Here is a 57,671-nt window from a genome sequence, read left to right on the forward strand (position 1 = left end):
TTTGATGCCATGAAAAAAGTGCTGCTTAATCAGCAACACCAAATATTATAGAACCATATTATAGAACCAATGGACTTTGTCCAGCTCCAAATCAATTATCTCGATTGAGAAGATGAACAGATTCAATCACGTAAATGTTTTGAGGTCGCACTTAAACATCAAAAAGAGATTATTGTGATGGAGCCGATTAAAGGTGGGACATTGGCCCAAGTTCCAAAACCGGTTGAAGCGTTGTTTAAAGGAGTTAATCCACAGAATTCAGTGGCATCATGGGCTATTAGATATGCGGCAAGTCTTCCTAACGTGATGATGGTACTAAGTGGGATGTCAAATCTGGAACAATTGTTAGATAACACAGCCTACATGCAAAACTTCGTGCCCTTTAATGAGGAAGAATTTAAAATTGTTGAGACTGCCACTCAAATCATTCAAAACCAAGACTTCATCCCCTGTACGAATTGTCAGTATTGTGTGGAAGGATGCCCGAAAAAGATTGCCATTCCATCGTATTTCATACTTTATAACAGTGATACCACGCAAAAAGAAGCTTATCTTAATTACACCCAAACACATGGCAAAGCATCAGACTGTATTGGTTGTAAAAAGTGTGAGCGCATGTGCCCACAACATCTCCCAATCATTCAATACCTAAAAGAAATCACTAAAACATTTGAAGATTAAATCGAGAAAATCAGGTCGTAATGAGACGGCTTGATTTTTTATTTATTTTAAAAACACCTCTTGTCTTAGAGTTAACTTTAAGTGTTATAGTAATCATAAAGTCATCCAAATACTGAGATGTGGATTAACTAATCACCCTGTTAAGTCTCTGATCATTTAAGTTGTTGATAGCGATGACTGGATAGAAAAGTAGGAGGAATCACTAATGGCCTGTCATTATATTGCAAAATTAAGTGAACAAGTTGAAAGAGAGCACGTTAGATACAATAATCGTTATGGTCTAGCGATTGCTGCAGATGTTTATAAAGCGAAAAATCTTGATTTAAGCAAGAAACATCCAGCTCTGATTGTTGGAGCTCCTTATGGTGGTGTTAAAGAACAAGGTCCTTGTGTGTATGCCAATGAACTAGCAAAGAGAGGATTTGTTGTGCTAACTTTTGATCAATCCTTTATGGGCGAATCAGCAGGAGAACCTAGAAATGTCTCATCACCTGAAATTTTCACCGAAAATTTCAGCGCAGCAGTCGATTTTCTTGGAACTAAACTTTCGTATGTGGACCGTGAAAAGATCGGTGCCATTGGAATCTGTGGATCAGGTGGATTTGCGTTATCTGCTGCACAGGTCGATACTAGAATTAAAGCAATCGCAACCTGCAGTATGTATGTCATGACATCAGCAGTACGTGACATGTTAGATAAGCAGCAATTAGAAGAGACGAAGCAAAAATTATCGTTGAAGAGATGGGAAGATTTTGAGAAAGGATCTCCAGAATACATTCCATTTTTCCCAGAAGAAGCCTTAGAGGTCGTACCAGCAAATCTGCAAGAGCCGACGGCAGAATGGTTTAGATTCTATGCCACCAAAAGAGGGCATCATCCAAACGCAAGAGGTAGCTTTACGACAACCAGTGATTTAGCTTTCTTAAATACCGATTTAACAGCCTTTGTTCATGAAATCTCTCCAAGACCAATTCTGTTAGTGATCGGAGATTGTGCACATTCTAAATTCTTCTCAGAAATGATCTATGAGAAAGCCTTAGAACCAAAAGAACTCTATGTCGTAAAAGATGCTGAACATATTGATTTATATGATCGAGTGGATCGAATTCCATTTGATAAGTTAGAAAACTTTTTTAAGACAAATTTGAAATAAATTCACCAAAACAACGAAGATAATAATTAGAATAGATTTCAATTGATGAGTCGCTCATCAAATTTAAAAAGAAAGAAGGAGAAATAATATTAGGAAACTTTACATATTGTAACCCAACCAAACTGTATTTTGGAGATCAATCACTTCATAATCTAAGTACTGAGCTTGAGAACTATGGTTCAAATATTTTACTTGTCTACGGTGGTGGATCAATTAAGAAAAATGGTATTTATGATGAGGTCATTAATATTTTAAAGGATAGTGGAAAAAATATTGCAGAAATACCAGGGGTTATGCCAAATCCAACGATTGAAAAACTTCGCGAGGGTGTAGCCATCACAAGAGATCATAAAGTAGATTTAATTTTAGCTGTCGGTGGGGGTTCAGTATGTGACTATGCCAAAGCGGTCTCGGTTTCGATTCACTGTGATGAAGATCCATGGGATAAATACTTTATCCGTTTTGAAGATGTGAGCTGTGAAATCGTACCGGTTGGATGCGTTTTAACAATGGTTGGAACAGGTTCTGAAATGAATGGTGGAACTGTTATTACAAATCATGAACAAAAACTAAAGATTGGTCATGTCTTTGGTGAAAATGTTAATCCGAAATTCTCAATCTTAAATCCAAACTATACCTTAACACTTCCAAAAACACAAATGGTGGCAGGTTTCTATGATATTATGAATCATATTTGTGAACAGTATTTCTCAGGAGCTGATGACAATACAAGTGATTATATCAGTGAAGGTTTAATGAAATCGTTAATTCATTCAAGTCGTATCGCCATTCAAGATCCAAATAATTACGAAGCAAGAAGTAACATTATGTGGACGTCAACATGGGCACTCAATACGTTAGTGGCTAAAGGAAAATCAACCGACTGGATGGTTCATATGCTTGGGCAAGCGGTTGGGGCTTATACCGATGCCACTCATGGAATGACGTTATCAGCTGTATCTTTAGCCTATTATCGATATATCATGCCATATGGACTCGATAAGTTTGTCAGATTTGCGACTAACGTGTGGGATGTTAAAGTAGAAGGAAAAACAAAGGAACAAGTCGCAGCAGAAGGACTTAATGCAATGGAAAACTGGATGAAAGAACTTGGTCTAGTGATGAATATCACGGATCTTGGTGTGACAGACGAGATGCTAGAAGGACTTGTTCATTCAACAATTATTCTTCCAGGTGGATACAAAACGCTAACACCTGAAGAAATTTCAACTATTTTTAAAGAAAGTATGTAATGATTCGCACTTGTAGGACATAATGTTAATGTCTGATAAGTGCTTTAATGGATAGATGAAAAGGAGAGAGTCATGGAATATATTGAGCTAAATAATGGAGTACGAATGCCACTATTAGGACTTGGAACCGTTAATCTACAGGGAGATAGCGGGATTGAAGTTATCAAGAAGGCGATTGAAGTCGGCTATCGCTTAATTGATACAGCAAGAATGTATCATAATGAAGAGACAGTCGGACAAGCGATTATCAAAAGTGGTATTGACAGAAACGAGCTATTTATCACCACAAAGCTATGTCGTAGTAGCAATAGTTATGAAAAAGCGAAAAGAGATATTGACGATTCATTAAAAAAATTACAACTTGATTATGTTGATCTATTGTTATTTCATGAACCTTATGTTGAATCGTATGAGATGTATCAAGCGATCAAAGAAGCCTATCAAAGTGGAAAAGCAAGAGCCATTGGAATTTCAAATTTTAATCAGAAGTGCTACCGTGAATTTATTGAAACGTGTGGCGTGATTCCAGCTGTCAATCAAATGGAGTCCCATGTTTATTTCACACAACATGAGTTACAAGTAGAACTTGAAAAGCATGGAACTAAGATGCAAGCATGGAGTCCTTTGGCTAATGGGAAAAAGAATTTACTCAACGAACCGATTCTTGTAGAACTCGCAGAGCAATATCATAAAACACCGGCACAGATTGCACTCCGTTTTCTAATCCAGAATGGGGTATCAGCCATTCCAAAAACAACCAGTGAACACAGATTGAAAGAGAATCTTTCTATTTTTGACTTTAACCTATCAAAGGATGAACTAGAAAAAATTAGGACACTGGATGAAAAAGTGTCTATAACAGATTGGTATCGCTCAGATTGGTTTTAATCGTCATATCAAACATGTCATTAAATGATAGGCTAAAATAAAAAAAAACAGCTCCATTTGGAGCTGTTTTTTAGGCCATTTATTTCTGTTGTAATGAATCACAAATCATTTCAAGATGATCTGTAATCTGGAAGAATACGTGATAGAAATGTTCACGTTCAGTCTCGCTAAGGTTACTAGAAGCTTGGCTAACAGCCTCTGCTATCACCTGATTCAATTGTTTATTTATCTCATTACCTTCTGCTGTTAGCACCATTTTGGTACGATATTTGCGTCCTGAATTGATCTCAACCGGCTTGACTAATCCTTTTTCAGTTAAGTCCACCATCGTTCTTGAGACAGCCGCCTTATCTTCTATACAAAGTTTACATAGCTGAGTCGCTGTTAGTCCTTCTGGATTTTTACCGAGATAGTAGAGATACATCACATGGCTAGCTTTTAATCCCATACGTTCTGTTTCAGTAAGCTTGATTTTTTGGATACACTTATACGCCTTGGTGACAGATGTTGTAAATGCCTCGAATCGTTCAATCAGATCAATCATAATCATATCCTACCTTTAACTTTTGATAAGACGTTTGTAAAGACATCGTCCCTTTTTTGTGATTTAAGAACTTCATAGAAGTAGAAGGATAAACAAATAGAGAAAATGCAAGTAAAAACTGTGCCGGATAATAGGTCCCAAGACATAAATAACCGGCTACTGGAAGATCTGCAAATGACTTTAACATGAGCATGAAATCTGAAATGAAGAATAAAAGACTTCCGATTACAATGATAAGATTTGTCATGTTCGTTTGTCGAAGTGAATTTGAAATGGCTTTACCTAACATAAATGAAATGATGACCGCGTAGACACCACAAACACCTTGCATTAAAGCCCCTCCAAAATTCAAAAATGGAGTAAAGAAAATCACCATTAAGGAAATGAGTGAAATCATCATCCCCCATAGGAAATCTTTACGGTTCATTTTATCTAACATACAATAAGAGGCAAAATAAAAAACATGACCTAGTCCAAAGACGATGGTTCCCAAATAGAAATTAAGGTTAATGAGAATATCTCCTAACATCGCAATCGTTAACGCAATGATCATCCAGATTGGAAATTTTAAATTCTCCTTATTTTTAATGCAATACATCAGATTAATTAGTCCTGTGACAACAAACAGAAGACTGGCAATCGCCTTAACTAATAATCCGTTACTAGCCATGTAAAACATATCAAAAATCAATATAAACGTTAGCATGATAACATTTGTGACTACAAATAATTTTTTCATCGTTATTTCCTTTCAATTCAACTAAACAAATTTGTTGATTTATCAACAAACAAAAATTTAACACGAACTTGTTGAGTTGTCAACAAATTCAAAATCTCCCTTCATTAAATAACAATGATCTCTATTTAAAAATCAAACCAGAATCATTCATTTCATGCGGTAACTTGTCACAGAAAACATTTCATCATGAGGAGTTCATGAACTGAATAAAGTCAATTTAGAAAAAACGATGAGAAAAGCTCAACTAAAGTTCACTTGATAGCTTGACTTGAAGTGAACTCCAAGACGTATAATCCACTTAGAAACACAAAAAGACAAATGGGAGGAAAACGATAATGGAATATACAAAATTAGGAACTACCGATATTACGATTTCACGTCTTTGTGCAGGATGCATGAGTTTTGGGGATTCCAATACTAATTTTCATTCGTGGACGTTAAATAAAGAAGAAAGTGAAAACTTGGTGAAGCGTGCACTCGATTTAGGAATTAATTTCTTTGATACAGCAAATGTTTATTCTGCCGGAACAAGCGAGGAATATCTCGGATGTGCCATCAAACATAATGTCCCACGTGATCAAGTTGTCTTAGCCTCAAAAGTTTATTTTAATGAGGGGCACTTGAAGAAAGAGGCCATTCACCGTGAAATTGACGGCACATTAAAACGTTTAGGCACTGATTATTTAGATTTATATCTCATTCATCGTTTTGATTATGAAACACCAATGGAAGAAACAATGGAAGCTTTAAATGAACTTGTAACATCAGGTAAAGTGCGTGCTATTGGCGCTTCTGCCATGTATGGCTATCAATTTCATAACTTACAACTTGTAGCAGAAAAAAATAACTGGGCAAAATTTCAATCGATGCAAAATCATTACAATTTACTCTACCGAGAAGATGAACATGAACTAATTCCAATTTGTAAGCAGATGAATGTTTCACTCACACCGTATAGTCCACTGGCAGCGGGAAGATTAAGTCGTTTAGAGTGGAAAAGCGACAGCTTGCGTAGTCAAACTGATAAAATAGCTGTTTCAAAATATGATTCGACTGCAGAAAAAGATCATGAAATTGTCCTACGTGTCCATGAACTTGCACAACAACATGAAGCAAGTATGACTCAAATTGCGCTTGCTTGGCAACTAGCAAAAGGTGTCGCATCACCCATTATCGGTGCCACAAAAGAAAAATACTTTGATGATGCAGTCGGAGCCTTTAACGTAAAGTTAACTCATCACGATATCGCTTATTTAGAAGAATTATATCAGCCTCATAAAATTGTGGGAGCCATTTAAGAAGAGAAAGAGGAAAAGCCTAAATGAATGAGATCATGATCTTGTATCAAGACCTTACTTCTTAATCTTTCTTCATGATCATCCATTCAAAAGCCAATCGACGCGACTGGTGTTTCTCCAAGTCAAACGTCTATTAAAAACATTTTAAACGTCAATGGTTTGCTAGAGGAGTAACAGCCTCTTATTTCCATAGACGATAAAAAACTTAAGCCAGCCATGACTAGCATAAAGATAGGATATGTTTAATTATTGTTTATTTTAGGTCTTGCATTGAAGTTTACTCCAAGTGTTACAGTAATCATATCCTATTCATCAGATAAGGTTATAGATTGATAGGATACTAGAGGAGGAATGAATGATGGGGAAAACATTAATTGCGTATTTTTCACGTAAAGGTGAAAACTATGTCGCGGGACAAATTCGCCATTTAGAAAAAGGAAATACTAAAATCGTAGCAAAAAAAATTCAAAACCTCATCGGAGGCGATTTATATGAAATCAAACCAGTCATACCGTATGCTGATGATTACGATACGTGTATTCAACAGGCGAAACAAGATTTAAATGAAAATAAGCGCCCCCTAATTGCAACACCGCTTCCAAATCTTGAAGGATATGAGACGATTTATATTGGCTACCCAAATTATTGGGGGACGATGCCGATGCATGTGTTTACCTTTTTAGAGGAACAAAACTTAAAAGATAAACATATCAAACCTTTTTGTACACACGAAGGTAGTGGAATGGGGCATAGTGAATCCGATTTAATTCAAATTTGTCAGGATGCTTATCTTGAAAAAGGTTTAGCAATTATCGGTTCAAACGTTTCAACTTGTGATGACTTACTACGCAGATGGGTATAGGAGGAAATAAGATGGCTATTTCAGACTTTGCCAAAGAATATCATGAAAAAATGTTTCCAAATTTCGAATCTAATCTAGCTAAAACAGATGCAGACTTGGTAGAGATTTTTAATAACTTTGCCTTCGATGAGGTGATCAATCAAACGAAATTAGATGATCAGACACGGATGATGGCTATATTGGCTTCATTAATTGGATGCCATGCGATTGATGAATTTAAAATTATGCTATTGGCAGCCTTAAATTTAGGTGTGACGCCTGAAGTCGTCAAAGAAATCGTGTATCAAGCCGTACCCTATGTTGGAATGGGGCGTGTTTATCCATTTTTACATGCCACAAATGAAATATTCGAGCTTTCAAATATTTCATTACCTTTAGCAAGTGCAAAGACAACAACACCTAAAACCCGCCTATAAAAAGGAATTGAAGCACAAGTTGAGATTTTCGGCAATCATATGTCTGAATTTTACAAATCAGGACCCGCGGAAACGAAACATATCAATTACTGGTTAGCAACTAACTGCTTTGGAGATTATTACACACGACGTGTCTTAGATTTAAAACAACGTGAAATGCTGACCTTCTGTTTTTTAGCAGCCCTTGGAGGTTGTGAACCTCAATTAACGAGCCATGCTGTTGCAAATATGAGGATTGGAAATGATAAACTATTTCTAATTGATATTGTCTCAGTCTGTTTACCGTTCATTGGATATCCACGAAGTTTAAATGCGATTCGCTGTATCCAACAAGCGTCAAAATAAAAGGAGGCATTTAAATGAATCAAGATAACATGATTTTTGAAATGGGAAATCCACTTCCCGAAATGTTTAGTCAATATTTTATTGGCAAAGCCTATTTAAACATGCTAACAACAGAAGGGGTTCCTATTGGAAATGTGACCTTTGAACCAGGATGTCGTAATAATTGGCACATTCATCATAAAGGAGGGCAAATTCTATTAGTCACATCGGGACGTGGCTATTATCAAGCATTTGGTGAAGCCCCAAGAGAATTGCATCCTGGCGACGTGATCCAAATCCCAGCCGGAGTTAAACATTGGCACGGCGCAGCACCCGATAGTTGGTTCTCTCACCTTGCAGTCGAAATTCCCGCAGAAGGTAGCTCAAATGAATGGTGTGAACCTGTGAGCGATGAAGAGTATAATCACCTGAAATAACTAATCTAAAATCATGTGAGAGAAAAGTTAATATTTTTAAGATAATTCCGAGGAAATCGGGCACTTTTTCACTGTTTCGCTAAAATAATCTAATCTCTTCCTGTCATTTGTCTTCTCATATTTAAAAGAATCTTTCTTTTCTCATTTTTGTCCTTCAAACCAATTGTTTCACTATATTTCATTCAAAGTGAGCACGAATGTGTATTTCGTGTTAAAATATGGATATCATTTGATGAATTAGGGTGAGACAGATGAATAAAATTCAAATTATTTCCTTTATTAAAGAAGAGGAGTTAACCATTAAGGCAACTGAAATGTTCGTCACAAAAGAAATAAAACAAGAGAAAAAGCGATATTATCGGATTGCTGATCACTTCATTGAACTGATTTATCTCGATTTAAACTGCTTAAGTGAAATTTCAAATCTGCCGTTATCAAAAGCGACTCAACGGATCCTATTATTAAAAGAAATCACATTTGAGCTCGAACAGCGAATCTATTCCATACTTCAAACTAAAGATATTTTAATCTTTACCGGTCATTTATCAGAGCATTTATCCATTTTTCCAACTATTATTAAGTTTGAAGAGCTAACGTCTTCAAAGAAATTGAATTTAAATCTTTTGATTTACTTATTAAATCAAAGCAACCTGTTATCAACGTTAAAAAGTCACCATTCCAGTCTATTTTTGCTTACGGGTGAGACGACAGAAACTGAATTAGTCTCGACTATTGTCACCCAAACATTAAATCAACTCTCACAAATTGAAACAGCACAAAGGCTTAAATTATACCTTTTTACTCCCTTTGAGTTAAGTTTAATCGATTTAGCAGATATTGAAGATCCAATTAATGAGTATCTCATGAATCCTTTGTTTGAAATTGAACAATTTAAAAACGTTAATCAAGATTATCAAATCTGTTATGCAGTGGTTGCATTGAATTAAAAATCCCTTCTGATGGTAAGTCAGAAGGGATTTTTTTATGAATGTAGACTATAAAAAAAACAAATTATACATCAGATTGTTAAAAAATTCACTTAAATAACTTCAATAATTATTAAAAAACTTCAACAAATTGTAGAACCTTGTCGAAACTTATACAATGTTTGTGAGCAAATAAACAAAGGCTTAAAAAGTAAAACGATATATAAAGGAGTAGACGTATGTTAGAAATCATCAAAAGCACATTAAGCGATAACGCCATTTTAGGTGCTATTTTCTCATCAGTTTCAATTATCCTTTTAGGATTTTATTTACGAAAACGAAACATGATTAATTCAACCGCTTCTAAAATGTTAACAAAGGTTGTCTTAACTGTCTCTTTACCCGCGTTAGCCTTCACTTCTTTTATGAAAGATATCAACGGTGAACAATTGAAACAAGGGATGAGCATGTTAGTATGGGGATTTGCCATTTATCTAATCTTAATTCCATTAACAAAAATCATGTTTGCAAAAGTTAAAGGGGATAAGCAAGATGTTTATCGCGTTTTAACAATCTTTGGTTCGACGACTTTCTTCGGAACACCGATTGTAACCGCAGTTTACGGAGCCGTTGGAACAATGTATTCTAACATCTTTAATATTGCTTACCGAGTATTCTTATACTCTTACGCTTTTATTAAAATGTCAGGAACAAAAATGGATAAAGAAAACTTCAAGAAAAATATGAAAGAAATCTTCTTAAATCCAATTATCTTAGCAACCTTCTTCGGATTATTTATCTGGTTATGCCAAGACATGCTGCCTCAAGTTAACGTCACAGTGAACGGAGAGGTTAAACAATATGCCTTCTTACGTCTTGATCAAACGTTACCTTGGTTCTATAAAGCACTAGATTATTTAAAAGCATTAGCGTCACCACTTGCTTGGATTTCAATTGGGGCCACTTTAGCAGAAGTTCCATTCAAAGATGCTATCTCTCAAAAAGATGCATGGGGATATAGTTTCATTAAAGTTTTATTCATTCCAGTCATTAACTTAGTTTTATTAGTTCTTGTCAATCAATTTGGAATTCTTCCAGTTTCATTTGAAGGGATGGCAACAACAGTCATCATGATGGCAGCACCAACAGCAACAGTCGCAGCAGCCTATGCCATTAACTATGACCGTGAAGCATTATTTACCTCAAACTGTTCATTACTATCAACAGTCGTTGCCGTTATCGCCATGCCAATTTGGATCGTGGTGTTAGAGCTAATTAAAACACTAGGATTATTCTAAGAGAGATTTGATTATTTAACCTTAATACCCAAAAAGGAGAAGATGAAAATGACTAAATTAGTATGTTATGGAGTACGAGAAACTGAAGTTCCTTTCTTCCATGAAATCAATAAAAAATTTGGATATGATCTTAAATTAGTAACACTTGGACTAAATCATGAAAATGTGAAAGAAGCCATTGGAGCTGAAGCAATCATGGTTCGCGGGAACTGTAAAGCAGATCGTCAAAACTTAGAATTATTAAAAGCAAATGGATTAGAATACCTCTTAACTCGTACGGTAGGATTTGATCATGTTGATTTAGATGCGGTTAAAGACTTAGAGTTAAAATGTGCTCGCGTGCCAGGTTACTCACCAAATGCTATTAGTGAGTTAGCTGTTTCTTTATCAATGATGTTATTACGTCATACAGCATATACGGTTAATCGTACAAGTCAAACAAACTTTACGATTGATCCATTCATGTTCAGTAAAGAGGTTCGTAACTGTACCGTAGGAATTATTGGAGCAGGAAAAATCGGTTTAACGACAGCTCAATTATTCAAAGGGTTAGGAGCTAATGTGATTGCTTATGATGTGTTCCAAAGTGACGTGGCAAAAGAAATCGTTGAATTTAAAGATTTAGATGCCGTCTTAGCAGAGTCTGATGTGATCTCAGTTCATATGCCATATATTAAAGGGGTAAACTATCATATGATTAATGAAGAGTTTATCGCTAAAATGAAAGATGGAGCCATTTTAATTAATACGGCTCGTGGTGAGATTCAAGATATCGATGCGATTATCAAAGCAGTTGAATCTAATAAATTAGGTGGATTTGGTACGGATGTTTTAGAAGGGGAATCTGCTGTCTTCTTTAAAGATTTCAAAGGCGCTGCTTTAGAAAATCCTTCATTCCAAAAATTAATTGACCTTTATCCTCGTATTTTAGTGACACCACATATCGGATCATATACCGATGAGGCGTTAACAAACATGATCGAATATTCTTATGAGAATTTAAGAGATTATTTAAATGAAGGAACATGCAAAAATAGCATTGCCTAATCATTCAAAGTATATTGTCACACGTGATGTGACAATATGCTTTTTTTTGTGAATATTAAAGTCTGAATCCTCAAAGGATAATAAAAGATAAAATTTCATAGCGAGTGTGATGATGTCATGAAAAAGCAATGAACGTTTAAAACTAAAATCATTTTATGGACACTTAGTATAACGTCCATTCCCTTAATTATTTCATATCTTATTTTTCTTAATTCTAAGTTACACGACTTTGATGAAAAGATCAAAATGTCTCTTCAAGAAACTGGATTTAGTATGGCACATAGTGTCCTCATTAAAGAGAAATTAATCACTCATGACAATGATGGTAGCATTCAAAAGTATACGTTAGATTTTATTGAAAACTTGAATAATGTGGATTTAATCGTCGTAGCAGATATGAATGGAATCAAATACTCCCACTTAGATGAAAGTCAAATTGGCCAAGTCTATGTCGGCTCTGATAAACAAAAAGTATTAGCCACTGGTGAAAGATACTTTTCTATTATGGAGGGATCTCAAGGGAAGACGCTCAGATGGTTTGAGCCTATTTTTGATGAACAACAGCAAATCGGTTTTGTCATGGTTGGAAAATATTATCGTGATATCACGGTGGCTAATACCGACATCATGCGTAATTATGTTTTACTTTGTCTAAGCGTGATTGGATTGGCAGGAATTGGGGCTAAATTCTTTTCATCAAGCATTCAAAAACGCATGCTTAATATGGAGCCTGAAGAAATTGCAAGGCTATACCGTCAAAAAAAGATTATCATTGAAAGTGTAGCAGATGGTATTATCGCCTTAGATGCTTCGCAACACGTGATTGAACTCAATAACCGTTGTAATATGATGATTCCAGATTTTAATGTCACTAGCTTAATTCAACGTCTAGACCCTTACATCGATTCTTATACCGACTTTACGATGAAAGAATTCATTATCCAAGATAAAAGACTCTTTATAAATCTTCATCATCTCTTTCAAAATGAAGTATACTTAGGAAGCGTCATTACGTTAATGGATCGAAACAATATCCACGATATCGCAAAAGAAATCACTGGGATTGATGAAGTCATTAAAAATTTAAGAGTGACCATTCATGAATTCAAGAATAATTTACATGTCATCTTGGGTTTAATTCAACTCGATAAAGTGGAGGAGGCAAAATCATATATTTTAACCCTTCAACAAACTCGGGCGGAAACTGAAGTGAAGTTTCATTCGATTGAGGATCCTCTGATTAGAGCTTTACTTATGAGTCGGTCATTAGTTGCGAAAGAACGTCAAATCGAGTTTACCTTAACCGAAGAGTCCTTTTTATATCCCACTCATCAACGCATTACGGCTTATGATCTGGTGACCATTATTGGAAATTTACTCGAAAATGCCTTTGAGGCGTGTTCCTCTTTAGAAACCTCTTCGAAAAAAGTCGAAATTTCGTTGTACGAGGATGAGACTTCCCTTGAAATTCAAGTGAGAGATAACGGTGAAAAAATTAATCCAGCGTTTAAAGATAAACTATTTGAATCCGGTATTTCTACGAAGGGTGAACATCGTGGTATCGGTCTTTTTCTTGTCAAAAATCGAGTTGAATTATATCATGGTACAATTGAAATTGAAGATTTTGATGAAGAAAAAATATTCGTAATTATGATTAATAAGGGAGAGTATGATGGATAAAGTATTAATTGTAGAAGATGACCCAATGGTTGCCTTAATTAATAAACGTTATTTACAACAATTTAGACAGATAGAAATCTTTGGTCCTGTTATGTATGAAGAAGAGGTCTTATCCTACTTAGAAGCACAAAAAATTGACCTCATTATTATGGATGTCTTTCTTCCGAAAAAAAGCGGTCTAGAGATTCTTAAAACAATACGTGAAAAAGAATATACGGTGGATGTCATTATGGTCACTGCTGCTAATAGTTCAATGGAACTTAAACAAGCATTTGCCTATGGAGCGATTGATTACTTAGTTAAACCTTTTGAATCTATTCGATTTGAAGAAGCTTATAAAAAATATCAAAGTAAAAAAGGGTTACTGTTAAATCAAAAATCAATGACACAAAAAGAAATCGATGCTTTTATGAAAGCTTCATTGTCTCAACAGGTTGAAGAGTTACCGAAAGGATTAAATAAACGAACCCTAGAAAAAATTACACTCTTTTTAAAAGAACATCCCGATCGCATTTGGACGTTACGCGAGATTGCTAATGAAACAAAAATCAGCAATGTCACCATCAAAAAATATATGGATTACTTAGAGAGTCAAGATAAATTACATGTTCAAGCAACGACTGGAAATGTCGGAAGACCGGAGTTAAAATATTCAATTAAGCTATAAAAAGAGATTATCCTCTCCCCGTTCACATATAATAAAAGTAAGAACGAGGAGAGGGGAATTGGAATGATTTATAGCAAACATAAATACCTTGGTTTTCTAGGGCTACTTGCATTAATTGGGTTAAAAGGGTTTGTAACAGAAGAATACCTTTGGTTTTTATTCTTCCTCAATTACGGTTGGTTTACCTTTTTCTATGAAAACAGCCCCATTTATAAACGTCATTTAGACAAACGATTAAACAGCTAAATAAAAAAGATAAAAGGGAAACCGTCAGAATGGATAGTTTCCCTTTTATCTTTAAATGAGATTTTTGATCTAATATAGTCTCTTGGATGTTCTATCAAAAGGAGATTAATGTCACCTTATCCTAAGACCCAAGGTGTCTCTTTAACTGATGAATTATTTTATCCAATTCTTCTAATCAATGGGGTATAGCCGATGATATGATCGATTCGATTTAATAGATCCTCTGATAGTGTGATGGCGCTAGCTTGGACATTTTTCTCAATTTGTTCTGGTTTTGAAGCCCCAGTAATCACTCCACTAATACATAGACGTCGTAGAATCCAAGCCAGAGATAAGACGGGTAAGGAAATACTGAGTTCATGAGCGATTTGAAGAAGAGCTTCAACTTTTTCTAAGTTATCGTCTGTTAACATAGCATTTACTTGATTATATTTAAGCGTTGCACGCGAATCCTGAGGAATAGGCTCACTTTTACGATATTTCCCCGTTAATAAACCTTGAGCTAGCGGACTGAAAGGCACAATTCCAATACCGTATCGTTCACAAAGATCCATGATTTCATCTTCGATGTAACGGTCGAGCATATGATACTGAGGTTGTATCACTGAAAGAGGTCGAAGTCCCTTAGCCTCAATAATACTGATTGCTTCTGCGATTTGGGCTGCACTCCATCAGAAATCGCAAAATTAAATGGCAGTCTCGAGATGATTCAATATAAAATTGAGAATTACAAAAAAATCGGGATTTTTCATCTCGACGTGCCTAAGAATGAAGACTAAAGACTCATCTCGATGAATATCATGTAAAGAATGACCTATTAAAAGTCCTAGTTTCCATCCAACTTGGGCTTTTTTTATCACCTCTTGCTTTTTGAAGGAGCCTTTATTTAGTTTGTTTCTTATTAGAATTTTTTCACAAAATAAGATTCAAATTTAAATTAAAAGCATACAATATAGTATAAGAAATCTTTTATCAATCACTAGTTATTTTTTTATTTTACAATAAAAGCGCTTTAATAAAAAGTTTTATATGGTATAATCTAGAAAAAGGGTTTCTTCATGTTTGAGGAGTGATGTGAGATGTGTGAGGTTGAGAATAATGTCAGAGTAAGCGTCAAAGGTCCAAAAGAAGAAATTGAAACGTATATTCAATGGTTAAAATGTACGCAAGAATATCAATTAAAGTCAGGTTTTGGAAAAAATATTCCCGCTTCTAAGTTATCTTTAACCGATTTTAACCTTGCAGAAGATTCATGGCAGTTTTCTAGTACCAATCTTAAGCATCAAATTAAAGCTTTTTATCGTTGGAATCTCAAAGAATTAAATTACCAAGTCAACTATATGGTTTATTACGGAACACATCCTTTAACAAATGGCACGCTATGCACGAATAAGGTAGAGGATTATCAAGACGGAATCTTTCCTGAGCTCATGAAAGCCTTTAATCCCATTCCAGCAATGCTTGCTTGCAAATGTCCAAATCTTCAAATCGAGGTAACTTGGGGAAGTTATTATCTCGAAGAAAAATATCTAAATGATTCACTTGATGATGATCAAGCCATTTAAAACAGACGTGATATCTCGATTCAATGAGGTATCACTTTTTATGTTAAATTATTCCATAACGTGTTATAATAGGAACAAATTGAGATTCAGGGGGGGATTAAAGTGGAGCAACGAACACTAACCGTAAAAGGGACGGGGCAAGCCTCGTTACCACCGGATACCATTCAACTTGATTTTGACTTAGAATCGAAAGCAGAAAATTATGATGAAACGATTAATTTAGCCGGAACACGACTTGAACAACTTCGTTCGTGTTTAGCTAACGTTGGATTTAGCAAATCTGATTTAGTGACGACAAACTTTTCCGTAAATACTGATTATGAAAGCGTCAAAAACGAAGAAGGTGAATACATTCGTGTCTTTAAAGGATACAGTGTCAGAAACAACTTAAAGCTCAGTTTCCCAATCGATACCCATCGTTTAGCTATGATTTTAGAACAACTCAGTGCATGTGAAGCCAATCCTGAACTATCCATCCACTTTTTATTAACAGACGATACCAAACTAAAAGAACTCTTGCTACAAGATGCGGTTGCAGATGCGACTCAAAAAGCCAATATTTTAGCTTTGGCAGCGGGAGTCAGACTTGATGATATATTAGCCATTACCTACGATTGGAGCAATATCGTCTATAGAAATCGTGAGATGATGTTAGAAGAAAGCGTTGCTTATTCAGCTGCAGCTATCGATATTCAACCAGATAATGTCAGTGCGAGTGACACGGTTACCATCGTTTGGGAAATTAAATAGGGGAGGGCCCATCTTTGAAAAGAACAATCAAACCCATCAGTGAAGCCTATTTAACGTGTTCATTAGATTTAGTTGAGACGGTCTTTACAGAGGCTAATGATGAAGAAGAAGGAAAAATGGTTCGATTATTAGTCGAAGAAATTAGGCATAAACGTTACCATATCCCTGAACTAGAATTAATCGCTCTTGATTCAAAGGATAATCTTATTGGATATGCCATGTTTTCAAGATTTCAGTTACAAGGACAATATGAACAGGAATTATTAATTTTGGCACCCGTTGCTGTGAAAACGTCATTTCAACGACAACATATTTCAAAAGAGTTAATTGAATACGGATTTGTTAAAGCCAAAGAAATGGGATTTAAAGCCGTGATTGTGGAGGGAAATCCACAAAATTATCGTTCAAGAGGATTTCAAACAGCAGTTAACTACGGGATTATGCCTGGAAAAAGCGTTCATTTACCTGCCATCGAGTGTCTAATGGTTAAAGAATTAGAAGAGGGGGCTTTAACCACCATGAAAGGGCTGGTAGAGTATGATGATTATGAAGCTTTAAAGTAGGCGTTTAGAATAGGAGATGTATGATGAATAAACACTTTTTATATGAAATGATTCAAACGGCTTCACCATCTGGCAAAGAATTCGAGTTACAGAAAAAAATTATGTCTTACATGCAAGACACCGTAGATGGTTTTGAAACGGATACCACAGGAAACGTTATGAGCATCTTAAATAAAGACCATGACTTTAAAGTCTTACTTGCCGGCCATGTCGATGAAATCGGGATGATGATTACGATGATTACATCAGACGGATTAGCTAAAGTAACAAACGTAGGCGGAATTCGTCCGGCTTTATATCTCGGACAAAAAGTTCGCATTCTGACCAAAAATGGCATTATCGGTGGAGTCGTCGGATATAATAATGACCTTCTTAAAAATAAGTCATTAGAAACAAAAGACTTATTTATTGATTTAGGCGCAACTTCAAAAGAAGAAGCACTTAAAGTGATTGCGCCTGGTGATTATGTTGTAGCAGATACAGATTATCTTGAGTTATTAAACAACAACTTAGCCGGACGAGCACTTGATAATCGGTTAGGGGCTTTTATTGTGATTGAAGCACTGCGTCGTGCAAAAGAGTTAGGAACACGCGTTGGAGTCTACAGTGCCACCACAGTTGGTGAAGAAACGACGATGCGTGGAGCGGTATGGGCAGCTAAAAGGGTAAAACCAGCCCTGGCTTTAATCGTCGATGTAACGTTTGCAACCGATTATCCAGGAACCAATCCGGAAGTAACGGGTGAAATTAAACTCGGTGGTGGACCGGTTTTATGTCATGGATCCATCATTAATAACCACCTAAATGATGCCCTGATTAATATCGCCAACCGTTTAAATATGCCGATTCAATTTGAGATGGCACCCGGACGTACGGGAACTGATGGAGATCGTATTCATTTTCAAAATGATGGCGTCCCATTAGCACTCATCTCAATCCCACTTCGTTACATGCATTCAGGAAGTGAAGTTTGTCATTTAAACGACGTTGAACAAATTATCGAGTTAATTGCACATTTCTTAGCCGAACTTCAACCTTGTTTTAATTTATCACCATATGCATAAAGAGAGCACTCGCTCTCTTTTTTTAAGGGAGGATTGACATGAATTTTAGAGGGACGATTTCAATCAAAAAAGAAAAAAGCATCCTTTTTAAACAATCTTATGGCTATGCTGATGTTGCCAATCAGCGAAAAAATCAACGTGAGACTAAATTTGCGACGGCCTCAGCGGGTAAAGTTTTTGTTGCGGTCGGTATTTTACAATTGATCGAACAGAAAAAACTTCACTTTGACGATACCATCGGACAGATTCTAACGATTGATTGGCAACAAATTGATACAACGATTACGATCCGCGAATTATTGACTCATACCTCGGGAATTCCCGATTACTTTGATGAGTCAGTTATGAGCGATTACGATGAGTTGTGGACAGATTATCCTAACTATAAAATTAGGTCATCTCAAGATTTAATCCCCTTGTTTATTCACAAACCTATGATGTATCCACGGGGAGCGAAATTTCAATACAATAATACCGGCTTTGTGGTGCTTGGCTTAATCATTGAAGCCATCACACATCAGTCTTTTGATGAGTATTTACAACAGCATGTCTTTAACGTCGCTCAGATGCCCTCTACTGGTTACTATGAGCTAGATTGCCTACCTGCAAACTGTGCCAATCATTATGTGTATGATGAAAAACGGCAACGCTATGTGACGAATATTTATAGCGTTGATGTAAAAGGAACAGGGGCGGGAGGTGCTTTTACAACGGTAGATGATATTGAAGCCTTCTGGGAAGCGTTGCTTGGGTATCGCCTCTTATCAAAAGAGATGACAGATGAGATGCTTCGTGTTCAAGCTGGAAATGATCAAGATCATTATGGCTATGGGATTTGGTTAACAGAGGAGAGCATTCCGTATTTTTGTGGAAGTGATCCTGGCGTTAGTTTTATGTCTTCCTATGATGTAAACACTAAAACAATCGTCACACTTTTTAGTAACTTTTCGGATAATGTTTGGTCTTTACATCGTGAGATTCGAGAATCATTATCATGAGAAAAAGACGGATATGAATTAAAGATCATCCAAATCTCACATCCCCCTATTCAAGAGGTCGGTTCCTTAGAGGGGCAAGTCCTCAAACAATTAAAAAAAATCAAACCGGATTTGATTATGATAACGGGAGATTTAGTGAATAATGCCAGGTTTAATGACGTTGACGTTTTATCCTTTTGAGAATCATGAGTATGCCATTTTGAATCGAAAATCCAGGAAGCAGGCGTTGTGTTGCTTTGAAATAACAAGATAGTACTTACAAAAGGGAAGACGCGTATTGAATGAATCGGTGTCAATGATTCCAATTTAATGAAAACCCAAGAAATGGAGGAAACCTTGAACGCGAAGGTGAATCCGGATGCATTTAGTATTTTAATGTCACACCGACCTGAATATTTAAAGCTGTATGAGGCCTATGACGTTGATTTGGTTTTTTCGAGTCATGCCCATGGAAGACAATTTCTGTTTCCTCTGATGGGAGGATTAATTGGGCCAAATCAAGGGTTATTTCCCCTCTATACAGCAGGTGTTCACCAAATAAAAAGCACAAGCTTAGAGATAAGTCGTGGCATTGAAAACAGCCTCATTCTCATTCGTTTTTACAATCAACCGGAACTAGTTTTAATCCTATTATCCTCGGATCCTAGCTTTTTTCAAAAAAACGTCAGACAATATTCGACTTTTCTTAAAAAAAGTTCTTGCAACTATTTTTAAATCGTGCTATTATTTAAGTCCGGAAATAATTAAGTTTATTTCCTACTCCAAATAGTTATAATTTACTTGTATAATTGTTAAGATATGGTTAACTAGTTTCTACCCGCGACCTTATATCTCGCGGACTACAAGTAAAAACTTTGTATGTCCTCATCATACAATCCTTTTTACTTGTTGAACACCGAAATGGCCTTCGGTGTTCTTTTTTTATGTCTAATTTTCAATTCTAGTTTTTTAAAAAGAAAATTCTGAATCATTAAAGGAGAAGGGTGAGGACTGAATCCTCTTCCTTTGAATTTTTATATCTAAAAATCAGCACCCACCCAAATATGAAATAAGGTAATGTTAAAATACGACATCAGGTCTTTTTATGCCGAAACTTGTAGAAACATTAAGCTGAGATTGTATGAAAAGACAGTATCTTTTTTGTGAGATTATTGGTAAAATGATAATACAAACGCTTTCTCGATAGAAAGCTTATTTAATGTGAAGACAGTTGAAGATATCAAACATATCTTGGGGATTCATATAGGGGGGATATATTAATGGAGGATTTTTCACACAATCCATTAGCAACAAATCATGAAATTTTAGAAGGGATTATTCGATTAGTTCAATTCGATATCTTATTAAATGATTACGTGGCATGGCTTGATTTTGAGGGGGATCGTGTCATTATTCCACGTCAAGAACTCGAATTGTATGAAATTAAAAGCACCTTAAATCATTATATCGGGATGAAAGTGCAATTTAAAATCATGAGTTATGACGAACAACGACGTGTTTACTTAGCTTCATGTAAAGAAATAAAAGAAGAACGTCGAAACGACATTATTGCTCGCTTAAAAGAAGGAGAGTCATTTGAGGCGACGATTACCAAAATTGTCTACTTTGGTGCCTACTTAATGATTGATGGCATTTCAGTTATTTTACGTAATCAAGACTTTTCAAATGACTACACAACCGTGGGGGATATTTATCATGAAGGGGATACGATTCTTGTTTCGTTATTAAAGGTGAATGATAATATGAAAATTAATGTTCAAGCTGTTGAAAAATATGAAACACAATCAAGCATTACCATTGAAGATTTTGAACCCCAAACCGTCGTTTATGGACTTGTTCGTAACGTTAAATCTTGGGCATGTTTTGTCAATATCGCCCCAAATTTAGATGCGATTTGTCCGGTTCCAACTTATTTTAATGTCAAAGAAGGAATGAAGGTAGCCTTCAGAATTAATCAAGTTCGATTAGATGAGGGCCGTGTCCGCGGAAAAATCATCAAAATCATTCATTAACCACAGGAATTACACCTCAATCGTGGAATTATATCACTATAAAATTCTAAAATATGATATAATCGTATCAATTAAGCGATAAAAGAATCGATTGGGGGAACTTATATGTTAGGTTGCATAATTGGAGATAACTTACGAAATCAAAAAAACTCCAGTGAAGGCATTACAATCATGATGGCGGTAGCCGATGTTTTATTATCCAAGCTTGTCTTTGAAGACTTAAGACAAGAATCCGAAAGTGACACCCTTTATCGCAATCGCTTTGATTACTTTATGACACACGCTAAAAAGACAAAAAAAGACATTCAATTAAGTCAATGGACACAGATTGCAGCCATTCCCATTGGATTTAGCTCAAACACCATCGATGAGGCAAAAGAAGAAGCAAAAAGATGTACCCGTATCATGACAGATAATAAAAAAAAGCAAGAAGAGGCAGCACTGCTAGCTAGTTTAATTTTCTTAGGAAAAGAGGGGGTACCAAAGGAAGCCATTCCTTTCTTTTTAGAAGCCGAATATAACCTGAAATTAACACCAAAGAAATCACCACTTGCACGTGCCATCTTAGATTTAATTTCACAAGAAAGTTTCGAATCTTATTTAGAGCATAATAAACTAGCTAAAAGAAGATCTTATACCTTATTATGCGGTGGACTTGGCCAAGCCTTTTTCCCGCTTCCCGCTTCTTTAAGTAATGCAACACTCGATCTCTTACATGAAGATTATAAGCGAATCGTCTTAAGCTTTCATAAAACATACGATTTAGCCTTTTAATAACGAAAAGAGCAAATTTTTGCTCTTTTTTGTTTGCTCGACAAAGGTCCCCTTGTCTGACATGAAAACATATGATATCTTAAATCGTAAAAGATGTCTTCGGGGGGAATAGTATGCAATCATTAAGCTTTTGGCTCATTTTTTCAATTCTATTAACCATCGTGGTAGAAACCATCAAATTTAAATCCATTAAAAAAGCACTCTACTTCATGAAACACTCACCAATAGAATTTATCTTAAACGTCCTCATTATCTCCTCAACCTTAGCCTTATCCTTCATGGTGACACGTAAAGTATTTGTCTTTACAATCGTCACTATTTTTTGGTTATTATTATCCATCACCAATACCATCGTCACGACATTAAGAGGCTATCCACTTATGTTTTCCGATATCTTTTTAATTAAAGAAGGTTTAAGTTTGTCTTCTCAATACTTCACACCACTCGTGATTAGTATGGTGTTAATTCTTTTAGGCTTCTTATTTTGGATTGGTTATGATTTATTTCAAATTCAATTCGAAACAACAACCTTACAATACGTCATGGGCACAGTCTACGTTTTTTTAGCTGGGTATATCTTTTATAAAACAGAGAAAAAAGAATTACCAAAACCCGCTGAAGAAGTTGAGTTATATGAGCAAATGGGGTTTGCCTATTCCATTACAGATTCCTTATATCCTTATTTAAATAGAAAACCAGACTCCTACAGTGAAGAAAAAATGAACAACCTGGCTCATGATTTGATGCCGTATTTTAAAAATCATCCCCAAAGTGTAGATCATAATGTGATCATGATACAAATGGAATCCTTCTTTGATCCGTTAACCTTACAAAACCTTTCAATTAATATCGATCCAATCCCTACTATCAGACATCTAATGAAAACTGAGCCGTTTGGGAAACTCATTGTTCCCACATTTGGTGGAGGGACCGGTAAAACTGAATTTGAAGTCTTAACATCCATGAATGTTGACTATTTTGGACCGGGTGAGATTCCACATAATAGCATTTTAAAATCAACTGACATTGAATCTCTCGCCACTCATTTCTCACAATCTGGCTTTGAAACCATTGCTATTCATAACTATGAAGGTAATTTTTATAACCGACACATTGCCTATCAACATTTAGGATTTGATCGCTTCGTCCCCCTGGAATACATGGCAGGCATTGAAGTCAATCACGATTTATCTCAAATGAACGACGAACATTTAATCCATAACATCATTAAAGCGATATCCCAATTTGAAAAGAGCTTTATATACGCCATTTCAGCCGGCACACATCAACCGTATAATGAAACGAGTTATGATGAACATCACGATATTCAAATTGAAGGAGATTTATCATTAGAAGAGAGAGCATCATTACAAGATTATTGCATCAAACTACATCGACTAGATCATCAAATTAAGCGTCTTCTAAAATACTTAGAAACACGTCAGACTCCAACCACGTTAATTTTATTTTCAGACCATTTACCAAATTTGCCTGTCATTAATGATGAAACATTTTATCCGTTTGATCATTATGAGGTTCCAGTGATGGTTAAACATCCAAGTGAATTTACCTTTCATGACCAAAAGCTACCTGCTTATCAACTTGCAACAGAAATTTTAAATGCTGTTGGTATACGTGGGGGAATCATGAATGCGATTCATGATTTAGAGAAGGGAACATTTCATTATCAGTCAGACTTAAAATTAGCTCAGTATGATTTAATCTATGGAAAACAATTATTAGCATCGGTCTTTCCACAGCATAAAACAGAAGAAATAAAATTTGGAATTGAACCACTAACCATTCACTCGATTATGAAAACAGACCATCACTTGGTGATAAAAGGATCTGGATTCAATGGCGATAGTCAGGTGTTTATTGATGGAAAAAGAGTGCCGACAACGTATATTAGTGAAGGGGAGTTACATGCCGAAATGAAAATGAATAAAGGCAATCTTGTGACCATTAAACAAATTAGTGGCTATCATCAAGCACTCGATGAAGGAAAAAGCTTTGAACTAGCGAAGATTAATTCGTAAACGTTGACATTTAACATGAGATTTGATACATTGATTATAACAATAGAGGATGGAAGAAATGACATATTTCTTCTGTTTTTTAGCCATTAATAACCTAGATCCTAAGTTATTAAAATACGTTGATACTAAGGCTAATGCTAGTCCCGATCAAAATTTCTTTTAACAGAAATTAATCGGGACTTCTCTATTTTTTATGTTTATAGGAGGAGTTTATGTTATGAAGTTTAAAGACCACTTTAAGTCTAATGCCTCGTTTTATAAAGACTTGTGGATCATTGCATTGCCAATTGCTTTGCAACAGCTTGTCACCTCAAGTTTAAACATGGTTGATACGCTAATGGTTGGTAAAGTCGGGGTTGATGCCGTAGCTGCTGTTGGGGTTTCAAATCAATATTATTTCTTACTAAATATGATTATGTTTGGAATTTATAGTGGAGGAATGGTTTACTTCGCTCAGTACTGGGGAAAAAAAGATGTTAAAAGTATTCATCGCTTACTTGGATTTACCTTAGTACTAGGAGGAATCTTATCCATCATTTTCGGCGGATTAGCCTTCTTTATTCCTGAAAAGATTATTAGTATTTTCACGCCGGATGTTGCGGTTCAATCGCTTGGGGCACAGTATTTAAAAATTGCTTGTTTAAGCTATCCATTTATGATTTTATCATTTGGATATAGCATGGGCCTAAGAGCCGTGGAAAAACCAAAATTTTCGATGATCGCCTCAATCATAGCATTGACGCTCAATACCATCTTAAACTACTTACTCATCTTCGGTGCATTTGGATTACCGCAACTTGGTGTAATTGGAGCCGCGATTGCAACACTTGTTTCTCGTATCGTTGAGTTTATCCTCATCATGTTCTTTGCTTACTTTAAAACTGAGACGATGAATCCAAAACTTTCAGTCTTACTTTCATTTAACAAAGAATTAATTTCAAAGCTAATCACTACTAGTTTACCTGTTGTCATCAATGAGTGTTTCTGGGGACTAGGGACAACGGCCTATTTAGTCATTTATGGTCAGATTAATGTTGAGTCGATTTCAATCATGAATATTGTGACCTCAATTTTCAATATTTTCTTCATTGCTGCTATTGGCGTTGGAAATGCTTCAACCGTGATGCTTGGAAAACAACTAGGTGCGGGTGAAAAGGATAAAACATATGATCATGCTATCCTTTTCTTAAAAACAGGTGTTGTTTTAGGGATTCTTTCGAGCCTTATTCTTATTGCTTGTATTCCACTGATTTTACCCATGTATCAAAATTTTGAATCGAGTACCTTAAAATTAATGGGGCAAGTCCTCGTTATCTTTGCATTTGGCTTAACCTTCCGTTTCATTAACATCATTAATATTGTGGGGATCTTCAGAGCGGGAGGAGATACAAAGTATGCCATGATTCTTGAACTCGGAATCTTATGGACCGTTGGGGTTTTAGGAGCCTTTATTGCAGTCAATCTCTTTAACGCGCCATTACTTATTGTGGCGATGATTGTTCAATTAGAAGAAATAGTCAAAGTGGTCATTGGAATATTTAGAGTTCGCTCAAAAAAATGGATTAATACCCTTGTTTAATAAAAAAATCAGCCTATTGAAAAGGCTGATTTTTTTATTAACGAAAATAATGAATAAGCAAAGTATTTAAATTTAAAAAAAGGGAAGGTCGTACTAAAGCAGATGAAGATTAAGTGAGGGTGAGTGAAACTTAATCTAAGAGAAAAAGCGGCCATCCCTCATCGGATGTGCCGCTTTTAAAACATTAAACGAGCATAAGATCACTGATATTAACCCATGAACCAGGAGTTGTTGCTAATTTTGAGATGTTTAGTGCGTGGGTTGCCCCCTCAACATATTTATAAACATAGTATGTTCCGACATTCACAGAAGTCGTGGCGATGGTTGTCGTTGAGGTCCCGTATCCATTAATTCGTTTAACCACTTCAACTTGATCTCCATGGTTAAAGGATTGCGTTGAAATAAAACTTACGTTTGTTTCATCAACCCAAGCTCCAGGAGCAATTCCTGATTTCGAAAGATTGATTGAATGGGGACTTCCGTCACTTACTTTAAAGACGATGTACTTCCCACTAGCCAAAAGGCTCGATGCCACAGAACTAGTAGCTGCCTTATAACCTGAGGCAGCCGTATTTAACTGAACTTGATTCCCAACACTTATACTTTTATTGTTTTTTTTTAGGTCAGTCGCATTAACCCAAGCTCCCGCTACCGTCCCTGTTTTTGAAATATTAACAGCATGTAGCCCATTAGAAGCTACTTTATAAACTTTGTAAGTTCCAGCACTAACAGAAGTTGAAGCTTTAGTTGCCAAAGATGTCGAGTACCCAGAAATAGTTTGTAAAACTTCAACGCTGTCTCCAACCGAAAAATTAACCGGTGTTAAGGGCGTACTTGGGGTAGTGGTTGATTCAGTTAATTTTTGATATTCTGTTTGAATCAAGACTCTAAACACCTCATTCCCATAGCGATCTAGAATATCATGTGGGCAATGTTTTCCACTCCGTGCTTGATGAGGTAAGACTTTTGCCATTGGAATATTGTAAGTTTTCATTAACGATGCAATGACTTTAGCACCATTTTCAATGGCTGCATTTCTTAAACTAATGTCGCTACTTGTAGAATAGGCCATTTCAATCCCAATTGACTTCATATTTCCTGCACCTGTTGAACCATCTCCAGCATGCCATGTTTGAACATTGAGTGGCAAGCATTCAATGGCCATTTGATCATCGACGACGATATGAAATCCAATGTACACATTATCAGTTCGATTATTCAAATAGTTTCGTTCATTTAATGCCGAAGCATTATTTGAGGTTTGATGGTAGGTAATCTCTGTTGGGGTAAAGCTTGTTCCATATTTATACTTTAGATTGTGTTGCGTTTGATCAAGATGCATGACTTTGTACGTGTATGCCATATATATTTACCTCCTTGTAACTTGCTCATTATAGTATATTTTAACTTCCTCAAAGAGGAAGGGATAAAGAACCGCTCATTGAATAAATACGCTGTTGCCCAAGTTTTGGAGTAATCATCTTTAAATTTTTTAAGATTATCTTCAGACTTCTCTTTTATACTTAATATCGTCAAAGCTTTATATTTGAAGGGAGACAGTCAAAATGAAATTAAATAACAAACATAAAGGAACCCTTTTCCTTGCCTTCTTAGCAACTATGGGGTTATCAGCATGCCAATCAAACAGTAATAACGATACAATAACGAACACTCAAGCAACTGATGAGACAAGCTCGTCACAAAGTTTAAGTACTCAATCAACAGTGTCAGCCAATGCGACGATTCAGTTAAAACAAGATCAAACAACGGTTGAAGGAAATGGCGTGAGCATTGATGGAAATACCATTACAATTACATCAGGTGGAACGTATAACATTAGTGGAACATTAACTGATGGACAAATCATTGTAGATAGTTCAGATGAGTTAGATGTCGAGCTAGTATTAAATGGCGTCGAGATTACTTCCTCAAGTAGTGCACCTATTTATGTCAAAAATGCTAAAAATGCAATCATTAACTTAGTGGAAGGAACAGAAAACATCGTCACTGATAGCGATTCATATGTTCTTGAAGATCCAACCAATAATGAACCTAATGCTGCAATATTCAGTAAAGATGATCTAAAAATTAAAGGAACAGGATCATTAGTGGTGAATGCAAACTACGATCATGGAATTGTCAGCAAAGATGATTTGAAAATTAAAAATGGAAATATCACCGTAACATCAGTCGGTGATGGATTAAAAGGAAAAGATTCAATTGAAATTGAAGATGGAACCCTTACCATTAATGCCGGTGGAGATGGATTACAATCAAGTAACGCCGAAGATCCAACACGTGGTTATATTACGATTGATGGTGGAACGTTAAACATTGTAGCGGGACTTGATGGAATTCAAGCGGAAACAAACGTTACGATTAATGGTGGAAGTTTTGATATTCAATCAGGGGGAGGAAGTACGAATAGTAGCTCATCAACAAATACTAACATGATTTGGGGGCAATGGGGAGCACCCGCTAGCCAAACGACTACGGAAACAAGCTCATCAAGCGCCAAAGGAATCAAAGCAGTTGTTGATATTACAATTAACGGCGGAACCTTTACCATTGACTCATCAGATGATTCGATTCACTCAAATGATTCAATCAATATTAATGGAGGAACCTTTGAAATTGCTTCTGGAGATGATGGGATTCATGCTGATACAACCCTTAATTTAAATGGGGGAGAGGTTAACATCACCCAATCATATGAGGGATTAGAAGCCACAACCATTAACGTTAACGATGGAAGTTATTATGTCGTATCAAAGGATGATGGAGTCAATGCTGCTGGAGGGAATGATGCCTCGGCTACTAGTGGACGTCCAGGTCAAAATAATTTCTCTGCTTCTAATGGAATGATTTATTTAAATGGTGGATTACTTTATGTTGATGCATCAGGCGATGGATTAGATGCGAATGGATCCATTGAAATGAATGGTGGAACCGTGATTGTCAATGGACCGACAAATAGTGGAAATGGTGCTCTTGATTATGATGGAACTTTCAATATTAAAGGTGGAACATTAGTCGCTGCTGGAAGTTCTGGGATGGCGCAAACTCCAAGTTCAACTTCTTCGCAACCTATTTTAAGTATTGGAACCTCATTCTCTGAAGGAACGCTGATTAATATTAAGTCAGAAAATGGGGAAGATATCTTTACGTTTGCACCTGCTAAATCAGGACAATCCATTATCATTTCAACTCCTGCTTTAACATCAGGTGCAACCTATACGGTTTCAAGTGGAGGAACGTCTTCTGGAGTCGTAACAGATGGAATTTATACTGAAGGTTCATACTCTGGTGGAACAGAAATTGGTAGTGTCACACTTTCAAACACCATCACAACGATTGGGCAAACTCAAGGTTCAATGGGAGGAGCCGCTGGTATGGGCGGAATGGGTGGTAAAGGACAACGCCCGATGAATTAATCGCAAAAAAGACACAGATAATCTGTGTCTTTTTTGTTCTATCTCCCTCGGCTCATTTCTATACTAAATTATAGATATTTATGCCATTCATTTAGGGGGAGACGATGAGTTATCAAAATGATCAAGTGATTAAATGGGCCCTTAATACCATTAAACGAGAATATGCTGAAGATGTAAGTTTGTTATTACTCTACGGATCATATGAAAACGGAACGTCAAATGACTTGTCAGATGTAGATTTATATTTTATTCCAAAAACAGAGCGTGCTTATGAATTAAGTCAAACATTTATTATAAAAGATATTGGTTATGATTTATTTCCAATGAGCTGGCATCGAGTCGAGGAGATTGCAGACTTTAATGACCGTTTAACGCCTTGTGTTGGAGATGTAAAAATTTTATATGCAAACTCGATTGAAGATGAGAGACGATTTAAGCATTTGCAATTAAAACTTCATAAACATTTAAGTGATCGAGCATTTATGTTAAGTAAAGCGAAGCAACAACTAACAAAAGCCAAGAAAACAATGGGGGAACTAATCCTGGCAAATTCAACGTGTGAATCAAGACTTCATGCCGCCTCTATTATCTGTCAATTATCAGATTGTGTTGCTTTTTTTAATCAAACGTACTTTCATCGTGGTCTTAAAACACAGGTGGAAGATTTAAAACAAATGCGTAAGCTTCCGCTTCATTTTTTAGAGTTATACGATTTTATTGTGACGACAACTTCTAATCGTGATCTTCAATTGGCTTGTATGGCGTTAATTAAAAGCACGGAATTTTTACTTAAACAACAGGATAATCAAAAACAAGACCTTGATTATGAAAAACTGATTGGGCGATACGAAGAGCTTTGTTCAAGCTTCAATAAAATTTATACACAGTGTCAGCTTCAAAATGCGGCACTCGTCTATTTAAGTGCAGCACAAGTTCAAGTAGAACTTAACGAAATAACTGAAGACTTTCATTTTCCGAGATTTGACCTATTGTGTTATTTTGATGCTTCAAATCTTGAGAATTTTTCAATTGAAACCTTTAAAATTGAAAATCAATTCATTACTACTTTAAAGGAACACTCGATCCCAATTCGCTCATTTGCCACCATTGAAACGTTCCTTGAAACACAGTGATTTGCTAGAAGTTCATAAGTTGGGTATAATAAAGGAATAAAGATATATTGATAGGTGAGAATCATGTTTTTTATAGGAATTTTTGGTATTGAAACAAAAGATCAAGAAATTGGACCGCTGACACCGATCAGTTGTAAAGGATGTCAACAAACGGTACCCATGACACTTTTTAAACACTTTTATGTCTTTCACTTTTTCTTTATTCCACTGATCAAATGGAAGACAACCTACTATGTCGTTTGTTCAAATTGTCAAACCATTGCCATCATAGATAAAGAAAAAGGACAGGCCATTGAAGCGGGAGAACAGTCTAGTTTGACATTCTGGGACTTAGAACCCCTTCAGTCACAGATGTCTTCTGCTTTAACTCATTGCAAACACTGTGGTAAACAAATTGATCCAACTTATGACTATTGTCCTCACTGTGGAACACCACAATAAAAGCCAAGAAATCTTGGCTTTTTTATTTTTGATTTAACACAAAGTGTTCAATAGCGTTGGCAACACCACCTTCTTTGTTAGACGTGGTAATAAACTGAGCGGCCTGTTTAACATCCTCAGTTGCATTGCCCATGGCTACCCCAACCCCAGCAAATTGAATCATTGATAAATCATTTTCGCTATCGCCAATACACATCACTTCATCCGGTGTTAGATTAAAATACTTGGTTAACTGTTTGACAGCTTCACCTTTAGAGCTACCTTTTTTCATGACTTCAAAGTTGTTTTTCCAAGATGAAACAACTTCTAAATGAGGGCACTTCGCTTTAATTTCTGCTTTTACTTCATTTAAAATGTCTTGGTTAGGTGCCAAACAAACCCCTTTTAAAATTTGACCTTCATAGTGTCCGTAGATTTCATCTAAACTCGATAAGACAACTAGTTGGATTTGTTCGTCTTCTTTTAACATTTTATTCAATTGTTTATAAAGATTCGTCTCTGGTAGTTCTTGCAAGGAGATAAGTCCAAAGTTAGCCGTTAAATAGGCGAGAAGCCCATGCTGTGTCGTAATCTCTAAAAAATCACGGACATCCTCAATCAATAGCGGATTTTCATAAATGGTTTCTCCATTTGTTCCCCCAATAAATGCTCCATTTGAGGCAATAATGGGCGTCGTTAACCCAATGGTTTTGGCATAGAGTCTGGCACAATTATAAACACGTCCTGTTGTAATTGCGACATGAACACCTTGCTTAACAGCCGCTTTAATGGCTGCTTGATCTACTTCACTCACTTGATGATCATCCATTAATAGGGTTCCATCCATATCAATACAAATTAATTTTATCGCCATGATTCTACCGTCCTTTACAAATAAATTTATTAGATTCTCCTTTAAATATTATTCAGTAAAACGGACACATTAAACCTCAAAAGGGTATTTTTTAATGAGAGGAGAAGATTCAATGGGACAATTTTTACTAATTAGTTTAACGTTTCTTGTTATTTCGATTTTAATTTTTCGACATCGAACACTTGATTTTGGCATTTTGAAGACGATTCGCCACCTTATTTTAGAGATTAATCGGATGTATCGACTCTTATTTCTTGAACGCTCTTTATTAACACGCTTCGTTCAAGGTGGATTTATTATTTTTGCACAGGTTTCAACGTTTGTGTCACTCGCAACAGGAATCTTTCGCCATCTTAGAGTTGATGCTTCTATCCTCCATTTTGAACCCCTGATTAAAGGAGGGATTGTCCTCTTTGCCTTTTTATTAGTTCACTATGCGATTGGTTATGTCCTATTACTAAGTAATAAAATTCATCTTTTCTTCTATCGTGTCGAAAATCAGAATCTTAAAATGGACTTTATCTTAAGTTATACGATGATTAGCACGTTTTTATTAGTCTTATTACTATTTCCAGACCAATTTGCTAAAAATATTTCCATTAGCTTGATTGGGATGGGGATTTGCTATTTCTTGAACTTAAAGACCTTGATGACGATGATGATTAATCCAACCTACGTCAAATCTGTTCAACAACAGCAAACTTCTTTTTCAAGAATTATGATCGCTGCGATTTTAATTCTAATAATGCTCATTTTAAATCTCTATCTCATGGTCTGTTTAGTCTCTCATCTTCCACATGAAGCACCTGTTTTTTCCAATGCCAACAACTATTTTGATTTATTTTATTACACCATTATTACCTTTACAACCATTGGATATGGGGATATCACCCCCACCACGATGGCGGCTAAAACGATCTCATTGCTTATCTCAGTAACTAGTGTTATTTGTCTCAGTATCTTTTTAAGTACCATCCTATCTTATCGTGATCAAATTAACGATAACGAAGGCAATTCCTAATCATAAAAAAAGGGGAAAAAAGCAAAAACAATGAGGATTTCAGGATATGATTAAATGAAACGGGAAATTTGAATGATTTTATCAATATCACCTTAAACAGAGATCTAATAGAGCTCTGTTTTTTTGACTGTAAAAGGCGAAATTTCATCTTTTTGGGTTATTCAATCCCGCTGATTGTCATATATTAGTAGTAAAAAAGGGGGGATCAGACGATGTTAGATCAAACCATGCTTCGAATCAAACGAAATATCAAAATCTGCCTGAGTGAAATTGAGGAAATGTTAGAAACGAGTGACAGTTTGCTTTTTAATAACAACATTGTCATTTTAGTTGATCGGCAGCTATATCATCAAGTAGAAGACTGCCACAAGCAACTAGCAGAAGTCGGTGCAGATTTATATAAAATTTATGCAAATATTGATGAAGAATATACGTGGAATGTCCTTGAATTGACGATTTTAGGGCACGATTTAATTGAAAAAATGAATGACATGATTCAGATTATTGAGGACAAATGGACAGAATCTGATATTGATGTGAATAAATACCTTTTTGCCGAGGCAGCTCTAGACCGACTCGATAATGAAGAAGTCATCTTAGATATTGATGATTTAGAATATGTGGTTGACCATCCAAAGCATTACTGGATTTGTCTATATGTGGTCCACGAGAAAGAACACGAAATTTGTCATTATGCTTGTTTTAAAACAAAACGAGAAGCCTTAGTGTTCGCCATGCAAATGCAAAACTGTGGGAAAGACTGTATTTTTAACCGATTTGAAATCAAAATATAGGCACCGGGGGATGACTCCGATTTAAGAAACGAGAGAATGAGCTACCTGAGTGAGGCAAACGCCATTCTTTAAACGGTGAAGAAGAGTGGCAGAACAGTTTGTAAAAAAATTAGGATGGGAGTTCTGTTAGACTCTGCTGTGATACTTAGTAAGCGGGAATAAAAAACACACCGTTTAAACGGTGTGTTTTTTATTGATTTAAATGGTCCGTTAAAGCATCAACTGTCACAGTCAACAATCTCAATTCTTCTAAAATCTTCTCGATATGATAGTTAAAGATTGAATCAATAGGTTGCTCTAAGTGAACGTCTCCTTGACAACCATGATGGAAGAAATCAATGATTTGCAAACGATTTTTAATAGTTAAATCGGTTTCCTCAACACTTAAACAAGCAATACATTTGGCATGAAAATAAATATCATGACAGGCTTCAATCGTAACTTTTAATTGATTTAAAGAAACGGGATTTTTATCAAAGCGTCGATCCGCACAATAATTCTGATAAATCGTATTTAAACGACTTAATTCTGTATGTAAGCAGTTGACGTCTAAATCCTGATGAATGAGAATGTTTTTTACTAAGTTTTTCGTCATGTCTTCAATGGTTTCAATTTCCTTTGTTAGCGTTCCTAGGTAATTCGGTTGCGCAATCACATAGTTCACAAAAATCCCAACAATGATTCCAATCGATGTATCCGTCGTGCGTAAAATCGAATAGATTAATGGGTCTTGACCTTGAATTCCAATTAAAATAGAAACACAAACCGTCGAAGCAATGATAATCGATGAACTAATTTTAAATGAATTACAGCAAACAATCGTCATAATAACGGCTAGACCGATAAATAGTGGACTATGTAATTGAAGTTGAGCAAATAAAAAGCCAATGATCGCTCCCATAACCGTTCCGAGCAATCGATTTTTTCCTGCGACTAATGAACTTTTCATCGTATTTTGCAGTGCAAAAATCGTCCCAATGACAGCATAAAACACATTGCTAATTAAAAAAGTTTGTCCTAAGTAGAGTGTCAGGACAACGGCGATTCCTGTTTTTAAGGTCCTCATTCCAATATATCGTTTAATTAGACCTAACTGTCTCATAAGCTGTTCCCCTTTATTTTTTAAATCATCATTAGTTTAGCATGGCAAAAGACTGACAAGCAAGAGAAGTTCCATTCAATTTTATTATTTCTTCTCATAGTTTATACAAATTTGACAAAACTACTAAAGATTAAAAAAATACTACCAAAAAGGAGCTGTCAGTGAGATATGACTAGACCAGATGCTTCATTTCCAAGCACTGCTAAACCTCAAACTCAAAATAAACAACCCGGAATTGAGTCGCAAATGGATCCGAAACCCATTTTTGAACATCCTGAATATAATAAATCGGGTGGGCGATTGGATCAAAAAGTAGCCATCATTACAGGAGGCGATTCTGGAATTGGTCGAGCCGTTTCAATTGCTTATGCAAAAGAAGGCGCAAAAGTCGTCATCGTTTACTATGATGAAGTAGAAGATGCAGAAGAAACAAAACGTATCATTGAGGCCCACCAAGGGGAATGTTTGCTAATTCAAGGAGATATCGCCGATCCTAAGTTTTGTGAAGCCGTCGTGTCAAAAACGATGTCTACCTTTAATCAAATTAATATTTTAGTGAATAATGCTGCAGTTCAATATCCTCAAAATGACTTAACTCTGATTAAAGATGAAGACTTACATAAAACATTCGCTGTCAATTTTTTTGGTCCCTTTTACTTAACACGCGCGGTTTTACCTCATTTAACCGAAGGAGACTGTATCATTAATACCACATCCATTACAGCGTATGAAGGGAATGAAACTTTAATCGATTATTCCTCTACTAAAGGGGCTTTAACAAGCTTCACGCGTTCGTTAGCGACAAATCTAGCGAAAAAGAAAATTAGAGTTAATGCTGTCGTACCAGGTCCAATTTGGACTCCTTTAATCCCAGCGTCATTTGATGCACAAAAAGTTTCGCAGCATGGCGCTAATACAGCTCTTGGTCGCATGGGACAACCTGTTGAATTTGGAGCAGCATATGTCTTCTTAGCCTCAAATGATGCGTCTTATATGACAGGTGCCACGCTTCATATTAACGGTGGTAGCATTATCAATTGCTAAAACGATAGATGATCTATCGTTTTTTTATTTTCACAAGATAAAAAAACGAACAAATGTTCAGAAGATAAAAAAGATACTTTTTTTTAAAATGAACATTAAAAGTGTGATTTTTTCCACATTTTAGATGATAAAACCATTAAAAAGGGCTTAACGATAGAATAGGGGTTAACTTTTCTCACCGCCCCAATAAAATACGAACGAACGTTTGTCAGGAATTGTGACGATAAACCAAGAATATTAACTCATGATTATTGTCATTTATTCATTCAATTCTCCGTATGATGTCACATAAATGTTAAAAAGATAAGGTGATTGTCATGTGTGGGTTAGTTGCATTAATAAAACAAAAGCAAATCACCGTAAATGATTTAGCTTTTTCATATCAGGCTTTACAAAAAATGAAACATCGGGGACCTGATGATCAAGATTTGTATTATAAAGACCACCTCATTCTTGGATTTAATCGATTAAGCATCATTGATTTAAAACAGGGGGTCCAACCGTTTCATCGTGATGACTATAACTGTCATCTCGTCTTCAATGGCGAAATCTATAATTATCAAGAACTTCGAAATCAATTAGAAAAACTCGGTTTTTCCTTTGACACTCAATGTGAGGCGGAAGTCATTCTTTGTTTATATCACCTACTTGGAAAAGAATTCATTACACAGTTACGTGGCATGTTTTCACTCGTTTTATACGATGAACGAACAGAAGAGCTCATTGCTGTTCGGGATCGATTTGGAATTAAACCGTTGTATTATTATGTAGAAGATGATGTTTTATTTTTAACGTCAGAACTAAAACCTTTTAAACAATCTACCATACCTGAGGCTAGTCTTGATTTTATTGCTTTACAGCATTACTTTACCTTTCAATATATCCCAGAACCTTTGACGTGTTTGAAAGATGTCAAAGTATTAGAACCCGGAACTTATTTAACCTACCAACGAAATAAAGGGATTGAAATCAAAGCTTATAATACCATTCAATTAATTCCCCATCAACAAATCTCATCGTTACATAAACATCAATTAGAAACCGTCATCAAAGAATCTGTTCGTGCTCACTTACAAAGCGATGTAGAGGTCGGATGCTTCTTATCAGGAGGGGTGGATTCGACTATCATTACAGCTTGTGCTAATCAATATCATCCAAAAATTAAAGCCTTCACGATTGGCTTTCACGAAGCGGGATATAGTGAAATCGAGGCCGCACGTGAGACCGCCGATTTTTTAAATATTCCTTTATACAGCCGATTCATTACCGCTCAAGAATTTATCGAGGCAACCAAAACAGTCATTGATTATCTCGATAGCCCGGTTGCCGATCCCTCCGTAACAGCCATTTATTTAGTCGCTCAAGAAGCGCGTAAACAAGTTAAAGTCATTTTGTCAGGTGAGGGGGCAGATGAACTGTTTGGAGGTTATCGGATTTATTGTGAGCCTAAGTCACTTGAAGTCTTTAATTACTTATCACCTAATACGAAAAGAAGTTTACTCACGTTATCTCATTTGATTCCAACTGGAGTAAAAGGGAAGAGTTTCATCGAAAGAGGATGTATCCCCCTAAAGGACCGGTATGTTGGAAATGCCTTTGTCTTTAATGAACGTGAAAAACAACAGTTGCTAAATTTTTATGATCAAAACTTTACGTTTAAAGACATTACCGCACCACTATTTGAACAAATTCAAGATTTAGATCCTGTCTCTCAAATGCAAATGATTGATCTTCATACCTGGCTAAGAGGGGATATCTTGGTCAAATCAGATCGTCTATCGATGGCACATGCCTTAGAATTACGTGTTCCATTTCTTGATCAAAAGGTCTTTCAACTAGCAAAGCAACTGACAACAAATGAAAAGATAGGGCAGAATCAAACGAAAGTTTTTTTGCGAGAAGCGTTTAAAGAGATGATTCCACCTCATGTGTATGAGGCCAATAAAAAAGGGTATCCCGTTCCATTAAAGACCTGGCTCAAGAATGAACTGTATGATGAAGCCAAGCGCTTAATTTTATCCCCTCAGTGTGAGCATTTAATCAACCAAAAATCAGCACTTCGGTATCTTGATCAACATGCAACCGGGAAACACAATCACGCTCGTAAAATTTGGGCGTTGATGACCTTTGTAATGTGGTACGAAAGTTGGAAAATAGAGTAAACCAAACTCGTCAAGTATAAAAAGGATATTTTCATGTTATAATAACTAAATAATACTCTTTTTATCTAATACTGGAGGCACTTATGAAACCAAACTACTATTTTATTACTTTTACAGTGGCCATGTTAATCGTCACTTTATTAAACTTTTTAGTTGAATTAAATGCTTATACACCTCCAGTTTCTGAATCTGATCAAGCCGTTATGGGACAAGTACAGGATGCGTTTAAAGTTGTCGATTATCCTATGACGTTAATTACACTTGAAGAACAATGTATTAATGAAGAATCCTATCAAGTCCCTTGTCATGCATTACAAGACGTCCAAAAGGGAGACATCTTAATTTCTAAATCAAGTCATACCTTGCTTTTTCGTCACGGTCATGCCGGGGTAGTGGTTGATGCAGAAGCGGGACTTGTCCTTGAATCACTTGGTTATGGTGAAACCTCAACGCTACAACCCCTTTCTAAATGGGATTATTATCCGACTGTTAAAGTATTACGTTTAAAAGATGCCACGCCTGAGTTAATGGACCAAATCGTTGAAATTGCCCAAACACAGTTTTTAAATTTAGACTATAATGTGTTTGTCTCTAAAAAAGATTTAAGTGCCACGCATTGCTCTGATATTGTTTGGAAAATATTTAATGAAGTAGGGATTGATTTAGATAGTAATGGAGGACGGACAGTAACACCACAAGATATTGCAGCTAGTGAACTGTTATACGAAGTGGAATCATACGGATTTTCATCGGAAAGAGAATGGTAAGATAACAAATGAACGCGCTAACCTTAGCGCGCTTTTTATTGAAAATCTAAAAATTTATACTATTTTTCCATTTGTATGAATGCTGTATTCCTGTACAATAATAAGGTAGAAGTATTAAAAAAGAAGGGGCGTTAATCTTGCCATTAGCAGAATTTAAGTATATAGAAAAAGCGTTGGCTACACTGGATAAAAAAAGTGAGCAACTCCAAATTATTTCAACTTTATTACAAATAGAGTTCGAACAAATTGTTAACTTATATGATATTGAATATTTAAACATTACATCACGTGTTAAAAGCCACGATAGTTTAAAAGAAAAAATCTTACGTCAAGGATACTATAAAAAATATAATGATCCGATTCGTTTAATCTACCATCTATCTGATTTAATAGGGGTAAGAATTGAATGCCGTTTTGAACAAGATGAACGTGAAATTTATAAAATTCTCAGAAAACATTTCAATATCCGAAATGAAGAAGGGTATTACTACAATGACATGAATCCAAATGTTAAATTGAGTTTAGATGGTCGACAACCACAAAAACAAAAAAATGGATTCAAAATTTATCGAATTGATGGCATCATCACCGACACAAATACGGATTTACCATTTGAACTTCAAATCAAATCACTCGTTAATACCTTTTGGGGAGAAATTGAACATAAAATCATCTATAAAAACTATAGTTACCTACTAGTGGATGACTTATTAAAAGAGATGATGCATTCGATTAAAAATAACTTGGCTTTACTCGATAAACAGTTATTAACTATTTATCGAAATGTTGAACAAAATCAAACCGATGAAGATTACCAACGTAAAGGATTTGAAGATATGTTAGCGAAGATGTGCAACGATGTCTTTGCTAAAAAAATAAAAGCATCGATTGGCATGAATGTTAATATCAAAAAGGCCTGTCAAACCATTATGAAATATACCTTCTCGCCAACGGGTGGATTTGAATTAAATCAAAACACAGCTACCTTAATTAAAGCCCTCGAACGATTATCCGAAATTTCAAAACAAACCGTTCATTTCAATGTTCCAATCAAGTTTGAACGTGATCCGATATATACAACACAATTCCAAAAAATTGTAGGTCCTTATTTTATTGATGTCATGAATAAAGAATTTCATTGGAATTTATTCTTCATTATGTTATTTGAAATCGAACCTCAAGATAATGTTGGGGACTTTGAAAAGTTTATTGGTTTCTTAGAACAGGCTTATCAATCCTCACCGAGTGTCACACGTCTTAAAAAAGTGCTCTACTCACAACTTGAAGAACATAGTGATGACATCATGGAACAAATTATGGTAACCTTAGCTAACAGTATTATTGCAACAGATGATATTGAATGTATTTATGAAGATAGTATTAGTGACGTTACGAGTGTCATGATTGATGTCTTACGTGATATTACCTCACAAATTACAACGATTGACCAGTGGCGTGACCAGCAAGATGTCTTATTAACTGAATTAAGTGACCGATTTAATGAAGCATTAGAATAGAAAAAAAGCGCAATTTTTTAAATTGCGCTTTTTTTCTTAGTCAACAAAGTATGATTTTAATTCTTCTGTTGTTTTTGAAACAGTTAAAGCTAACATCAATTGGATGCGAGCTTTTTGACCATTTAAATTACTCGCTAAGATAGCCCCCATATCGCGAAGCTGGGCACCACCACCAAGATATCCATAAGATCCAAGCACTCGTCCTTGTAAACAACGTGAAACAATGACCACCGGAATCTTATTTTCTGTTGCGGCCTTTATACCTTCTAACATTAGCGGTGGAACATTTCCACGTCCCATCGCTTCAATGACAATCCCTTTAACGTTTTGGCTCACTAGGAAGTTAAGAATGGTTGAATCCATTCCAGAAACGGCTTTAAGCAAGTGAACATCTGATTCAATTTGATTTGTTTCAATGTGGGGAGTAGGGGCAGAGCTTTTATGATAATAAATCACTTCATCTTGATCAACAATTCCAATAGGACCAAATTCAGGTGATTTAAAGGTATCAAGACTCATCGTATGTGTTTTCGTCACTTCACGAGCTGTGTTGACTTCATTGTTTAAGACAACCAAAACACCTTTTCCACGAGAGTTTTCGTGAGCAGCCGTACAAATAGCTGCCGCTAGATTACTTGGTCCATCATATCCAAGTTCCGATCCATTACGCATCGCTCCAACTACAACAACTGGTTTTTCAGATGATAGCGTTAAATCTAATAAATACGCAGTTTCTTCTAAGTTATCCGTTCCGTGTGTCACAACAACTCCACAGATATCCTCTTGTTTTAATTTATTTTCTACGACTTGTTTTAATTCCATCATTTTCTCAGGTGTCATATGAGGCCCTGGTAGAGCACCAAATTCAACAATATCAAGTTCAGCAATTTGATCAATATTCGTAACCATTGACATGATATCTTGACTAGACATTGAAGGGATAGCCGCTTTTAAACGAGGATCAACTTTCATTGAAATAGTCCCACCGGTAAATACTACTGCCACTTTTTTCATCATAATAACCCTCCAAATTTCATTTTTCTACCTTTTTTATTTTACTCATTCTCCCATAACGTTGCAACCTTTATTCCAAATAATCCTCTACTAACAATAATCTGGATTCAGCGTGCCTAAACATTCTTATCTTGCAAAACTAATCGTGAGGTAACATCCTGTTTTCTAACAAATTTTAACCTGAACTTTTTATTTAGACGTGTCAATATCATAAGACTCCATCATTTTAATCGTTAAAGTTCATTAAAGCGTAGCAATCTATATCATAAGCTATTGTCATTTTAAAAAGACGATACTAAGTCACCTTACGCTTAATAACAGAATTTAGATTGACTGAATCAACTTTCATTCTAGCGAAATAATTGAGAAGCGAAGTAAAGAGGAGAGGGAATAAAAAAAAATCTCCGCTATGAAGAGTTTAGATTACTATATATTATCCGGCACAGAACGATGAGCTAATCCAATCACAACATCATCTAAATGCAATAATCCAATACTTAAGAAAATACAAACGGTTAAATGTTCACGATGACGTGCAATTGCAATCTTTCCACCAGCATTTAATCCATTTGCTTTCATCGACACTTGCATGATCGCATCTCTGGCAGCACCTGCTACTGCACCATCTAAAACCATGCATTCTTTAGTAATGCCCGTTTTTCGAGAAGCAATAATGGCACGTTCAATAATTTTTGGGATTGATTGAATTAAATTTCCACCTACATCAACTGCCGTAGCATTAATTCCATGTTCTTTTAATTGCTTGACAAGCTGATCTTCTTCATTTCTAGACGAAGTCATCGCCACTTTAACTGCCGCTTTAGTCACATCTAAACTTGTAAATTGATTCATCTACTTAACCTCCTTACCACTCTTAATAAGGTTACACCTTTTTTTTGTAAAATTCAAAGGAAAAATCGTGTTTTTTTATTAGGTTTTAATCCTATTATGCTCAAAAAGAAAAAGGGATAGTCATCTAAGCGCCCTAAAAGGTTTAACTCAAGACTCTCCCTTTAAAAAATTATGAAAATAATAGTTCATCACTGATTTGACCACCAATATTTTGTTCAAATTGATGTAATAATTTTTCAGGTGTTAATTGTTTTTTCTCATCACCTGAAATATCTAATACAACATGGCCATCATGTAGCATGATTAATCGATTACCATAAGTAATCGCCTGACTTAAATTATGTGTAATCATTAAGGTGGTAATATTTGAAGTTGTAACGATTTGATTCGTCAATTCCATAATTTTTGCTGATGTTTTAGGGTCCAGTGCCGCTGTATGCTCATCAAGTAACAACAATTCTGGTTTAACGAGTGTTGCCATTAATAATGATAACGCTTGTCGTTGCCCACCTGATAATAGCCCAACAGGGGAGTTCATTTGCTTTTCTAGGCCTAATTCTAATGGGGTAACAAGTTCTTTAAATAACTTTAAATCCTTTTTAGATTCTAAAAAAGATAATCCAAATCGTTTCCCTTTATTTTTAGCTAATGATAAATTTTGAGCAATCGTCATAGAAGGAGAGGTTCCCATCGTTGGATTTTGAAATACCCGACTAATGAACCTTGTTCTTTCATATTCAACTGTATGTGTTAAATCTTCTTGATTTAAGAAAATTGTGCCACTATCAGCAGAAATTGAGCCTGATATTAAATTTAATAATGTGGATTTTCCGGCGCCATTACTTCCGATGATGGTCACAAATTCACCATCTAAAACCGTCAAGTTTAAAGAATCAAAGATTCTTTTTTCATTAACTGTGTTCGGATAAAAAGTTTTGCTCAGTTGTTGGATCCTTAACATCTCTTATCCCACCTTTCATTTCATGTTTTTTAAAGAGAGTAACTTTAAAATGATAATGATTTAAAGCTAGAGCCAGTGTCACAATAGCAGCACTTAGTAATTTTAAATCATTAGGTGGAAATCCAAATTGCAAAGCAAGAGCTGTACAACCCTGATACAAAATAGCACCAATAATGGCCGTGGTTGTTGGAAGAATCCAAGATGATTTTTTAAATATCGCTTCTCCGAAGATAACAGCCGCTAATCCAATGACAATCGTTCCAGTTCCCATGGTGACATCAGCATACCCTTGATATTGAGCACTTAAAGAACCAGCTAATCCAACTAACCCATTAGAAATCATTAAACAAACAATCTTCACAAAACCGATATGAACTCCGAGTGTCGTGACTAATTGAGGGTTATCTCCTGTTGCTTTGACCATAAATCCAAATTTTGTTTTCAAAAACAAATCAACCAATAACTTCACCACCATGACCACAAGAACAATCGTAAGCAGGGTAGGGAGGGATGTTGAAAAAAGATGTTTTTGATTAAAGAGTGCAATATTCGCACGATTCCCCATCACTCTTAAGTTAATAGAGTACAATCCACTCATCACTAATATTCCTGAAAGAAGGTTCGTGATTTTCAATTTCACATGTAAGAGCCCTGTCACAGCTCCTGCTAACATGCCTCCAATAAATGAAATGAAGATGGCAACAGAAGCATTTATCCCTTGGGTTAAAAGTAGGGCAGTGATTGAAGCGCCTAGTGGAAACGTCCCTTCAACTGATAAATCTGCAAAATCCAAAACTTTATAGGTTAAGTAAACACCGAGTGCTAAAATTCCAAAAATCAAACCTTGTTCTAAAACGGTTAGTAGAACGGTCATACTAGTCACCTTCTACAATTTCAGCTTCACTTAAAATATCCTCAGGAATCACAAGTCCAATCGCATCTGCATTCTGTTGATTTACAATTAACGTTGTATTCTCAAGCGTATTAATGGACATAGTGCTCGGATCTTTTCCTTCTAATACTTCGACTGCCATTAATCCAGTCTCATATCCTAACTGGTAATAATCGATTCCTTCTGTGGCAACTCCACCTGCAGTTGCCATTCCTTCTTCACCCGTAATGACAGGTACCTTTTTCTCCACGCAAGCATTCCATAACACCGGCATCGCACTGGCTACTAAATTATCCGTTGGGGCATACATCACGTCAATTTTATCAATAATTGATGAAACAGCAATTGGAATATCATTCACAGAAGTTATCCCCACTTCTACAATCTCATATCCTAAAGATTTAGCAGCTTCTTTTGCCATTGAGACTTGGACTTGTGAGTTCACTTCACTTGTTGTATAGATGACACCAATTGTTTTAGCATTCGGTACAAGTTCTTTAATTAAGTTCATTTGTTTTTCAACAGGTGTTAAATCACTCGTTCCTGTTACATTAGTTCCCGTGACATCCCAATCTTTAACAAGTTCAGCTGAAACAGGATCAGTTACAGCTGTAATGACGATTGGAATCTCTTGCGTTGCATTATAAGCAGCCTGAGCAGCTCCTGTTGCAATGGCAAAAATCATATCCACCTGATTTGATACAAATTGTTTAGCAATTGTTTGTGTCGTCGCCATATCTCCTTGAGCATTTTTTAAATCAAATTTAATATTTTCACCATCCACATAACCTTCAGCTTCTAGTGCTGCCACAAATCCTTCATAAGAGGCATCCAGTGCAGCATGTTCCATATACTGTAAAACTCCAATCGTTTTAACGTCTGAATTTTCTTGCTTACTGCATCCTACGAGAAAGCTACCACAAAAAACAATCCCAATCCCTAAAATGTTCAACCATTTACTAGCTTTCATACCATCATTCCTTCCCTTTTCCTTCCTTATGCAATTCAACTGATAACTGATTAGAAAAACTCTCCATCTTGGAGAGTTTGTGAGTCTAATAGAGTACTCGAGATTCCATGTAATCAATCATAATCTCACAAACCTTCTATTGGGTTATTCTAATCATCCTACTAGATAAATTCCCCTTGAATTTATCACCCAAAACACCAATATGTGGAAATATCGTGCCCTGAATTATGATTATTATATGACCGATGCCTAGAAAAGTCAAACCATTTAAAAGTTAATTTTTTCCATTTTTTTAAAAAACAAATAAAAAAAACACTGTAGCAGTGTCTTTTCAAATACAATATAGATACAACATAAATAGAGGTATGAGAAAGAGAAGAAAGGTGAGCTCTAAGTTGTAATGTCTAAGTTGGGCTCAATCATATTATGGTTTGAATTTAAAATTATATACAATAAATCATCATAATATTTAAAAAAATAAAAAAACACCATTGCCGGTCAATGGTGTTTTAGGAATGTAGGTAAAGATAAGGAGTGTGAGCACAACTGGCTCATTACTATTATACTTTTAAAAGATTAAGAGTTTCAAGACATAACAGACAACAAACCTTGATTGCTGTTTTATCCCTCCTTTCTTTCGATTTTCTTTGACAAAATACCTTGAATTCTTTTGCTAAAACAGTAAGAACTCTATTCCAATCTTAACAAGATGTAGTATTTTGTAGTTAATCATCTGATCTAAAAATATTAGGATTCATTTTATTATGATGACAACTTAATGCTTGATGAGCAGGTCCTTCTATTACCTCTCCCGTATAAGAAAATCGTGATCCATGACAAGGACAATCCCATGTTCGTTCAGCCGTATTAAAAGCTAGCTCACACCCTAGATGAGGACAGGTGATATCAACTAGATAAAGAAGCCCTTCTTTATCTTTATACAAACCATAATTTCCTTCGTTAGTGGCTATAATGGTTGCTTCATCAACACCTAATTCTACGTTTTTCTCACCTAATTTTAACTTACCTTTTATGTATTCAAACGCTATCTTTGAATTGTAAGCGATTAAATTCTTAATTGCCATTTTAGAGTTTAAACGACTTGGAGAGAATAGGGCAGTATACGGACTATCCATCCCTCTAATCAATTGATTTAAAAGAAGAGCCGCCGCGGTTCCATTACTCATTCCCCATTTACAATATCCAGTTGCAACGAATTGATTTAAACAATCTTTATGAAGTCTCCCTATATAAGGCATATGATCAATCGAGACAACATCTTGTGTTGACCACTCATATGAAATAGCATCCGTTTGAAACTTTTCTTTTGCAAAGTTAATCAAGGCTTCATAATTTTCATTCGTATCTTTCACGGTACCTGGACGATGATTTTCACCTCCAATTAAAAGAAAATTTTGATACGTCCGAATGGAGCGTGTTGGCGATTCATACGAAATATACATTCCATGGGGTAGGGAAGAAGCATTCTCAACCGCTATCAAATAGGAATGACTCATCTCAATTTTAGAAAAGAGAAGCGATCCATCATCATAAAATGGAAAATGACAGGCTTGAACCACACGCTTAGCGTTAACCTTATATCCATTAGATGTGATGATTGAGGAACTTTGATCCTCATTGAAAACCATCTCACAGGCTGTTGTATGCTCATAGATCAAAATATTAGAATACTCAGCTAGTGCCTTTAATAAACCGACTAAATACTTTAATGGATGAAACTGTGCCTGATTTTTAAATGCAATGGCCTTTTCAATTGGAAAGGGGAGATCGAGCGATTCTACCAGTTCACAATCCATGTTTAGTGAACGACAGGCTTCATATTCTGCCTCAAATTTTGATAAGTTTGATGCCTCTTGGGTAAAGACATAGTGGGGGAGTCTTACAAAATCACAATCAATCTTTAAATCATGTATCGTTTTCGCCACAAAATCAATGGCTTCTTGCTGTGATTCATAATATAGCTTTGCACCATCATAACCAACATTTTGAATTAAATCCTGATAAATTAACCCTTGACCAGCAGTTAATTTCGCCGTTGTATAAGCAGTTGTCCCATGAATAACTTGGTCTGAATCAATCAATGCAATCTTTAAGCCAGAATCACGTAACAAATAAGCCAACGTAATCCCAGTTATTCCGGCACCCACAATACAAACATCAACAGATAGATCTTCACATAGCGAATGATAACTAGGAACGACCGTCGTATCTAACCAAAGTGGAACTTTCATTTTAAAACCTCCTAAAATAGACTCAATATAGTTTGGAATTCAAAAAAGGAAACTATGTATATCTTTTATTTTTATTATTAAGTTTACATAATATACATTATAGGAAGTTATGGTGGTTGATAAAAAAGCTAACTAGCCGTGCCCTTTCACAAACTCTTTTACCTAAAAATTAAAAACCCAGACACATTAGGTCTGGGTTTTTAATTTTTTTATTTAGGTTGCCAATAACATCTTTTTGGGGAAACAATTTTTTCTTCAGCTTTTAATTGTTTCATCGCTTTTTCGACGTCTTTCTTTTCAAGACCTGTTAACTCTACAATTTTACCATTGTTAAGAGGTTCTCCAGCATTTTTCATCGCTTCAAGAATTTTTTCTGTATTTTCCATGCTTAGCACCTCCTGTCTTCATTTATAATGACACTATCATAATTCATCTACCTAATATTGTCAAATAATAGGATAAAATATAACGTTTTTTAATCAGTCTTCGTTTTTAGAACCCTTAAAGACAGCGAAATTCGATTATTTAGATAACTGATCGATATAAGTTTTAATCAGCTGCTTGACTTCTATTTCCGTGAAACCAAGTTGTTCAAAACCGCCAAACTCACAATTAACACTCCCTTTAATACTTTTAAAAAGATCATTCACTAAATATTTTGACTTAGTGTACGTAACTCCATCTTCAAGTCGATAGTTATATTGTAATTCAATCTCTTTTAAAAGATAGGTCTTCTCATTCATTTTAATCTCTCCTTCTAATACCGATTCATTATCGTTTTCATCTTTCTATTATAGCAAATCGCCCCTATTTCGCTGACTTTTTTTATCAGACTAATCAAAACTAATCTTTTATCCTGAAGCGTTAATACTTAAACTTTTTTCTTAACGATTTTAAATAGTAAAAGAAAATGGATACTAATATAATCGAAACGGCTATCCCTATTCCTGTACTAAATGTATTATGAAGATGACTTGAAAACTCAGGTTCATCATTTAAAATAAAAGCTCTCATCGCATAATAAAGACTTCCTCCGGGTACTAATGGAATAACAGATGGCACTAAAAAGACAATAGCAGGAGATTTTAAAACACGGGCAAAGATTTCTGAATAAGCGGTTGCAAAAATTCCTGCAATTAAGTTACTTAAAAAAGCATCTTGATGAATAGAAAAGAGCCATAAATAAATGGTAATCGTAACCATTCCCCCAATCGTACCATAAATCAGTCTATCTTTCCTTACTCGAAAAAGGAGTGCAAACCCTAAACTCTCAATGGTTGCACTGATGATTAAAATCATATTTTCTTTCATTGTAATAGACCTCCCATAAAGTATAATGCTAATGAAAATCCACACGCAATGGCTGACGCAACTAAAATTGACTCAAAAAATCGCATTAAGCCAGCTAATAAATCTCTAGATAAAATCTCTCTAAAAGCTGTCATTATTCCAAGACCCGGGATTAAAACCATAATATCTCCAATCATTATCTTATCAATGTTTTTTCCAATCCCTAACTTAACTAATAAAATCGTCAGCATTCCAGCGAGCATGGAACACAATACCATATATAAGACCTGATTCATGTAATCTTTTTTAAAATAATTATCTAAGTAAAAAATAAAAGCTGCCACGATGGCAGATGGAACCATGTCGATGACTTCTCCTCCAAAGTAAATACAAGAACTTGTCGCAATAAGAATACAACCCAAGCAGACAGAAAAATTGATTGGAGGGCGAGATTGTTCCAATTCATTAATTTTTTCTCGAACTTCTATACAATTTGGTGCTGTCTCGCAAATCAGACGAGATAACGTATTCACGCCTTCTAACCCTTCAAGATTTGTACCATAAGAATATATTCGCCTCGTTTGCGTAATAATGTCACCATCAGTTGTTTGGATGGTCGCAATAATTAATGATCTGATCGCAAAAACATCAATTCGTTTAACTCCATATGCTTTGCAAATCCTAATAATAGAATCTTCAACACGTCCAATCTCTGCACCACATTTTGTTAGCTTCTCGCCAATATCTAATGCAAGCATTAAAACTTGCTGTGGATGATTCTTTTCTTCATTCATGACGACAACTCCTACTGTTAACTCTTCAATCTTAAACAAATGTTTTGTTAATCTTAACGTTCTATTATTAGTATTGACACAAAAATGGTGAATCATAACTAATTTTTACTAAGTCAGACTTTAAATGGCCTAAATTTATTTAACAAAAAAACCTATTAAATAAATTTAAGCCATTTACTTAATAGGTTATTCATGTCAATTTCTAAGCTCGTTTTATCATTTCTATTAGGAAAATAAACGTTTTTTAGCTGTGATGTTTCAAGATAGACTTCCCTCTCTTAGTAAACCTAGCTTAACTAACTGTGGCTTTATCCTCATTTTTACCTTTCACCAAACTTATTCCAATACCAAAAATAACGGTTAATAGGACAATCCCCCATCCCCCAGCAATTAGATTAGATACTGGATAACCATCATATGGTGTTGTTAAATTTGTGATTAAATAGGTCACACTAATAAATAAGAAGATAACTGGGCAAAGGTATTTGATGCAGGCACGCCACCACTTCCCATATTTAAAATCGGTATTACTGTTGAGATAGTCGCGGATTTTATCCGCTCCAAATACCCATCCTAAAGCTAAACATTCAACGAATCCAATCGCAATTAAATTAAAGTCATTCACAAAGTGATCCATAACATCTAACCAATAAAGTCCAGCCCGTGTCGCAAAAATTAGACTCGATGCAAATCCAATCACACATACCCATAACGTTGTTTTGGATTTATTCCATCCAAATTTATCAACCACCGCTGTAATAATAGCTTCAACAATCGAAAAGGCAGAATCAATTGCAAGGGTAAATAACATGATGAAAAAAACAAGAGAAAATAAAATGACTACCAAACGGCCACCCGGCATTTGAGCTAACGCCTCAGGATACGTTACAAAAGCTAGCATAATCCCAGTATGCTTCATTTGTGAAATCGGTGTTCCACTGACTGCTGATAAGTATCCAAGTGTCCCAAAGGCTGCGATTCCGGATAAAAAGCTAATTCCCGCATCTGCAAACCCAATGATCATCGCATCTTTTGTTACTTCTGCCTCTTTGTTTAAATAACTACCGTAGGCCACCATAATAGAAAATAAGATACTCAAACTAAAGAATATTTGACCGTAAGCTGCCGCCCACACATTAATATCTAGTAATGCTGACCAATCCGGAACTAAGTAATAACTCAAACCGTCAAATGCTCCCGGTAAAGTCATCGCACGAATAATTAAGAAAACAAGTAAAATAACAGGTAAAATAACGGTATACTTCACGACTTTCCCGACTGATGTGACTCCGTGACGGATACAATACCAAATGCAAACCCAAGCAAAAATAAGTGCTAAAAACACCACAGGACTAAAACCACCGAAATCAAACATTCCACTCGAAACCTGTAATACATCCCCCGTAAAGATATCAGCTGCCCCTTTTTCAATCCAAGGTGACTTAAATGACAGCGCCACATACTCAATGACCCATGCGACGACCACTGAATAATACGCACAAATACAAAATGCTGTTCCGACTCCCCACCAACCAATCCATTCAAACTTTTTATTCATTTTTGCAAAAGCACTTGGAGCACCAGACTGATATTTCTTCCCGATAGATAACTCAAGTGCTAATAATGGAATTCCAGCTGTTAGTAACGCCACAAAATAAGGAATTAAGAAGGCACCTCCCCCATTTGCATACGCAATCCCCGGAAATCGCCAAGCATTTCCAAGTCCAACTGCCGAACCAATGGCAGCCATAATAAAAGTACTTCTTGAACTCCATTGTTGTCTTGCCATACACTCATCCCCCCTGATTTCTAATCTATAATTAACTCTTCTTGATCATGATTTCCCCTTCATAATCAAACAATTAATTACCAATAATTGTAATTCAATGTTATTCTAACATATCTCATCAAAAACACAAGACACATTTTGGACATATTTATAAAAGAAAAAAATCGCTTTTCTCTAAAAAATAGAAAAGCGATTTTTAAATAAAATTTGAGAAACTCAAAGAATGATGCACACTTTATTCATGAAATAGCCTATGTACGAGAGTGCACTAAACAGACATGATTAAGATACTGTTACAAAAATCGAAGCAAATGAATCTACAATAATTCGATGTACTGTCCATATCCCGCTTCTTTCATGTTTGATTTTGGAATAAAACGTAAGGCAGCTGAATTAATACAATATCGTAAACCACCCGATGATAAGGGTCCATCATTAAACACATGACCTAAATGAGAATCTGCTTTTTGACTTCGCACCTCAATTCGATGCATCTGATGGGACCAATCGGCTTTCTCCTTAATCATACTCCGATGAATGGGCTTTGAAAAGGCAGGCCACCCACAGCCCGAATGAAATTTATCACGTGATAAAAAGAGGGGTTCCCCACTCACAACATCAACATAAATTCCTTCTTCAAAATATTGATCATATTCATTAGTAAATGGAGGCTCGGTTCCATTATTTTGTGTCACTTCATATTGCATCGGAGTTAATCTAGCTCTTAACTCGTCTTGAGTTGGTTTTTGATACTTCATCTAACATTACACCACCTATAAAAAATTCATATGCTTTATTATCGCCCAATCAGTGAGTCCCTAATCTGTAAGTAGCTGAAAATAAAAACAGAGGGATTAAACATCCCTCTAGCGACCTATCTGGTTTCGATAAACCAATATAGCAAACTCAATTTCTGTATCAAGTGTTTGAACTGGGTTTAACTTCATTTGATCTTCTCGGCCTGTTTTATAATAATACGGTGTCATCATAAATAAGCTAACGATATCATGATTATTTGTAAGATGCATCATCTCTTTAATATCATGTCTTTCAATTAACTCAAAACCATCTACCTCTAAATTCTCAATGACATTTTCATAAGGCGTGTCATATACCGCTTTTTTTAACGACCATAAATGTTTCTCGAGTGGAATGACTTTAATCAAAAGTCCATCTTCTTTTAACGCACGTTGACATTCCTCACCTAAAAACGGAGCAAAAATAGAAATGATGATGTCACATGATTGATCCGCGACTGGTAAATCAGCAATACTTGCCACTGCTAATTCAATCTTTTTATTACGTTTGGCTGCATAATCAACGGCACACTTTGAAATATCAATCCCAAGCATCTTAATGTGCAAAGACTGCTCCGTTAAATGCTTTAGTATATGATCCGTATACCAGCCCTCACCACAACCAGCATCTAAGATTACATCCTGATCTTTGGCATGCTTGTTTACAACATCTTGCAGTTTTTCACGTAAAACATTGTAATAACCTGATTCTAAAAATTCTTTTCGGGCCTGAACCATTAATTTATCGTCACCATGACGCTTTTTTTTCGTTTGTTGTGACATTAAAAGATTAATGTATCCACTCTTTGCTCTATCAAAGTTATGTCCCTTGTGACATTTATAGCTTCTTTCTTCTACTACTAATTGGGTTTGACAAAGCGGACATATAAAATTACTGATCATGATCCATGAACCTCACTTCATAACTATATTTTTATCTTATTATATCATAACTGACGTAAAATGATTAAATTGACTATTCATTAAAGATTCTGTTTAATTCTGGTCATTTTTGAAGAATTTTAATTATTTCCATGGTGATGATTTATTTCAAAATTAAACCACACCTTAGCTCGTTGGTTCCAAACTTCATTTTCAATCAATCCATCATGAAAATCAGTTGCTTCAAATGAGCGTAAGAAATTAATATTGGCATTAAATCCTTCTTCAATCGACTGTACAATTAAACGAGCCCATATCGGTGCCACTTCATAAAGCGAGCTCTTGTGCATCGTTTGTTTAAAATCCTCAACTGAATACAATGCAATATGATGACTAGCTTGCCACTTGCCATTTTCAAAACTTAAGATAGCATACTCAGCCCCACTCCACTGATTAAAATGGACTCCCGCTGCACCTGGATTTAACACCAGTGTCTGATTCACTTCTTTTTTCCAAGGTCGATGCGAATGTCCACAAACGAGTACTTCAGTTTGACAAGCTTGAACTGCTTCTAATAAACGATCTTGTTCTTTATCCTCATATAAGTGCTCACTAATATGAAAGGGTGATCCATGTACAATCCTGATACACCCACACTTCCCACATGACCTCACACACGAATCAGATAACCCTTTAATATACTCCACATTTTCTTTCGTTAACGTTTTCGCCGTCCATACGACACTTGCCATCTGTTCATAGTTTCTCCAGTGTTGGTTCTCACCTTTTAAATAACTCAAAACATAATCTTCACGATTTCCTTTGATCACCGTTGCATTCAGGGTCTTAATATAATCTAAAACCTCATTAGGTTGCGAACAGTCTGCGATTAAATCGCCTGCAATGATATAATCACTGATTCCTGCTTTATTTAAGTCGCGAATAATCGCCTTCAAGGCATGTAAATTCCCATGAATATCTGCTATCACACCTATTCTCATTTGACAATCCCCTTTCTAAGGCTTTTATTATATCAAAAAAGAGTCATAATTAAAAAATTACGACTCTTTTTTCTTATTTTATTGCGATTCCAAATTGGTTAACACTAATCGAGCGATGGTAAATGCCATATTCATATCGCTTTCATCGTGATTGGTCAATAAAATAACGGATACTTTATCTTCTTTATGATGCAAAAGCATGGAATGCCATCCAATCAAGTTACCAGGATGGGAAATCGTATTCTCAAGATACATATCAACGTACCACCCATAACCGTAATCCTTATTGCCAATTTTAGAATACGGTGTAGACATCATCTTAAAACTTTCCTCAGAAATCAACTCATTTTTAGCAAGCGCTCGATCATACTTAAACAAATCCATAACGGTTGAATGCAAACCACCTGAAGCATATCCAAACGAAGGATTCAAAATCTTCGCATTATAACCCTCTGCAATATTTCCATTATAAGCGGTTGCCATATTATCTAGTGGCACCGCATCCATATTTAATCCTGAATCTGTCATCTCGCAAGGCTCTAAGATATTAAGTCGAACATAATCAGCATAAGACATTCCTGTAATTTGCTCAATAATGGCCCCCAGAAGATCATAACCTAAATTTGAATAAATCGCATAGACTCCTGGTTCTTCATAATACAGATTATTTTCCTTAAAAGCATCTGCAATCACCTGATCAAGCGTCGTCGCCTGATTATAATTCGTCAAATCATCGCCTGAATAAAGAGCCGAGGTGTGGGTTAGCAATTGATGGATGGTAATTTCTTCTCCATGGGGTAACGTTGGAAAATACGTATCAATCGTTTGCTCAAGAGTCAATTGCCCACTTTCGACTAATTGTAAAATGCTAACAGCCACAAATGACTTTGAGACCGAAGCAATCTGAAACTTTTTATCAATTGTCATCGGTTCATGATTTTCAACATTAGCTAACCCATAACCTTTAACTAAAATTAAATCATCACCTGTTGAGACTAACGCTACTCCATTGAATAACTGCTCTTGCAAATAAGCATCAATTGATTTTGCAACGGTCTCATAATCCTTTGAAATTATTTCCGTCACGATTTCCTCTTCGACTGTTTCTTCTTGAGATGCTATATCTATAACATCACTCTCTTCTAGTGATGACTCCATTTTAAACTCTTCATGTCCACTTTTTTGACAACCACTCAATAATGCAGTAACGATTGCCACTGCCAAAGCTCTTTTATTCATAAATCCTCCCTTAAAACATCGACCCTATTCCTTCTAAACTCTAATATCCTCCCTTCGTTACTAGTTTATCATACGATTCAAAAAATTCATCTCTTTTCTGTCGATAATTGTCATTTTTGTACAATAATTTTATATCCCTTCCACAAATCTTTCTCACTATAGGATAGATCTTTAGATGACTGAATTCACATAAAAAAATAAAGATGAACAGACTCATCTTTACCTTTTTGTCTTTTAATATCCAAGTTGATGTTTAAATCGATTCACAATTTCAGAGCCTTTATAAACGGATAAATACTTTTCAAATAATAAACGATAACATGGTAACTTAGACTCATTTAAATCAAATGATAAATGAATCTCATTTGGGTCGACTTGAAAATTAACACCTTTATCATAACCATTTTCAATACCCAATGCATACGTTCCCCAATCAGAATAAACATAGCATTGATTTTGTAAAATATCGTCATCACTAATCGGTAATAAGTTTCCATTATCATCAAGTGTTGCTTTCACATTTTCAATCGGATTTATGAAATCAACATAAATATGCTTAATCTCACAATCTGCATTGACAACTTTGAATTGAATCTCATTATGATTTACTTCTTGTACCTCTAAACAGACATGATCATTTTGATAATACTTTCCTTCATGTGTCAGAGTTTGAATCCCTTCTTCACTTTCAATTGAAACTGATTTAAGATAATTAAATAACTTGTAAATCATGACTTTCACCTCAGCAATTTTGTATTTCTGAAGGATTACATAGTTTAATGAATAGCATGAGTCCATACAGCTACTTTCACGACCACCATTATCAGTTTGAAATAGATTTCAATTCTAATCCTATATGGCTTATTATATGTCTGGTAAAAGTAGAATATTCTTTCTATAAAATGAAAAGTAGCGCAATGCGCTACTTTTTAAAATTAAATGTGTTAAACAGCTAATGGAATCACTCGCTCCCATGGAAAATGCGGTTGGCCAAAGTGTCCATACGCTGCTGTTTCTTTAAAAATCGGTTGACGTAACTCTAACATCTCGATAATCCCTTGAGGATGTAGTTTGAAGTTTTCCTTAATAATAGAAACTAATTTTTCGGTTGAAACTTTAGCTGTCCCAAAGTCTTCAATTAAGATTGAAGTAGGTTCTGCAACTCCAATAGCATAAGATAATTGAATTTCACATTTATCAGCCAGTCCATTTGCAACAAGATTCTTTGCAATAAAACGTGCCATATAGGCTGCACAGCGATCGACTTTTGTTGAATCTTTTCCTGAGAAAGCTCCCCCTCCATGGCGGGCATAGCCACCATATGTATCAACTATAATTTTACGTCCTGTTAAACCAGCATCCCCATCAGGTCCTCCAACGACAAAACGTCCTGTAGGATTAATAAATAAACGTGTTTTTTCATCCATTAACGTTGTCTCAATAATTGGAGAAATAACATGCTCTTTTAAATCAGTAACGATTTGAGCATGAGACACTTCTTCATCATGTTGAGTTGAAATGACAATCGTATCAATACGAACTGGCTGATTTTGTTCATCATATTCAACCGTTACTTGTGTTTTACCATCTGGTCTTAAATATGAAAGTGTTCCATTTTTACGAACTTCACTTAAACGTTTAGCCAGTTTATGTGCCAACGAAATCGGTAATGGCATAAATTCTTCTGTTTCACGGCAAGCATATCCAAACATTAACCCTTGATCTCCAGCTCCAATCACGGCTTCTTGCTCATCGAATTCTCGTGCTTCAAGTGATTCATTAACCCCTTGTGCGATATCTGGTGATTGAGCATTTAACTCAACCATGACACGACAGTTATTAGCATCTAATCCAATCTCTTTTGCTATGTAGCCAATTTCACGAATCGTTTCACGAACAACAGATTCAAAATCAACACTTGCCGTTGTTGTAATTTCCCCTGTTACTAACACTAAATCTTTAGATGCAACGGTTTCGCAAGCCACGCGAGCCATTGGATCTTGTGCTACGATGGCATCTAAAATAGCATCTGAAATCTGATCACAAACTTTATCCGGATGCCCTTCTGTAACTGATTCTGATGTAAATAATTTACGCTGTTTCATCGATGATTTCTTCCTCTCTTTTTTTACTTGATACTAATAAAGCAAGTTCCCTTAATACTTTACATGCCACTAACGTTGAGACATTCGATTGATCATAATGCGGACTTAACTCAACCAAGTCGGCTCCTACTAACTCAACCTCTGCGTTCTTAAGTGCCGTAAACACTGTTTCTAGCTCACGATAAGTAATGCCTCCCGCTTCTGGAGTTCCTGTTCCAGGGAAAATGGATGGATCTAACACATCTAAATCAAGTGTGACATACACTGGACATCCTTTTAAAGACTTCAGAACTTTAGCGACACTGTGAACCGTAAACGGCTCCATATAAGTATGGTAATCTTTTAATGCAAAATTAAACTCTTCCTTTGTTCCCGAACGAATTCCAAATTGAAAAATATGTCCATCCCCAAGTAAATCATGTATACGACGAATGACTGTCGCATGGGATAACGTCTCATTATGATACGTCTGACGCAAGTCTGTATGAGCATCAAAGTGAAGCACATGAATATCTTGATACTTTTCAAAAAGAGCCTCCATGACTGGAAGAGTAACCAAATGCTCTCCTCCAATCATCAACGGCTTTTTCCCTGCTTCTAATACTTCTTTTGTCACTTCTTTAATTTCTTCTAGACATTTTATTGTATTACCATTCGATAAATTGACATCCCCTAAATCACAAATCTTGAAGTCTTCTAAATCTAAATCAAGCAATGGACTGTAGGTCTCGATTCCTTCTGATTCACATCGAAGTTGTCCAG

Annotated in this window: 58 protein-coding genes and 1 riboswitch (1 of these 59 running past the window's edge); of the genes, 34 read left to right on the forward strand and 24 right to left on the reverse strand. The window is 35.6% G+C overall.

The genetic code is table 11. The features are described from left to right. The first annotated feature begins 120 nt into the window (after positions 1 to 120). The 4 genes from QWC74_RS14430 to QWC74_RS14445 all read left to right on the forward strand — a co-directional run bounded on the left by QWC74_RS14430 (position 121) and on the right by QWC74_RS14445 (position 3,975). Positions 121 to 681 (forward strand): aldo/keto reductase, encoded by a 561-nt coding sequence (locus QWC74_RS14430; RefSeq protein ID WP_269146099.1) that lies wholly within the window; start codon positions 121 to 123, stop codon positions 679 to 681. 205 nt (positions 682 to 886) lie between these two features. Beyond that, on the forward strand, positions 887 to 1,834 hold the full coding sequence (locus QWC74_RS14435) for an alpha/beta hydrolase (protein WP_006784105.1): 948 nt from the start codon (positions 887 to 889) through the stop codon (positions 1,832 to 1,834). Between the two features lie 86 nt (positions 1,835 to 1,920). Further along, positions 1,921 to 3,087, forward strand: coding sequence for an iron-containing alcohol dehydrogenase (locus QWC74_RS14440; protein ID WP_040763853.1), 1,167 nt, complete (start codon positions 1,921 to 1,923; stop codon positions 3,085 to 3,087). Between the two features lie 72 nt (positions 3,088 to 3,159). Beyond that, entirely contained in the window at positions 3,160 to 3,975 is an 816-nt protein-coding gene (locus QWC74_RS14445) for an aldo/keto reductase (RefSeq protein ID WP_006784103.1), read from the forward strand. 79 nt (positions 3,976 to 4,054) lie between these two features. Here the strand turns inward: QWC74_RS14445 and QWC74_RS14450 are convergent, their stop codons facing one another. Together QWC74_RS14450 and QWC74_RS14455 are read right to left on the reverse strand one after the other, a co-directional pair. Beyond that, the gene (locus QWC74_RS14450) at positions 4,055 to 4,519 is read right to left on the reverse strand and encodes a MarR family winged helix-turn-helix transcriptional regulator (protein WP_006784102.1); all 465 of its coding nucleotides are present in this window, start codon (positions 4,517 to 4,519) and stop codon (positions 4,055 to 4,057) included. After that, positions 4,512 to 5,258: a lysoplasmalogenase gene (locus QWC74_RS14455; protein ID WP_006784101.1), complete on the reverse strand. Its 747-nt coding sequence runs from the start codon at positions 5,256 to 5,258 to the stop codon at positions 4,512 to 4,514. Before QWC74_RS14455 ends, QWC74_RS14450 begins: the two co-directional genes overlap by 8 nt. A gap of 335 nt (positions 5,259 to 5,593) precedes the next feature. Between QWC74_RS14455 and QWC74_RS14460 the strand changes: the two genes are divergently transcribed. The 11 genes from QWC74_RS14460 to QWC74_RS14510 all read left to right on the forward strand — a co-directional run bounded on the left by QWC74_RS14460 (position 5,594) and on the right by QWC74_RS14510 (position 14,459). After that, entirely contained in the window at positions 5,594 to 6,556 is a 963-nt protein-coding gene (locus QWC74_RS14460; protein WP_006784100.1) for an aldo/keto reductase, read from the forward strand. Positions 6,557 to 6,914: 358 nt separating this feature from the next. Then, complete coding sequence (locus QWC74_RS14465) at positions 6,915 to 7,418, forward strand: flavodoxin (protein ID WP_229040165.1); 504 nt, start codon at positions 6,915 to 6,917, stop codon at positions 7,416 to 7,418. Positions 7,419 to 7,429: 11 nt separating this feature from the next. Further along, positions 7,430 to 7,834 (forward strand): carboxymuconolactone decarboxylase family protein, encoded by a 405-nt coding sequence (locus tag QWC74_RS14470; RefSeq protein ID WP_006784098.1) that lies wholly within the window; start codon positions 7,430 to 7,432, stop codon positions 7,832 to 7,834. A 39-nt stretch (positions 7,835 to 7,873) separates the two neighbouring features. Further along, on the forward strand, positions 7,874 to 8,179 hold the full coding sequence (locus tag QWC74_RS14475; protein WP_006784097.1) for a carboxymuconolactone decarboxylase family protein: 306 nt from the start codon (positions 7,874 to 7,876) through the stop codon (positions 8,177 to 8,179). Positions 8,180 to 8,193: 14 nt separating this feature from the next. Then, the gene (locus QWC74_RS14480; RefSeq protein WP_006784096.1) at positions 8,194 to 8,595 is read left to right on the forward strand and encodes a cupin domain-containing protein; all 402 of its coding nucleotides are present in this window, start codon (positions 8,194 to 8,196) and stop codon (positions 8,593 to 8,595) included. 251 nt (positions 8,596 to 8,846) lie between these two features. After that, positions 8,847 to 9,542: a hypothetical protein gene (locus tag QWC74_RS14485; protein WP_009606493.1), complete on the forward strand. Its 696-nt coding sequence runs from the start codon at positions 8,847 to 8,849 to the stop codon at positions 9,540 to 9,542. Positions 9,543 to 9,760: 218 nt separating this feature from the next. After that, the gene (locus QWC74_RS14490) at positions 9,761 to 10,819 is read left to right on the forward strand and encodes an AEC family transporter (protein WP_006784095.1); all 1,059 of its coding nucleotides are present in this window, start codon (positions 9,761 to 9,763) and stop codon (positions 10,817 to 10,819) included. Positions 10,820 to 10,867: 48 nt separating this feature from the next. Beyond that, a complete protein-coding gene (locus QWC74_RS14495; protein ID WP_006784094.1) occupies positions 10,868 to 11,866 on the forward strand; it encodes a 2-hydroxyacid dehydrogenase in 999 nt (332 codons plus the stop codon). A gap of 246 nt (positions 11,867 to 12,112) precedes the next feature. Further along, positions 12,113 to 13,546: a GHKL domain-containing protein gene (locus QWC74_RS14500; protein ID WP_006784093.1), complete on the forward strand. Its 1,434-nt coding sequence runs from the start codon at positions 12,113 to 12,115 to the stop codon at positions 13,544 to 13,546. Beyond that, positions 13,539 to 14,213 carry a response regulator gene (locus QWC74_RS14505; RefSeq protein WP_006784092.1) on the forward strand — a complete coding sequence of 225 codons (675 nt, stop codon included), beginning with the start codon at positions 13,539 to 13,541 and terminating at the stop codon, positions 14,211 to 14,213. The genes QWC74_RS14500 and QWC74_RS14505 overlap by 8 nt, the downstream gene beginning before the upstream one ends. A gap of 63 nt (positions 14,214 to 14,276) precedes the next feature. Beyond that, positions 14,277 to 14,459: a DUF3796 domain-containing protein gene (locus tag QWC74_RS14510; protein ID WP_039930754.1), complete on the forward strand. Its 183-nt coding sequence runs from the start codon at positions 14,277 to 14,279 to the stop codon at positions 14,457 to 14,459. A gap of 158 nt (positions 14,460 to 14,617) precedes the next feature. On the opposite strand, the gene QWC74_RS14515 is transcribed toward QWC74_RS14510, so the two are convergent. Continuing rightward, positions 14,618 to 15,115: an aldo/keto reductase gene (locus QWC74_RS14515; RefSeq protein ID WP_288994296.1), complete on the reverse strand. Its 498-nt coding sequence runs from the start codon at positions 15,113 to 15,115 to the stop codon at positions 14,618 to 14,620. A gap of 423 nt (positions 15,116 to 15,538) precedes the next feature. Here QWC74_RS14515 and QWC74_RS14520 point away from each other — a divergent pair, with 423 nt between their 5' ends. The 10 genes from QWC74_RS14520 (at position 15,539) to QWC74_RS14565 (ending at position 25,803) form a co-directional block, all read left to right on the forward strand. Next, positions 15,539 to 16,024: a hypothetical protein gene (locus QWC74_RS14520; RefSeq protein ID WP_006784090.1), complete on the forward strand. Its 486-nt coding sequence runs from the start codon at positions 15,539 to 15,541 to the stop codon at positions 16,022 to 16,024. Positions 16,025 to 16,126: 102 nt separating this feature from the next. Continuing rightward, positions 16,127 to 16,774: an SIMPL domain-containing protein gene (locus tag QWC74_RS14525; RefSeq protein WP_006784089.1), complete on the forward strand. Its 648-nt coding sequence runs from the start codon at positions 16,127 to 16,129 to the stop codon at positions 16,772 to 16,774. 14 nt (positions 16,775 to 16,788) lie between these two features. Next, complete coding sequence (locus tag QWC74_RS14530) at positions 16,789 to 17,337, forward strand: GNAT family N-acetyltransferase (RefSeq protein WP_006784088.1); 549 nt, start codon at positions 16,789 to 16,791, stop codon at positions 17,335 to 17,337. A gap of 23 nt (positions 17,338 to 17,360) precedes the next feature. Continuing rightward, the gene (locus QWC74_RS14535; RefSeq protein ID WP_006784087.1) at positions 17,361 to 18,401 is read left to right on the forward strand and encodes a M20/M25/M40 family metallo-hydrolase; all 1,041 of its coding nucleotides are present in this window, start codon (positions 17,361 to 17,363) and stop codon (positions 18,399 to 18,401) included. A gap of 38 nt (positions 18,402 to 18,439) precedes the next feature. After that, complete coding sequence (locus QWC74_RS14540) at positions 18,440 to 19,399, forward strand: serine hydrolase (protein ID WP_006784086.1); 960 nt, start codon at positions 18,440 to 18,442, stop codon at positions 19,397 to 19,399. Between the two features lie 336 nt (positions 19,400 to 19,735). Further along, entirely contained in the window at positions 19,736 to 20,113 is a 378-nt protein-coding gene (locus QWC74_RS14545) for a hypothetical protein (protein WP_006784085.1), read from the forward strand. A 46-nt stretch (positions 20,114 to 20,159) separates the two neighbouring features. Then, a riboswitch (purine riboswitch) is annotated at positions 20,160 to 20,261 on the forward strand. Between the two features lie 397 nt (positions 20,262 to 20,658). Beyond that, on the forward strand, positions 20,659 to 21,411 hold the full coding sequence (locus QWC74_RS14550; RefSeq protein WP_006784084.1) for a S1 RNA-binding domain-containing protein: 753 nt from the start codon (positions 20,659 to 20,661) through the stop codon (positions 21,409 to 21,411). Between the two features lie 105 nt (positions 21,412 to 21,516). Beyond that, on the forward strand, positions 21,517 to 22,185 hold the full coding sequence (locus QWC74_RS14555) for a hypothetical protein (protein WP_006784083.1): 669 nt from the start codon (positions 21,517 to 21,519) through the stop codon (positions 22,183 to 22,185). A gap of 113 nt (positions 22,186 to 22,298) precedes the next feature. Then, positions 22,299 to 24,224, forward strand: a complete 1,926-nt coding sequence (locus QWC74_RS14560) for an LTA synthase family protein (protein ID WP_006784082.1) — start codon at positions 22,299 to 22,301, stop codon at positions 24,222 to 24,224. A gap of 217 nt (positions 24,225 to 24,441) precedes the next feature. Next, on the forward strand, positions 24,442 to 25,803 hold the full coding sequence (locus QWC74_RS14565; protein WP_006784081.1) for an MATE family efflux transporter: 1,362 nt from the start codon (positions 24,442 to 24,444) through the stop codon (positions 25,801 to 25,803). Between the two features lie 184 nt (positions 25,804 to 25,987). On the opposite strand, the gene QWC74_RS14570 is transcribed toward QWC74_RS14565, so the two are convergent. Next, a complete protein-coding gene (locus tag QWC74_RS14570) occupies positions 25,988 to 27,166 on the reverse strand; it encodes an N-acetylmuramoyl-L-alanine amidase family protein (RefSeq protein ID WP_006784660.1) in 1,179 nt (392 codons plus the stop codon). Between the two features lie 202 nt (positions 27,167 to 27,368). Between QWC74_RS14570 and QWC74_RS14575 the strand changes: the two genes are divergently transcribed. The 3 genes from QWC74_RS14575 (at position 27,369) to QWC74_RS14585 (ending at position 30,811) form a co-directional block, all read left to right on the forward strand. After that, entirely contained in the window at positions 27,369 to 29,237 is a 1,869-nt protein-coding gene (locus QWC74_RS14575) for a carbohydrate-binding domain-containing protein (RefSeq protein WP_006784661.1), read from the forward strand. A gap of 104 nt (positions 29,238 to 29,341) precedes the next feature. After that, the gene (locus tag QWC74_RS14580; protein ID WP_006784662.1) at positions 29,342 to 30,370 is read left to right on the forward strand and encodes a hypothetical protein; all 1,029 of its coding nucleotides are present in this window, start codon (positions 29,342 to 29,344) and stop codon (positions 30,368 to 30,370) included. A gap of 63 nt (positions 30,371 to 30,433) precedes the next feature. Continuing rightward, the gene (locus tag QWC74_RS14585) at positions 30,434 to 30,811 is read left to right on the forward strand and encodes a zinc ribbon domain-containing protein (protein WP_006784663.1); all 378 of its coding nucleotides are present in this window, start codon (positions 30,434 to 30,436) and stop codon (positions 30,809 to 30,811) included. A gap of 22 nt (positions 30,812 to 30,833) precedes the next feature. On the opposite strand, the gene QWC74_RS14590 is transcribed toward QWC74_RS14585, so the two are convergent. Then, positions 30,834 to 31,664: a Cof-type HAD-IIB family hydrolase gene (locus tag QWC74_RS14590; RefSeq protein ID WP_006784664.1), complete on the reverse strand. Its 831-nt coding sequence runs from the start codon at positions 31,662 to 31,664 to the stop codon at positions 30,834 to 30,836. Positions 31,665 to 31,776: 112 nt separating this feature from the next. On the opposite strand from QWC74_RS14590, the gene QWC74_RS14595 reads away from it, so the two are divergent. Further along, positions 31,777 to 32,685 (forward strand): potassium channel family protein, encoded by a 909-nt coding sequence (locus QWC74_RS14595; RefSeq protein ID WP_006784665.1) that lies wholly within the window; start codon positions 31,777 to 31,779, stop codon positions 32,683 to 32,685. A 212-nt stretch (positions 32,686 to 32,897) separates the two neighbouring features. Beyond that, positions 32,898 to 33,479 carry a hypothetical protein gene (locus QWC74_RS14600; RefSeq protein ID WP_006784666.1) on the forward strand — a complete coding sequence of 194 codons (582 nt, stop codon included), beginning with the start codon at positions 32,898 to 32,900 and terminating at the stop codon, positions 33,477 to 33,479. 190 nt (positions 33,480 to 33,669) lie between these two features. On the opposite strand, the gene QWC74_RS14605 is transcribed toward QWC74_RS14600, so the two are convergent. Next, positions 33,670 to 34,581, reverse strand: coding sequence for an aromatic acid exporter family protein (locus QWC74_RS14605; protein WP_006784667.1), 912 nt, complete (start codon positions 34,579 to 34,581; stop codon positions 33,670 to 33,672). 168 nt (positions 34,582 to 34,749) lie between these two features. Between QWC74_RS14605 and QWC74_RS14610 the strand changes: the two genes are divergently transcribed. The 4 genes from QWC74_RS14610 to QWC74_RS14625 all read left to right on the forward strand — a co-directional run bounded on the left by QWC74_RS14610 (position 34,750) and on the right by QWC74_RS14625 (position 40,071). Continuing rightward, the gene (locus QWC74_RS14610; protein ID WP_006784668.1) at positions 34,750 to 35,625 is read left to right on the forward strand and encodes an SDR family oxidoreductase; all 876 of its coding nucleotides are present in this window, start codon (positions 34,750 to 34,752) and stop codon (positions 35,623 to 35,625) included. Positions 35,626 to 35,942: 317 nt separating this feature from the next. Continuing rightward, positions 35,943 to 37,787: an asparagine synthase (glutamine-hydrolyzing) gene (gene asnB / locus QWC74_RS14615; protein ID WP_288994287.1), complete on the forward strand. Its 1,845-nt coding sequence runs from the start codon at positions 35,943 to 35,945 to the stop codon at positions 37,785 to 37,787. 83 nt (positions 37,788 to 37,870) lie between these two features. Beyond that, positions 37,871 to 38,554 (forward strand): YiiX/YebB-like N1pC/P60 family cysteine hydrolase, encoded by a 684-nt coding sequence (locus QWC74_RS14620; RefSeq protein ID WP_006784670.1) that lies wholly within the window; start codon positions 37,871 to 37,873, stop codon positions 38,552 to 38,554. A gap of 137 nt (positions 38,555 to 38,691) precedes the next feature. Further along, entirely contained in the window at positions 38,692 to 40,071 is a 1,380-nt protein-coding gene (locus QWC74_RS14625; RefSeq protein WP_006784671.1) for a GTP pyrophosphokinase family protein, read from the forward strand. 36 nt (positions 40,072 to 40,107) lie between these two features. On the opposite strand, the gene QWC74_RS14630 is transcribed toward QWC74_RS14625, so the two are convergent. The 18 genes from QWC74_RS14630 to speB all read right to left on the reverse strand — a co-directional run. Further along, entirely contained in the window at positions 40,108 to 41,088 is a 981-nt protein-coding gene (locus QWC74_RS14630) for an asparaginase (RefSeq protein ID WP_006784672.1), read from the reverse strand. Positions 41,089 to 41,511: 423 nt separating this feature from the next. Next, complete coding sequence (locus QWC74_RS14635) at positions 41,512 to 41,937, reverse strand: HutP family protein (protein WP_006784673.1); 426 nt, start codon at positions 41,935 to 41,937, stop codon at positions 41,512 to 41,514. A 169-nt stretch (positions 41,938 to 42,106) separates the two neighbouring features. Continuing rightward, positions 42,107 to 42,898, reverse strand: a complete 792-nt coding sequence (locus QWC74_RS14640; protein ID WP_006784674.1) for an ABC transporter ATP-binding protein — start codon at positions 42,896 to 42,898, stop codon at positions 42,107 to 42,109. Then, positions 42,849 to 43,772 (reverse strand): ABC transporter permease, encoded by a 924-nt coding sequence (locus tag QWC74_RS14645; RefSeq protein ID WP_006784675.1) that lies wholly within the window; start codon positions 43,770 to 43,772, stop codon positions 42,849 to 42,851. The genes QWC74_RS14640 and QWC74_RS14645 overlap by 50 nt, the downstream gene beginning before the upstream one ends. A gap of 1 nt (position 43,773) precedes the next feature. Further along, positions 43,774 to 44,760, reverse strand: a complete 987-nt coding sequence (locus QWC74_RS14650; RefSeq protein WP_006784676.1) for an ABC transporter substrate-binding protein — start codon at positions 44,758 to 44,760, stop codon at positions 43,774 to 43,776. 725 nt (positions 44,761 to 45,485) lie between these two features. Next, on the reverse strand, positions 45,486 to 47,012 hold the full coding sequence (locus tag QWC74_RS14655; protein WP_006784677.1) for an FAD-dependent oxidoreductase: 1,527 nt from the start codon (positions 47,010 to 47,012) through the stop codon (positions 45,486 to 45,488). Between the two features lie 209 nt (positions 47,013 to 47,221). After that, positions 47,222 to 47,398 (reverse strand): hypothetical protein, encoded by a 177-nt coding sequence (locus tag QWC74_RS14660; RefSeq protein ID WP_006784678.1) that lies wholly within the window; start codon positions 47,396 to 47,398, stop codon positions 47,222 to 47,224. 135 nt (positions 47,399 to 47,533) lie between these two features. Next, complete coding sequence (locus QWC74_RS14665) at positions 47,534 to 47,755, reverse strand: hypothetical protein (RefSeq protein ID WP_006784679.1); 222 nt, start codon at positions 47,753 to 47,755, stop codon at positions 47,534 to 47,536. A 121-nt stretch (positions 47,756 to 47,876) separates the two neighbouring features. Beyond that, positions 47,877 to 48,323 carry a threonine/serine exporter family protein gene (locus tag QWC74_RS14670; RefSeq protein WP_006784680.1) on the reverse strand — a complete coding sequence of 149 codons (447 nt, stop codon included), beginning with the start codon at positions 48,321 to 48,323 and terminating at the stop codon, positions 47,877 to 47,879. Continuing rightward, positions 48,320 to 49,096 (reverse strand): threonine/serine exporter ThrE family protein, encoded by a 777-nt coding sequence (locus QWC74_RS14675; protein WP_006784681.1) that lies wholly within the window; start codon positions 49,094 to 49,096, stop codon positions 48,320 to 48,322. Before QWC74_RS14675 ends, QWC74_RS14670 begins: the two co-directional genes overlap by 4 nt. A 292-nt stretch (positions 49,097 to 49,388) precedes the next feature. Further along, a complete protein-coding gene (locus QWC74_RS14680) occupies positions 49,389 to 50,885 on the reverse strand; it encodes a sodium-dependent transporter (RefSeq protein ID WP_006784682.1) in 1,497 nt (498 codons plus the stop codon). A gap of 317 nt (positions 50,886 to 51,202) precedes the next feature. Then, the gene (gene msrB / locus QWC74_RS14685; RefSeq protein ID WP_006784683.1) at positions 51,203 to 51,643 is read right to left on the reverse strand and encodes a peptide-methionine (R)-S-oxide reductase MsrB; all 441 of its coding nucleotides are present in this window, start codon (positions 51,641 to 51,643) and stop codon (positions 51,203 to 51,205) included. Positions 51,644 to 51,751: 108 nt separating this feature from the next. After that, complete coding sequence (locus QWC74_RS14690) at positions 51,752 to 52,585, reverse strand: putative RNA methyltransferase (RefSeq protein ID WP_006784684.1); 834 nt, start codon at positions 52,583 to 52,585, stop codon at positions 51,752 to 51,754. A gap of 119 nt (positions 52,586 to 52,704) precedes the next feature. Continuing rightward, positions 52,705 to 53,565: a metallophosphoesterase gene (locus QWC74_RS14695; protein ID WP_006784685.1), complete on the reverse strand. Its 861-nt coding sequence runs from the start codon at positions 53,563 to 53,565 to the stop codon at positions 52,705 to 52,707. Between the two features lie 78 nt (positions 53,566 to 53,643). Continuing rightward, positions 53,644 to 54,804: a serine hydrolase gene (locus QWC74_RS14700; protein WP_006784686.1), complete on the reverse strand. Its 1,161-nt coding sequence runs from the start codon at positions 54,802 to 54,804 to the stop codon at positions 53,644 to 53,646. Positions 54,805 to 55,038: 234 nt separating this feature from the next. Continuing rightward, complete coding sequence (locus QWC74_RS14705) at positions 55,039 to 55,536, reverse strand: hypothetical protein (protein ID WP_006784687.1); 498 nt, start codon at positions 55,534 to 55,536, stop codon at positions 55,039 to 55,041. 212 nt (positions 55,537 to 55,748) lie between these two features. Further along, on the reverse strand, positions 55,749 to 56,909 hold the full coding sequence (gene metK, locus QWC74_RS14710; RefSeq protein ID WP_006784688.1) for a methionine adenosyltransferase: 1,161 nt from the start codon (positions 56,907 to 56,909) through the stop codon (positions 55,749 to 55,751). Then, positions 56,896 to 57,671, reverse strand: partial view of an agmatinase gene (gene speB / locus QWC74_RS14715; protein WP_006784689.1) — the 3' portion only. 130 nt of this gene lie beyond the right edge of the window; the window shows 776 of its 906 coding nt (coding positions 131-906); its start codon lies off the right edge, out of view; its stop codon occupies positions 56,896 to 56,898. The genes metK and speB overlap by 14 nt, the downstream gene beginning before the upstream one ends.

Source organism: uncultured Turicibacter sp. (assembly GCF_938044715.1).
In the GTDB taxonomy this organism is placed as follows: Bacteria; Bacillota_I; Bacilli_A; order MOL361; family Turicibacteraceae; genus Turicibacter; species Turicibacter sanguinis.

What these genes read in the sequence shown, in the direction of transcription:
- QWC74_RS14435 (WP_006784105.1), top strand. Translation starts at nt 887, where the DNA reads ATGGCCTGTCATTATATTGCAAAATTAAGTGAACAAGTTGAAAGAGAG.
- QWC74_RS14445 (WP_006784103.1), top strand. Translation starts at nt 3,160, where the DNA reads ATGGAATATATTGAGCTAAATAATGGAGTACGAATGCCACTATTAGGA.
- QWC74_RS14450 (WP_006784102.1), bottom strand. Translation starts at nt 4,519, where the DNA reads ATGATTGATCTGATTGAACGATTCGAGGCATTTACAACATCTGTCACC.
- QWC74_RS14455 (WP_006784101.1), bottom strand. Translation starts at nt 5,258, where the DNA reads ATGAAAAAATTATTTGTAGTCACAAATGTTATCATGCTAACGTTTATA.
- QWC74_RS14460 (WP_006784100.1), top strand. Translation starts at nt 5,594, where the DNA reads ATGGAATATACAAAATTAGGAACTACCGATATTACGATTTCACGTCTT.
- QWC74_RS14465 (WP_229040165.1), top strand. Translation starts at nt 6,915, where the DNA reads ATGGGGAAAACATTAATTGCGTATTTTTCACGTAAAGGTGAAAACTAT.
- QWC74_RS14470 (WP_006784098.1), top strand. Translation starts at nt 7,430, where the DNA reads ATGGCTATTTCAGACTTTGCCAAAGAATATCATGAAAAAATGTTTCCA.
- QWC74_RS14475 (WP_006784097.1), top strand. Translation starts at nt 7,874, where the DNA reads ATGTCTGAATTTTACAAATCAGGACCCGCGGAAACGAAACATATCAAT.
- QWC74_RS14480 (WP_006784096.1), top strand. Translation starts at nt 8,194, where the DNA reads ATGAATCAAGATAACATGATTTTTGAAATGGGAAATCCACTTCCCGAA.
- QWC74_RS14485 (WP_009606493.1), top strand. Translation starts at nt 8,847, where the DNA reads ATGAATAAAATTCAAATTATTTCCTTTATTAAAGAAGAGGAGTTAACC.
- QWC74_RS14490 (WP_006784095.1), top strand. Translation starts at nt 9,761, where the DNA reads ATGTTAGAAATCATCAAAAGCACATTAAGCGATAACGCCATTTTAGGT.
- QWC74_RS14495 (WP_006784094.1), top strand. Translation starts at nt 10,868, where the DNA reads ATGACTAAATTAGTATGTTATGGAGTACGAGAAACTGAAGTTCCTTTC.
- QWC74_RS14500 (WP_006784093.1), top strand. Translation starts at nt 12,113, where the DNA reads ATGTCTCTTCAAGAAACTGGATTTAGTATGGCACATAGTGTCCTCATT.
- QWC74_RS14505 (WP_006784092.1), top strand. Translation starts at nt 13,539, where the DNA reads ATGGATAAAGTATTAATTGTAGAAGATGACCCAATGGTTGCCTTAATT.
- QWC74_RS14510 (WP_039930754.1), top strand. Translation starts at nt 14,277, where the DNA reads ATGATTTATAGCAAACATAAATACCTTGGTTTTCTAGGGCTACTTGCA.
- QWC74_RS14520 (WP_006784090.1), top strand. Translation starts at nt 15,539, where the DNA reads ATGTGTGAGGTTGAGAATAATGTCAGAGTAAGCGTCAAAGGTCCAAAA.
- QWC74_RS14535 (WP_006784087.1), top strand. Translation starts at nt 17,361, where the DNA reads ATGAATAAACACTTTTTATATGAAATGATTCAAACGGCTTCACCATCT.
- QWC74_RS14540 (WP_006784086.1), top strand. Translation starts at nt 18,440, where the DNA reads ATGAATTTTAGAGGGACGATTTCAATCAAAAAAGAAAAAAGCATCCTT.
- QWC74_RS14550 (WP_006784084.1), top strand. Translation starts at nt 20,659, where the DNA reads ATGGAGGATTTTTCACACAATCCATTAGCAACAAATCATGAAATTTTA.
- QWC74_RS14555 (WP_006784083.1), top strand. Translation starts at nt 21,517, where the DNA reads ATGTTAGGTTGCATAATTGGAGATAACTTACGAAATCAAAAAAACTCC.
- QWC74_RS14560 (WP_006784082.1), top strand. Translation starts at nt 22,299, where the DNA reads ATGCAATCATTAAGCTTTTGGCTCATTTTTTCAATTCTATTAACCATC.
- QWC74_RS14565 (WP_006784081.1), top strand. Translation starts at nt 24,442, where the DNA reads ATGAAGTTTAAAGACCACTTTAAGTCTAATGCCTCGTTTTATAAAGAC.
- QWC74_RS14570 (WP_006784660.1), bottom strand. Translation starts at nt 27,166, where the DNA reads ATGGCATACACGTACAAAGTCATGCATCTTGATCAAACGCAACACAAT.
- QWC74_RS14575 (WP_006784661.1), top strand. Translation starts at nt 27,369, where the DNA reads ATGAAATTAAATAACAAACATAAAGGAACCCTTTTCCTTGCCTTCTTA.
- QWC74_RS14580 (WP_006784662.1), top strand. Translation starts at nt 29,342, where the DNA reads ATGAGTTATCAAAATGATCAAGTGATTAAATGGGCCCTTAATACCATT.
- QWC74_RS14585 (WP_006784663.1), top strand. Translation starts at nt 30,434, where the DNA reads ATGTTTTTTATAGGAATTTTTGGTATTGAAACAAAAGATCAAGAAATT.
- QWC74_RS14590 (WP_006784664.1), bottom strand. Translation starts at nt 31,664, where the DNA reads ATGGCGATAAAATTAATTTGTATTGATATGGATGGAACCCTATTAATG.
- QWC74_RS14595 (WP_006784665.1), top strand. Translation starts at nt 31,777, where the DNA reads ATGGGACAATTTTTACTAATTAGTTTAACGTTTCTTGTTATTTCGATT.
- QWC74_RS14600 (WP_006784666.1), top strand. Translation starts at nt 32,898, where the DNA reads ATGTTAGATCAAACCATGCTTCGAATCAAACGAAATATCAAAATCTGC.
- QWC74_RS14605 (WP_006784667.1), bottom strand. Translation starts at nt 34,581, where the DNA reads ATGAGACAGTTAGGTCTAATTAAACGATATATTGGAATGAGGACCTTA.
- QWC74_RS14610 (WP_006784668.1), top strand. Translation starts at nt 34,750, where the DNA reads ATGACTAGACCAGATGCTTCATTTCCAAGCACTGCTAAACCTCAAACT.
- asnB (WP_288994287.1), top strand. Translation starts at nt 35,943, where the DNA reads ATGTGTGGGTTAGTTGCATTAATAAAACAAAAGCAAATCACCGTAAAT.
- QWC74_RS14620 (WP_006784670.1), top strand. Translation starts at nt 37,871, where the DNA reads ATGAAACCAAACTACTATTTTATTACTTTTACAGTGGCCATGTTAATC.
- QWC74_RS14630 (WP_006784672.1), bottom strand. Translation starts at nt 41,088, where the DNA reads ATGATGAAAAAAGTGGCAGTAGTATTTACCGGTGGGACTATTTCAATG.
- QWC74_RS14635 (WP_006784673.1), bottom strand. Translation starts at nt 41,937, where the DNA reads ATGAATCAATTTACAAGTTTAGATGTGACTAAAGCGGCAGTTAAAGTG.
- QWC74_RS14640 (WP_006784674.1), bottom strand. Translation starts at nt 42,898, where the DNA reads ATGTTAAGGATCCAACAACTGAGCAAAACTTTTTATCCGAACACAGTT.
- QWC74_RS14645 (WP_006784675.1), bottom strand. Translation starts at nt 43,772, where the DNA reads ATGACCGTTCTACTAACCGTTTTAGAACAAGGTTTGATTTTTGGAATT.
- QWC74_RS14650 (WP_006784676.1), bottom strand. Translation starts at nt 44,760, where the DNA reads ATGAAAGCTAGTAAATGGTTGAACATTTTAGGGATTGGGATTGTTTTT.
- QWC74_RS14655 (WP_006784677.1), bottom strand. Translation starts at nt 47,012, where the DNA reads ATGAAAGTTCCACTTTGGTTAGATACGACGGTCGTTCCTAGTTATCAT.
- QWC74_RS14660 (WP_006784678.1), bottom strand. Translation starts at nt 47,398, where the DNA reads ATGGAAAATACAGAAAAAATTCTTGAAGCGATGAAAAATGCTGGAGAA.
- QWC74_RS14665 (WP_006784679.1), bottom strand. Translation starts at nt 47,755, where the DNA reads ATGAATGAGAAGACCTATCTTTTAAAAGAGATTGAATTACAATATAAC.
- QWC74_RS14670 (WP_006784680.1), bottom strand. Translation starts at nt 48,323, where the DNA reads ATGAAAGAAAATATGATTTTAATCATCAGTGCAACCATTGAGAGTTTA.
- QWC74_RS14675 (WP_006784681.1), bottom strand. Translation starts at nt 49,096, where the DNA reads ATGAATGAAGAAAAGAATCATCCACAGCAAGTTTTAATGCTTGCATTA.
- QWC74_RS14680 (WP_006784682.1), bottom strand. Translation starts at nt 50,885, where the DNA reads ATGGCAAGACAACAATGGAGTTCAAGAAGTACTTTTATTATGGCTGCC.
- msrB (WP_006784683.1), bottom strand. Translation starts at nt 51,643, where the DNA reads ATGAAGTATCAAAAACCAACTCAAGACGAGTTAAGAGCTAGATTAACT.
- QWC74_RS14690 (WP_006784684.1), bottom strand. Translation starts at nt 52,585, where the DNA reads ATGATCAGTAATTTTATATGTCCGCTTTGTCAAACCCAATTAGTAGTA.
- QWC74_RS14695 (WP_006784685.1), bottom strand. Translation starts at nt 53,565, where the DNA reads ATGAGAATAGGTGTGATAGCAGATATTCATGGGAATTTACATGCCTTG.
- QWC74_RS14700 (WP_006784686.1), bottom strand. Translation starts at nt 54,804, where the DNA reads ATGAATAAAAGAGCTTTGGCAGTGGCAATCGTTACTGCATTATTGAGT.
- QWC74_RS14705 (WP_006784687.1), bottom strand. Translation starts at nt 55,536, where the DNA reads ATGATTTACAAGTTATTTAATTATCTTAAATCAGTTTCAATTGAAAGT.
- metK (WP_006784688.1), bottom strand. Translation starts at nt 56,909, where the DNA reads ATGAAACAGCGTAAATTATTTACATCAGAATCAGTTACAGAAGGGCAT.